Annotated in this window: 56 protein-coding genes (2 of these 56 cut by a window edge); 40 read left to right on the top strand and 16 right to left on the bottom strand. The window is 66.6% G+C overall.

The window, feature by feature from the left end; all coding sequences use genetic code 11:
* From QM809_RS17340 to QM809_RS17315, 6 genes are all read right to left on the bottom strand, one after another.
* Positions 1-726, bottom strand: partial view of a type IV secretory system conjugative DNA transfer family protein gene (locus tag QM809_RS17340; protein WP_415046928.1) — the 5' portion only. 1,419 nt of this gene lie to the left of the window's left edge; the window shows 726 of its 2,145 coding nt (coding positions 1-726); the start codon lies at positions 724-726; the stop codon falls past the left edge of the window.
* Positions 727-749: 23 nt separating this feature from the next.
* The gene (locus tag QM809_RS17335; RefSeq protein ID WP_415046927.1) at positions 750-974 is read right to left on the bottom strand and encodes a hypothetical protein; all 225 of its coding nucleotides are present in this window, start codon (positions 972-974) and stop codon (positions 750-752) included.
* A 180-nt stretch (positions 975-1,154) separates the two neighbouring features.
* On the bottom strand, positions 1,155-1,358 hold the full coding sequence (locus QM809_RS17330; protein WP_415046926.1) for a hypothetical protein: 204 nt from the start codon (positions 1,356-1,358) through the stop codon (positions 1,155-1,157).
* Positions 1,355-1,765: a hypothetical protein gene (locus tag QM809_RS17325; RefSeq protein WP_415046925.1), complete on the bottom strand. Its 411-nt coding sequence runs from the start codon at positions 1,763-1,765 to the stop codon at positions 1,355-1,357. The genes QM809_RS17330 and QM809_RS17325 overlap by 4 nt, the downstream gene beginning before the upstream one ends.
* Positions 1,766-1,933: 168 nt before the next feature.
* Positions 1,934-2,197, bottom strand: coding sequence for a hypothetical protein (locus QM809_RS17320; RefSeq protein ID WP_415046924.1), 264 nt, complete (start codon positions 2,195-2,197; stop codon positions 1,934-1,936).
* Positions 2,194-2,541, bottom strand: a complete 348-nt coding sequence (locus QM809_RS17315; protein WP_415046923.1) for a hypothetical protein — start codon at positions 2,539-2,541, stop codon at positions 2,194-2,196. The genes QM809_RS17320 and QM809_RS17315 overlap by 4 nt, the downstream gene beginning before the upstream one ends.
* 478 nt (positions 2,542-3,019) lie before the next feature.
* Here QM809_RS17315 and QM809_RS17310 point away from each other — a divergent pair, with 478 nt between their 5' ends.
* The 3 genes from QM809_RS17310 to QM809_RS17300 all read left to right on the top strand — a co-directional run bounded on the left by QM809_RS17310 (position 3,020) and on the right by QM809_RS17300 (position 5,182).
* Entirely contained in the window at positions 3,020-3,634 is a 615-nt protein-coding gene (locus QM809_RS17310; RefSeq protein WP_415046922.1) for a hypothetical protein, read from the top strand.
* Between the two features lie 62 nt (positions 3,635-3,696).
* Positions 3,697-4,338: a hypothetical protein gene (locus QM809_RS17305; protein ID WP_415046921.1), complete on the top strand. Its 642-nt coding sequence runs from the start codon at positions 3,697-3,699 to the stop codon at positions 4,336-4,338.
* Between the two features lie 121 nt (positions 4,339-4,459).
* Positions 4,460-5,182, top strand: coding sequence for a hypothetical protein (locus QM809_RS17300; protein ID WP_415046920.1), 723 nt, complete (start codon positions 4,460-4,462; stop codon positions 5,180-5,182).
* Positions 5,183-5,237: 55 nt separating this feature from the next.
* Here QM809_RS17300 and QM809_RS17295 read toward each other — a convergent pair whose 3' ends face one another.
* The gene (locus QM809_RS17295; RefSeq protein WP_415046919.1) at positions 5,238-5,450 is read right to left on the bottom strand and encodes a helix-turn-helix domain-containing protein; all 213 of its coding nucleotides are present in this window, start codon (positions 5,448-5,450) and stop codon (positions 5,238-5,240) included.
* A gap of 96 nt (positions 5,451-5,546) precedes the next feature.
* Between QM809_RS17295 and QM809_RS17290 the strand changes: the two genes are divergently transcribed.
* Positions 5,547-6,071 (top strand): GNAT family N-acetyltransferase, encoded by a 525-nt coding sequence (locus QM809_RS17290; RefSeq protein WP_415046918.1) that lies wholly within the window; start codon positions 5,547-5,549, stop codon positions 6,069-6,071.
* Here the strand turns inward: QM809_RS17290 and QM809_RS17285 are convergent, their stop codons facing one another.
* On the bottom strand, positions 6,072-6,515 hold the full coding sequence (locus QM809_RS17285; protein ID WP_415046917.1) for a hypothetical protein: 444 nt from the start codon (positions 6,513-6,515) through the stop codon (positions 6,072-6,074).
* 122 nt (positions 6,516-6,637) lie between these two features.
* Between QM809_RS17285 and QM809_RS17280 the strand changes: the two genes are divergently transcribed.
* The 4 genes from QM809_RS17280 (at position 6,638) to QM809_RS17265 (ending at position 10,945) form a co-directional block, all read left to right on the top strand.
* Positions 6,638-7,756: a hypothetical protein gene (locus QM809_RS17280; RefSeq protein WP_415046916.1), complete on the top strand. Its 1,119-nt coding sequence runs from the start codon at positions 6,638-6,640 to the stop codon at positions 7,754-7,756.
* Positions 7,757-7,954: 198 nt separating this feature from the next.
* Positions 7,955-8,167: a helix-turn-helix domain-containing protein gene (locus tag QM809_RS17275; protein WP_415046915.1), complete on the top strand. Its 213-nt coding sequence runs from the start codon at positions 7,955-7,957 to the stop codon at positions 8,165-8,167.
* A 71-nt stretch (positions 8,168-8,238) separates the two neighbouring features.
* Positions 8,239-9,840 (top strand): ATP-dependent nuclease, encoded by a 1,602-nt coding sequence (locus QM809_RS17270; RefSeq protein ID WP_415046914.1) that lies wholly within the window; start codon positions 8,239-8,241, stop codon positions 9,838-9,840.
* Entirely contained in the window at positions 9,830-10,945 is a 1,116-nt protein-coding gene (locus QM809_RS17265) for a UvrD-helicase domain-containing protein (protein WP_415046913.1), read from the top strand. The genes QM809_RS17270 and QM809_RS17265 overlap by 11 nt, the downstream gene beginning before the upstream one ends.
* 35 nt (positions 10,946-10,980) lie before the next feature.
* Here QM809_RS17265 and QM809_RS17260 read toward each other — a convergent pair whose 3' ends face one another.
* Both QM809_RS17260 and QM809_RS17255 read right to left on the bottom strand, forming a co-directional pair.
* Positions 10,981-11,319 carry a histone-like nucleoid-structuring protein Lsr2 gene (locus QM809_RS17260; protein ID WP_415046912.1) on the bottom strand — a complete coding sequence of 113 codons (339 nt, stop codon included), beginning with the start codon at positions 11,317-11,319 and terminating at the stop codon, positions 10,981-10,983.
* 962 nt (positions 11,320-12,281) lie between these two features.
* Positions 12,282-12,620: a histone-like nucleoid-structuring protein Lsr2 gene (locus QM809_RS17255; protein ID WP_415046911.1), complete on the bottom strand. Its 339-nt coding sequence runs from the start codon at positions 12,618-12,620 to the stop codon at positions 12,282-12,284.
* 136 nt (positions 12,621-12,756) lie between these two features.
* On the opposite strand from QM809_RS17255, the gene QM809_RS17250 reads away from it, so the two are divergent.
* The 3 genes from QM809_RS17250 to QM809_RS17240 all read left to right on the top strand — a co-directional run bounded on the left by QM809_RS17250 (position 12,757) and on the right by QM809_RS17240 (position 15,230).
* The gene (locus tag QM809_RS17250; RefSeq protein WP_415046910.1) at positions 12,757-13,248 is read left to right on the top strand and encodes a hypothetical protein; all 492 of its coding nucleotides are present in this window, start codon (positions 12,757-12,759) and stop codon (positions 13,246-13,248) included.
* 1 nt (position 13,249) lies between these two features.
* Positions 13,250-14,212, top strand: a complete 963-nt coding sequence (locus QM809_RS17245; RefSeq protein ID WP_415046909.1) for a hypothetical protein — start codon at positions 13,250-13,252, stop codon at positions 14,210-14,212.
* A gap of 184 nt (positions 14,213-14,396) precedes the next feature.
* A complete protein-coding gene (locus tag QM809_RS17240; RefSeq protein ID WP_415046908.1) occupies positions 14,397-15,230 on the top strand; it encodes a TetR/AcrR family transcriptional regulator in 834 nt (277 codons plus the stop codon).
* 44 nt (positions 15,231-15,274) lie between these two features.
* Here QM809_RS17240 and QM809_RS17235 read toward each other — a convergent pair whose 3' ends face one another.
* Entirely contained in the window at positions 15,275-16,294 is a 1,020-nt protein-coding gene (locus QM809_RS17235) for a hypothetical protein (RefSeq protein ID WP_415046907.1), read from the bottom strand.
* 132 nt (positions 16,295-16,426) lie between these two features.
* Here QM809_RS17235 and QM809_RS17230 point away from each other — a divergent pair, with 132 nt between their 5' ends.
* From QM809_RS17230 to QM809_RS17195, 8 genes are all read left to right on the top strand, one after another.
* On the top strand, positions 16,427-17,278 hold the full coding sequence (locus tag QM809_RS17230) for a shikimate 5-dehydrogenase (protein WP_415046906.1): 852 nt from the start codon (positions 16,427-16,429) through the stop codon (positions 17,276-17,278).
* Positions 17,279-17,424: 146 nt separating this feature from the next.
* Positions 17,425-19,077, top strand: a complete 1,653-nt coding sequence (argS, locus tag QM809_RS17225; protein ID WP_415046905.1) for an arginine--tRNA ligase — start codon at positions 17,425-17,427, stop codon at positions 19,075-19,077.
* Positions 19,078-19,086: 9 nt separating this feature from the next.
* Entirely contained in the window at positions 19,087-20,508 is a 1,422-nt protein-coding gene (lysA, locus tag QM809_RS17220) for a diaminopimelate decarboxylase (RefSeq protein ID WP_415046904.1), read from the top strand.
* The gene (locus QM809_RS17215) at positions 20,505-21,830 is read left to right on the top strand and encodes a homoserine dehydrogenase (RefSeq protein ID WP_415046903.1); all 1,326 of its coding nucleotides are present in this window, start codon (positions 20,505-20,507) and stop codon (positions 21,828-21,830) included. The genes lysA and QM809_RS17215 overlap by 4 nt, the downstream gene beginning before the upstream one ends.
* Entirely contained in the window at positions 21,823-22,908 is a 1,086-nt protein-coding gene (thrC, locus tag QM809_RS17210; RefSeq protein ID WP_415046902.1) for a threonine synthase, read from the top strand. Before QM809_RS17215 ends, thrC begins: the two co-directional genes overlap by 8 nt.
* 9 nt (positions 22,909-22,917) lie before the next feature.
* A complete protein-coding gene (thrB, locus tag QM809_RS17205) occupies positions 22,918-23,874 on the top strand; it encodes a homoserine kinase (protein ID WP_415046901.1) in 957 nt (318 codons plus the stop codon).
* A gap of 270 nt (positions 23,875-24,144) precedes the next feature.
* On the top strand, positions 24,145-26,124 hold the full coding sequence (rho, locus tag QM809_RS17200; protein WP_415047135.1) for a transcription termination factor Rho: 1,980 nt from the start codon (positions 24,145-24,147) through the stop codon (positions 26,122-26,124).
* Between the two features lie 326 nt (positions 26,125-26,450).
* Positions 26,451-26,861 carry a DUF6157 family protein gene (locus QM809_RS17195; protein ID WP_415046900.1) on the top strand — a complete coding sequence of 137 codons (411 nt, stop codon included), beginning with the start codon at positions 26,451-26,453 and terminating at the stop codon, positions 26,859-26,861.
* Between the two features lie 58 nt (positions 26,862-26,919).
* On the opposite strand, the gene QM809_RS17190 is transcribed toward QM809_RS17195, so the two are convergent.
* The 4 genes from QM809_RS17190 to QM809_RS17175 all read right to left on the bottom strand — a co-directional run bounded on the left by QM809_RS17190 (position 26,920) and on the right by QM809_RS17175 (position 36,668).
* Complete coding sequence (locus tag QM809_RS17190) at positions 26,920-28,095, bottom strand: sulfite reductase flavoprotein subunit alpha (protein ID WP_415046899.1); 1,176 nt, start codon at positions 28,093-28,095, stop codon at positions 26,920-26,922.
* Positions 28,096-28,217: 122 nt separating this feature from the next.
* Positions 28,218-30,017 carry a sulfite reductase subunit alpha gene (locus tag QM809_RS17185; RefSeq protein WP_415046898.1) on the bottom strand — a complete coding sequence of 600 codons (1,800 nt, stop codon included), beginning with the start codon at positions 30,015-30,017 and terminating at the stop codon, positions 28,218-28,220.
* Entirely contained in the window at positions 30,017-35,398 is a 5,382-nt protein-coding gene (locus tag QM809_RS17180) for a glutamate synthase-related protein (protein WP_415047134.1), read from the bottom strand. The genes QM809_RS17185 and QM809_RS17180 overlap by 1 nt, the downstream gene beginning before the upstream one ends.
* A gap of 283 nt (positions 35,399-35,681) precedes the next feature.
* Positions 35,682-36,668 carry a toll/interleukin-1 receptor domain-containing protein gene (locus QM809_RS17175; RefSeq protein WP_415046897.1) on the bottom strand — a complete coding sequence of 329 codons (987 nt, stop codon included), beginning with the start codon at positions 36,666-36,668 and terminating at the stop codon, positions 35,682-35,684.
* Between the two features lie 284 nt (positions 36,669-36,952).
* On the opposite strand from QM809_RS17175, the gene rpmE reads away from it, so the two are divergent.
* The 15 genes from rpmE (at position 36,953) to QM809_RS17100 (ending at position 49,981) form a co-directional block, all read left to right on the top strand.
* Positions 36,953-37,165, top strand: coding sequence for a 50S ribosomal protein L31 (gene rpmE / locus QM809_RS17170; protein ID WP_415046896.1), 213 nt, complete (start codon positions 36,953-36,955; stop codon positions 37,163-37,165).
* Positions 37,166-37,464: 299 nt separating this feature from the next.
* Positions 37,465-38,535 (top strand): peptide chain release factor 1, encoded by a 1,071-nt coding sequence (prfA, locus tag QM809_RS17165; RefSeq protein WP_415046895.1) that lies wholly within the window; start codon positions 37,465-37,467, stop codon positions 38,533-38,535.
* Positions 38,532-39,509, top strand: a complete 978-nt coding sequence (gene prmC / locus QM809_RS17160; RefSeq protein ID WP_415046894.1) for a peptide chain release factor N(5)-glutamine methyltransferase — start codon at positions 38,532-38,534, stop codon at positions 39,507-39,509. Before prfA ends, prmC begins: the two co-directional genes overlap by 4 nt.
* On the top strand, positions 39,506-40,177 hold the full coding sequence (locus QM809_RS17155; RefSeq protein ID WP_415046893.1) for an L-threonylcarbamoyladenylate synthase: 672 nt from the start codon (positions 39,506-39,508) through the stop codon (positions 40,175-40,177). Before prmC ends, QM809_RS17155 begins: the two co-directional genes overlap by 4 nt.
* A 10-nt stretch (positions 40,178-40,187) precedes the next feature.
* Positions 40,188-41,372: a glycosyltransferase family 4 protein gene (locus QM809_RS17150; RefSeq protein ID WP_415046892.1), complete on the top strand. Its 1,185-nt coding sequence runs from the start codon at positions 40,188-40,190 to the stop codon at positions 41,370-41,372.
* A 63-nt stretch (positions 41,373-41,435) separates the two neighbouring features.
* Positions 41,436-41,924 (top strand): hypothetical protein, encoded by a 489-nt coding sequence (locus tag QM809_RS17145; protein ID WP_415046891.1) that lies wholly within the window; start codon positions 41,436-41,438, stop codon positions 41,922-41,924.
* A 210-nt stretch (positions 41,925-42,134) separates the two neighbouring features.
* The gene (gene atpB / locus QM809_RS17140) at positions 42,135-43,001 is read left to right on the top strand and encodes a F0F1 ATP synthase subunit A (protein WP_415046890.1); all 867 of its coding nucleotides are present in this window, start codon (positions 42,135-42,137) and stop codon (positions 42,999-43,001) included.
* Positions 43,002-43,110: 109 nt separating this feature from the next.
* Positions 43,111-43,362 carry an ATP synthase F0 subunit C gene (locus tag QM809_RS17135; protein ID WP_415046889.1) on the top strand — a complete coding sequence of 84 codons (252 nt, stop codon included), beginning with the start codon at positions 43,111-43,113 and terminating at the stop codon, positions 43,360-43,362.
* A gap of 14 nt (positions 43,363-43,376) precedes the next feature.
* Positions 43,377-43,937: a F0F1 ATP synthase subunit B gene (locus tag QM809_RS17130; RefSeq protein WP_415046888.1), complete on the top strand. Its 561-nt coding sequence runs from the start codon at positions 43,377-43,379 to the stop codon at positions 43,935-43,937.
* A gap of 128 nt (positions 43,938-44,065) precedes the next feature.
* Complete coding sequence (locus QM809_RS17125; RefSeq protein WP_415046887.1) at positions 44,066-44,881, top strand: F0F1 ATP synthase subunit delta; 816 nt, start codon at positions 44,066-44,068, stop codon at positions 44,879-44,881.
* Positions 44,882-44,939: 58 nt separating this feature from the next.
* Positions 44,940-46,577: a F0F1 ATP synthase subunit alpha gene (atpA, locus tag QM809_RS17120; RefSeq protein WP_415046886.1), complete on the top strand. Its 1,638-nt coding sequence runs from the start codon at positions 44,940-44,942 to the stop codon at positions 46,575-46,577.
* A 1-nt stretch (position 46,578) separates the two neighbouring features.
* Complete coding sequence (locus QM809_RS17115; protein ID WP_415046885.1) at positions 46,579-47,538, top strand: F0F1 ATP synthase subunit gamma; 960 nt, start codon at positions 46,579-46,581, stop codon at positions 47,536-47,538.
* 29 nt (positions 47,539-47,567) lie between these two features.
* A complete protein-coding gene (gene atpD, locus QM809_RS17110; RefSeq protein WP_415046884.1) occupies positions 47,568-49,013 on the top strand; it encodes a F0F1 ATP synthase subunit beta in 1,446 nt (481 codons plus the stop codon).
* A gap of 9 nt (positions 49,014-49,022) precedes the next feature.
* Positions 49,023-49,400, top strand: coding sequence for a F0F1 ATP synthase subunit epsilon (locus QM809_RS17105; RefSeq protein ID WP_415046883.1), 378 nt, complete (start codon positions 49,023-49,025; stop codon positions 49,398-49,400).
* A 128-nt stretch (positions 49,401-49,528) separates the two neighbouring features.
* Complete coding sequence (locus QM809_RS17100; protein ID WP_415046882.1) at positions 49,529-49,981, top strand: DUF2550 domain-containing protein; 453 nt, start codon at positions 49,529-49,531, stop codon at positions 49,979-49,981.
* A 27-nt stretch (positions 49,982-50,008) separates the two neighbouring features.
* On the opposite strand, the gene QM809_RS17095 is transcribed toward QM809_RS17100, so the two are convergent.
* Entirely contained in the window at positions 50,009-50,602 is a 594-nt protein-coding gene (locus QM809_RS17095; protein ID WP_415046881.1) for a cob(I)yrinic acid a,c-diamide adenosyltransferase, read from the bottom strand.
* A 60-nt stretch (positions 50,603-50,662) separates the two neighbouring features.
* On the opposite strand from QM809_RS17095, the gene murA reads away from it, so the two are divergent.
* The 6 genes from murA to QM809_RS17065 form a co-directional block, all read left to right on the top strand.
* Positions 50,663-51,919 carry a UDP-N-acetylglucosamine 1-carboxyvinyltransferase gene (gene murA / locus QM809_RS17090; RefSeq protein ID WP_415046880.1) on the top strand — a complete coding sequence of 419 codons (1,257 nt, stop codon included), beginning with the start codon at positions 50,663-50,665 and terminating at the stop codon, positions 51,917-51,919.
* Positions 51,920-52,108: 189 nt separating this feature from the next.
* Positions 52,109-53,380, top strand: a complete 1,272-nt coding sequence (gene mdo / locus QM809_RS17085) for an NDMA-dependent methanol dehydrogenase (RefSeq protein WP_415046879.1) — start codon at positions 52,109-52,111, stop codon at positions 53,378-53,380.
* A gap of 160 nt (positions 53,381-53,540) precedes the next feature.
* A complete protein-coding gene (locus QM809_RS17080) occupies positions 53,541-54,611 on the top strand; it encodes a MadB family AAA-type ATPase (protein WP_415047133.1) in 1,071 nt (356 codons plus the stop codon).
* 2 nt (positions 54,612-54,613) lie between these two features.
* On the top strand, positions 54,614-56,149 hold the full coding sequence (madC, locus tag QM809_RS17075) for a MadC family VWA domain-containing protein (protein ID WP_415046878.1): 1,536 nt from the start codon (positions 54,614-54,616) through the stop codon (positions 56,147-56,149).
* Between the two features lie 72 nt (positions 56,150-56,221).
* Positions 56,222-57,403: an iron-containing alcohol dehydrogenase gene (locus tag QM809_RS17070; protein ID WP_415047132.1), complete on the top strand. Its 1,182-nt coding sequence runs from the start codon at positions 56,222-56,224 to the stop codon at positions 57,401-57,403.
* A 2-nt stretch (positions 57,404-57,405) separates the two neighbouring features.
* Positions 57,406-57,671, top strand: the 5' end (the start) of a protein-coding gene (locus QM809_RS17065) for a MadS family sensor histidine kinase (RefSeq protein ID WP_415046877.1). 1,048 nt of this gene lie beyond the right edge of the window; only the first 266 of its 1,314 coding nucleotides appear in the window; its start codon is at positions 57,406-57,408; its stop codon lies beyond the right edge, outside the window.

Genomic DNA, 57,671 nt, shown 5'->3' with positions numbered 1-57,671 from the left:
AGCGACCTCGGCAGGTGTCCGGCGTTCAGCGTGGAAACTGCGCCACCGAGCCCGCGCCATGTCGAGTTGCTGCGGCTTCTCCGACTGCACCGTCAGTCGAGCCGTCGGCGTCGTGAGTGTCTGGTAGGCCGCCATCACACCTTCGATGAGGCTCTGGCGCCGGTAGGCGCGCGCTGCCACCGCCCCGATCCGCACCACCGTGTCCATAGTCGGCTGCTGGCGCTTGTCCGTGAGATCGCGCACCACGCCAGCACGCTTCTCGTCGGCGACACCGTGAAGCAGCCGACTCACCATCGGTTGATCCACCCGAGCCAGACGGCCCGGCGGCAACTTGGGCGCGAACCGCAGCCCGAGCAACACCTGCACGATGACCTCCTCGTCCCGGCCGACGTTGGCCAGCGCCGACAAGATCGCCCGCGTACTGGTGCGCGAGTCGTCGCGGAGACTGCCGCCGCCTTCCCCGCGCAGCCGCCGCACGACACGAACACGCTGGCGGGCTTCCGTTCGCGTCACGACCACACCGCTGACGTACCGCTCGATATCTCGCACCACACCGGGCAGCGCCTCGCTATGCGCCCCGATGAGATAGCGGACACCGTCAGCCGTACTACGCGCTTCGAGCGCCACCAACGGGCCACGCGGTTCGCTGGCCCACTTCTGAAGCAGCGCCTGCACCGTGTCGGGCCGAAGGGCTGGCGGCCAGAAGATCTCCCGCCACACCAGCACCCTCGCCTCAGCCGAACCCGACCTCATTCGTCGCCCTCCGGCAGCCCGGACATGCCGACCTCACGAGCCTCGACCTCACGCTCAGCCTCGCTCAACGCGATCTGGATAACCGCCCGCGCAATACGGGAAGTATCCACCTCTTCACGGTGAATAGCCCGAGCAGACAGCCGCCGCGCACGACGTGGACGACCCGCACCCCGATGATCCTTTTTCTGGTAATTATCTCCGTAACGAATGGTTTTGGACATGGATCTACCCCTTTCTGAATTACTTGGTGAATTTCCCACGCTGATTTTATTGCAAATATGCAGCGAGGTGGATGTATTTAACTATGCAAATTTGCAAAGCTCAATACGGATTGAGAAAGCTACAACACCGACCGGACGCGCCTCATATCTGAAGCCGACGGTGCGTAGCGGTGGCGAAAATTAGTAGCGATTCTGTTGCTGGAATTGCCACAGTCGCCACGCGCCGACCGCCACGACGGTGAGGACGAGCCCGCCGACCAGCCACGGCCAAATGAGCCGCAGCAGGTCGACGGCCAGCGTCAAGGCGATGACCGCGCCGAGGAACCAGAAACAGCCATGGATGAAGCGGTGGAACATGCTGGCCGGCCCCGAGGTGTCGCTCACGAGGCCTCTCTGGCGATTTGCCGCACGATGGCCTGCTCCATACCCAATTCGTCGCACTCGCTGTCGAAGCGCTCCTGCTCGCGCTGGGGGCGACCGTCCATACTGTGGATGGCAATGTAGCTGAGTAGGCTTGCCTCGAGCAGGTCGTATTCGGGGCTGCCGGGCTGGTAGCCAGCACGCGCCAATTCACCGAGGTGCCACTGCGCCAGGCGGTATTCACCGGACACCGTGAAGTCGCACTCGCGCTCTACGTGAGCTACCGCGTGGACGAACCGCCATGCGTAGTTCACCGCGGGCGAGGTGAAAATGACTGAGCCGGAGTTCTCCGACGATACCGGCAGTGGGTCGCCGCTCCACTGGGACTCGTCGAAGGCGGCCAGCAGGTCGCCGTAGCTCGAAGGGTGCATTCTCCTGCGGGTCGTAGGTGAACCCGACACGCTCTTCGGCTTTGGTGGTTTCGGCCAGAACCCACTTGGTGAGTCGCAGGCGGGCCGGCTGGATTTCGGAGGAGAGGACGAAGTCGCCCTGGTGGTCATTGTCGGGCGTGGGTGTCGTGGTCGTGTTGTCTGTGTGCGTCACAGTGACGTATCTCCTTTCTCGGTGCAGTGCGTGCACCGGCACAGAACTCCATGGGATGAGGCGGCCGCAGCCATGTCGTGCAGCGCCTGGGTGGTGAGCCGAGAGATCCGGGCTTGCGCGTCACACTGGGCGCGGCGGATCCGGATTCGTTCGGCGTGGCGGCGGGCTTCGGCCTGCTCCGCCTCTCGCCGAGCCAGCAGCCATGCTGCTAGCCCGACGAGAAGGGCGAAGAGGACGAGCCCGATGACCGGGTTGGTCACTTGTTCACCTGCCGGGCGGTGTCGGTGATGATCTGGCCGACGCTCATAACCGTGAGGGTCTTGAGGTACTCGATGTCTCCGGACGCGGCCGGGGCGGCCAGGACAAGCTGCTGAGCAGCCTGACTGACCAGGGTGACCTGCTGCATGCCGTACGCGCCCGTGCGGGCGACGGCGTCGACCTTCTCCTGCTGGAGTTCGGCGGCTGCGCGGATGGCAGCGGTGCGGACTTCGGTCGCTGCGTCGAGGGCGGCGATCTGGCGGGACGTCTGGCGAGCCAGGCGCCCGCCGGCAGCGGGAGCAGTCGGGATGATGGACTGCTGGGGGAGGGGCTGGAGGTTGGACATTGGGGTCTCCTTCGGTTTCGTTCTCTATGGGGTGGACGAGGAAGTGTGACTATGGGCCGCAGAACGCGCCGACGTGAACGGCGGGTTGGGGCTCGGCGGGCGGATCGTCGAGGTAGTCGTGCTCAAGATTGAGTGCGTTTCCGAACCCTAGTTCTGCGCAATTACGTAGAAACCTATCGGCGCTCGCGATCTTCCATCCGAGCGTCGCCTCGGCTTCAAGGACATCAGAGTGGGTTGTGTGGTCATCGCCATGAAACTTCATCGTCTTCAGTCTTTCTATTTAACTGTGGTTGCTGACGGTTCCTAGCGTCTCCTATCCGCATGTCGGATAGATAGTGGAACCCGAGGGAGTTCCCGTGCGAGTTCCCATTCAATAATCATCCCGGGAATCACCCCGGGAACTTGGCAAGGTATTGAAAAATGCGCAGTAATATGCTATAAGTTATTATATATAATATAAAGTTTGAGAGCTGCATAAATGAAAGATGTTTACAACAATCATATTCCAAGCCTGAGTTTGCCTGACATATCCGATGGACTGGCTAAATATCCGGTGGATGGTATTCGTAATTTAATGAGATATCCCGAGGATGAATCGAGCAAAAACCCTAAATACTGGAGTTGGCGCAATAGCCTTATGTCCGAACTGCGAAACCTTGCGGGAGATGATCCAGCGAAAGTCGATAACCTGATAGATGATATGCTAGAGTCCGAGGACTCGGATGAGCGTTGTGCTATCGCAGAGACTGTGCTTGCCCGTTATAGTATGAATCCAGAGTCCACTCGACGTAGATTAATGGCACTGCTTACTGATAATGACCAGGAAGTGCGAGGATATGTCGGGGAGGTGGTTTCTGGCGCAATGTTTAGGAAGGAGATGAGCGTCGAATCATTGCGCCTACTCACGGAGGATTTGATGATGTCCTTAAATGAAGAGATTGCACACCGGAAGTCATTGGTGCACAATCAACGGACTCGCAGATTAGCGAAAGACGCACTGGGGTCTCACTATGAATTTCGTGGAGACATCGATGGCTCGATCTTCGGCCATGGAGTCACTGTGCGATTCGATAGTCAGTCGAACATGCAATAGCTGGCTAGAGCGTAACGCTGAAGCTGCTAGTATGTACCTGCATAGCAGAAGGAGGTTTTAGTATGCATGCACTAGGGGCGGAAGGTGTATCTGAGGATCTAGCCGCAGAGTTGGAGAAGGTGCGCCAACGCGGAATTGAGCGAATTTATGGCCCAGGCGATCCAATCTCAATTCCAGTACTGGAAAGCCTAGCGGAATTATGGAATCCGGAGCTATGGGGTACTGAAGGTAAGCAAATCGCCTGTATATCAACCCTCCTGGGGGAGGCAATAGATAGTTTAGACGGTGGATCCACCGCTATTCCTGGCTCTAATCCGCCACTATCATACAGTCGGGCTGCTCGAATAATGTTTGATATGGATGATGAGGCTAAGTCAAACTTGGCGTTGAATGGATATGCAAATCAGCGCCACGCCCAACTATCTCGTCATATACTTATCAAAACTGGAAATTCAACACCTGATTGGTTTAAAAATTCCGTTAATGGTGTTGTTCGCAAAAGTCTAGCAAACTCCCTATTGGCGGCAACCGAGGAAAAGGAAAATGCGGTGACTCGAGAGAAAGTCAACGTTGCCAGTGAGTCTGTAAACTTTTCGGAGTCGTCTGGACCAAAAAATCAGTATATATTCCATGGCGACGTAGCGCAGTCGTCGTTTGGTGATAATGTGGTCATGAACTTTGGTGAAGCGAATGGCTCGAAGTAGGCGCGCGCATTACCCTCGTAGCATTACAATCGGAAGCGCGACTCGATCTATATTCGGCGACAATGGAACTATAAATGATTCCTCAGTCCATTATCACCGTTACCCGTTTTCTTTAAAGCCGGTGATTGCGTATATCTCGGCTCTGCTGACTATTGGTCTTTGCGTTTGGCTGGGGTGGTGGTATGTTAGTAAGCCGCTTCCTCCTACTGAATTTATTCTAGTGAACCCTCCAGGGCTTGTTGAACTTTCCGATTTGGATCCTAGTGCTTCTTTGGTTTCATACTTAGTGTGTGCTCGAACATCTCGGTCGTCTCCGCGAAATGACGCCCATACCTGTATTGGCGCTCCCGAGCGTGCGATATGGGATCCTTGCTTCGATGTCGGAGAGAATGTCGTTAACTGTGTTTCTCCGCAAGGGGTTCCTGAGTTCTCTAGCCCAAGGAGGGTTGAGTGGCATGAATTCTATTTTGATAAGACTGGAGAAACTGGAAAATATGCTATCGATACGGTAATTGGAAACTCCTACCCGTGGCGTATTGAGATAGAGACTGAAGGCGGAAAGAAGATTTGCAATTGGCCTTTTAGTCCACAGGTTGCATTCAACTCCGAAAATCCGACATGGGAATGCCTGACTGGAGGAGTTATGAAAATGTTAATTACTCCTCCAATTGATTTCATTGAAAGGGGCAAGTCGGAAATTCTATCATTAAGAGGTAAGGGTGTTGAGAAAAATCCGGGATCTGCAATTTCTCTAGATATGTCAAAAAGTCCGTGGGTGGTGAAGTTTGCGTCTGGCGGCAATACGAGTTTTGTTGACTCTGTCGTAACTCGGGCGTGGTTCTGATAATCTTAAATTAATCTGGAAAATTCTATCGGGGGATCTTAGCGTTAGTGTACGGCTATAGAAAAAGATTTATTGGATCCAGATTTAGTCGCTCCGCAATCCGCTCCACGCTCCGCAGCGTTAAATTCCGCTCGCCCCGCTCCAGCCCGCCCATGTACGTGCGGTGGACACCCAGTACCTCGGCGAACTTCTCCTGAGACAGGCCACGCTCCAGGCGGTAGGCGCGGAGATTCCGCCCTACTGCCTTCTGGAGGTCGCCTTCTGCCATGCCTATGAGCGTCTGGCGGTGCTACTTGTAGGTCTACAGACCTATGAGTAGCATTTGATGAATGTGCAGGCAGAAGGCTCGACGTAGCGGTGTGACATGTCCCTGAACGCACCACCGACAGTTCGGATCGAGGCTCTGGCCGAGCACCACATCCCGGAGGTGGTCGACGCGTGCCGTGGCTGGCAGGAGTTAGCGCAGTTCGGCCCGCCGTTCTGGCGGCCGCGGAGCGAGGCGGAGTTACGACGAAAGATTGCCGTCACGGCCGGCCCGGAGCTGGCGCCGGACTACAACTTCGTGCTTGTCGAGGAGGACGGCCGTCTCGTCGGGGAGTGCTCGGTACATGGGATCGACTGGCGGTGTCGGGTGGCGCAGATCGGGATTGGAATCTGGCGACATGAGGATCGACGCCGTGGGTACGGGCAGATTGCCTTACAGGAGATGACTGACTACGCCTTCGGCTACCTCGGCCTGGTGCGGGTTGAGGGATGGATTATGGCGGACAACGCGCCGTCACTCGGGCTGGTGCGAGCTGCTGGCTGGCAGCACGAGGGCACACTGCGACGGCGGTATTTGCACGGTGGCAGGTGGTGTGATGTTGAGGTGATGGCGCTGCTGGCGTAGTTACGCCGCGAACTTGAGTCCAGCGTGTTTGGCGAGTTGGTTGATCTGTTCGTCGTGGTGGTCATGGCGAGCGTCACTTTCGTTGAAGCGTTCGTCGATAGCGGTGAGAATTTCGTTCTGGACTTGCTCTGCGGTGTCGAAGCGCTTATTCATCTCAGATTTAAGACTGTCGACCTTTGTGCTCAGATTGTCGACCTTTACGTCTAGCCTGTCGACCTTTGTGTCTAAACTTTCCACTTTTGCGTCTAGGCTGTCCACCCTGTAGCTCAAGCTCTCTACCGTGGACTCTAGACTCCCCACTCGATCGCCGAGCGCCGCGATAGTGGTTTCGTTACTCTCGATCGATTTTTGTACGTCGGCGAACCGGCCATCCATGTACTTGAATGTGCTGGCAAATTGATTGTCTATGTGGCTCAGTAGTTGAGTGTATTGGTCTTCGCTCATATCTAGCTCTATTTTATTTCCTTTTCGCTTTCTGTGCAATACGCAACTGGCGATATTATATGCACGATGATTGCATTTTGTTATACTGAACCATAAGTATGACGCGCAAAAGTCCAACATCTATGGCTCACCGTCTCCGCAAAACTAAAGCGGCGCTGCTCGCCGTGGCACTCACCTTCTCTGGTGTCCTGCTCATGATGTTGAACGGGTGGTTGTCTACGCTGGATCTGGGCTCTTGGGGCTGGGTGCAGATTTTGCCACTCGGCGAACTTGGCGGAACGCTGTTCGGTGCAGGTGTGCTCGGTACTCTATTCGAGTACAGCTTCCGCAAGGATCAGGAAGAGGCCACGGTCGAACAGTTTCGGGAGATCATCAAGGAGCAAGCGCCGGCTATGCGCGACGCGGTTGTCGAGGGATTCGCCATCAAACCCGACGACCTGAAGCGTGTCGCCAACCCCGACCTACTCGATGCTCTGGCCGAGAACTCGATGGCGCTGCGTCTCGGCGACGAGCAGTTTGCTCGCGAAATCTACCGCGATATCCGCGACCAAGCCGTGCGGGCAGCAGAGCGGTGGCACGATGTCGAGGTTCGGATTCGGCTCTCTAAGGCCTTAGAGAGGAGTACCTACGGTACTCCTCTGCTGGACGTTACTGTCGAGACAGAGTTCACGACAGTGCCAGCTGGAACCGTTCGCCGATTCGCATGTGTCTCAGACCGGACAGAGTACAACGACCTTCTTCTCGACCTTCCAGCGACGTCACCCTGGTTTATGTCACCGCGGCCAGGGATGGATGCGGGATCGCGGGAGTGCTACGAACTGCTGGAGCTCACAGTCGACGGTGTTACACAGCCAATTCGTCGAAGTGCCCGCAAGTCAGGTCAGACGTACACCGTGACGCTGGACGAGCATGCACGAAGTGGCGAGCCTGTTCGTGTGCGGCAGGTATTTCGTACCGTGACGTTATCTTGGGGGCACCGTCTCTACTTCGAGCTGCCGCAACCGGCAAGGAACATGTCGGTGACGATGGACTACACCGACGCGCCGATCGCACACATGGGTGTCATTGAGTCGGTAGCGACGTCCCGACCCACGAGAGTCTTCCGCAGCCCAAGGTCTGTGTCTGGTCGTACGATCACCGCCGAAGCGCCAGGCTGGCTACTGCCGAAGGCCGGCTTCACATTCACCTGGACGCTCGACGCAGAACTGCCCCGCGGCGACGAGCGCAGCGAGGCAGCCTGAGCTTGCTGGGGTAGTGGCTAGTCGCCACCGCCAGTGAATCCTCCACCTCCGGTGAAGCCACCTCCACCGACGAAGTCTCCGCCTCCAATCATCCTGCTCACCTCCCCTCGGTTCTCATCAAAGTGCCTGGTCGTGACTGAATGCTACTCATAAGTCTGTAGACCTACAAGTAGCACGACGGAAACGTGGACTCTCATCATGGAGGGTCAGCTGCAGCGGGTCTTGGGGCGCAACGTGCGCCGCATACGGCTGGAGCGTGGCTACTCGCAGGAGGACTTCGCCGAGCTGCTCCACGTCCATCGCACCTACCTCGGCAGCGTTGAGCGTGGGGAGCGGAACCTGACGCTGCGGACGGTGGAGCGGTTGGCGGAGGATCTGGGAGTCGATGCGGTGCGGCTGCTGACAACGTAGTCACTCTCGCTACTGGCGTTGAATCTATCCCTGAGTATTGACTACAGTCACGAGACTGTCATACTCAAGATGTGATTACTCGTATCAAAGCGACAAACTACCGGTGTTTCCAAGATCTTGATTTTATACCTAATCAGGATCTCAACATCATCGTTGGAGATAATGAGGCTGGGAAGTCCACCCTACTCGAAATTATTTCACTGTTGATTAGCGGCAGAGTGAGAGGTCGATGGGCTACTGAGGATCTAAACCCTTATTGGTTCAATCGAGATGTGGTTCAAGATTATTTTGATGCCATAGAGGGTGGGAAATCTCCAGATTTGCCTGAAATTGACATTGAAATATTCTTCAATCAGGACACTTCGGGGGTTGAGCGACTCCGCGGAATTAATAATTCCATTAAGGAGGATTGCCCTGGGCTTCGCATGCGAGTCCAGCCCGACCCCGATCATTCCGATGAACTGAAAGAGTACCTCGATAGCAAAGAACTTCCGAGGCTTATTCCTACGGATTTATTTGCAGTCTCCTGGCTTGATTTTTCCGGTGAAGTTGTTACTCGACAGCCGCGCGGACTTGGTTTCGCACTAGTGAACAGTGATACCTCAACGACATATTCGGGAATCGACTATAAACTCCGGGAATTGATTCGAGAATTTGTTTCACCTCAAGAAGGTGCAAAAATTGCTATTGCTCACCGATCGGCAAAAGCGGAAATCAACAATAAAATCCTGAGAGAGGTCAATCAGCGGATTGAGAGTCAGGATGAATCGTTTGGGGTTAGTTTGCAGATGGATCAGGGCGCAGGGGCGAACTGGGATACTGCTGTTGTTCCTCATATCGAGGATACCCCATTCTCAATGCTTGGTCAGGGGCGTCAGGTCTCTACCAAGATAGCGCTTGCGATGAGTCGCGCTGCTGATCACTCGCAGTTTGCGCTAGTTGAGGAACCTGAGAATCATCTTTCCCATACGCAAATGCAGATAGTGATTGAGAGGATTAGGTCACTTGCCGGAGGGAGGCAACTTTTTATTACAACGCATAGCTCCTTCGTTTTAAATAGACTTGGCCTCGGTTTTCTTCATCTCATGCACGAGGCAAGAATTGTCAGGCTAGGGATTCCTGAGATTTCCGAGGATACTATTTCGTACTTTCAAAAGCAGTCTGGATACGACACACTTAGGCTTGCTCTCGCAAGTAAGGTCGTTGTTGTAGAGGGACCCTCGGATGAGATGATCTTTAACCTTGCGTACAAGAAGATTAACGGGGTTGAGCCGCGAATGAAGGGAATCGATGTCATTACACTTGGTACACGCGGTAAGCGTGCGCTAGAACTTGGCAAGGCGATGGGTCGTAAGATGGCCGTTCTTCGAGATAACGACAACAAGGATCCTGAGCACTGGAGGAAAGCGGCCGCCAAGTTCCTTGAAGATGGGAAGAGGGAACTCTTCATAGGTAAAGTGGATCTCGGTGAAACTCTGGAGCCTCAAGTTGCAAAGGCAGGCGATAATATGACGAAACTTAAAAATCTTCTTGAACTTAAAGACGGTGATGATGTGGTTGCCGCCATGAGCAATGACAAGACAGAATGGGCTTGGCAAGTAGCCCAGTCGGAGCTAGATCTTGAATGGCCGCAGTACTTCAAGGACGCAATCGAGTTCATCGATGTCGACTGAGGTAAGGCTTGCAGTTGCTGGCAGTGGCAAGACTGCAGAGATTGTTAATAAAATCTCCGCACAAACTCATGGAACTACTTCACTGGCATTGACATTTACTCAGCAGGCGCAGGCTGAGATTATCTTGCGCACTCCGGGACAACTTGCAAGTGAGCATGAGACGATGGGATGGTTCTCGTTTCTTGTTAGGCATATTGTCAGACCATATCTCCCTGAGGTGTTTTCAGATATAATCCCCCGAGGTCTTTGCTTTGTCGAAAGTGCGGGGGGAATTCCGCGTAATCGTGGGGGTTGGAAATATTACTTAAATGACGAACATCAACCCTACAGCATAAGGCTCGCCCTGCTCGCGAAAAAAGTCATCACTGCAACGAATGGTGCTCCAATTAAGCGCCTCGAAAAAATCTACGACAAGATTTATATTGATGAATTTCAGGATCTAGTCGGGAATGATCTTGAAATTCTCAAAGCAATGATGGAGTCGGACATCGACATGCTGATAGTTGGAGATGTGCGACAGTCGGTATTGAGTACATCGCAGTCGGATCGGCTCAACCAAAGCTATCGAGGGGTTAAGCTCGTGGAGTGGTTTAGGAATCAGTCCGATGCTGGCCTGTGTCGGATTGTTCCGAGTGATGTGACTACTCGATTCAATCAGGATATTGCAAACTTCTCGGACCTAATCCATGACCCCGCTCTTAATCTTCCTTGCACCATCTCAAGGCAGGTTGAAGTAACTGGCCATGATGGAGTTTTTCTTGTTGATGATTTACATCTATTAGCCTATGCCGCGAACTGGCCCGAATCCCCTACCGTGCTTTGGTCGAGAAAGAGTAATCGCCTTCTTCCTGATGGCGAGGTTCAAACATTTGGTAAATCCAAAGGGATCACAAGGGATCGAGTGATTATAGTTGCCACCGGTCCTGTTGTGGATCTCCTAAAATCACATAAGCCACTGGCGGCAAAGTCGGCGTGCGGATTTTATGTGGCCGCAACTAGAGCTAGGCATAGCGTTGCGATTGTCACTAAGAATGCGGCAAAGGTTTATTCTTTGTTGCATCCTGATTTTCAGGGAAAAATATCCCTTTGGGAGCCGGAGGCTTAGTGTTTTGATTTCTCGGAAAAGTTACAGCGGTTAAATTAGTGCGCAGCGTTGAACGCGTCCTCAACCTCTACCGGGATCCGCCCACGCTCACTAACCTCCATACCCTGCTGCTTCGCCCATGCACGGATCGCCTGAAGCTGAGCCTTGCGATCGGCGCTCGTGCCGCTGGGGGCGGAGCTTGCTGGCTTCGTGATAAGTTCAGCGTCCTTCGTCCACTGCTCGATGGTGTCGATGACGGTCTGGCGTGAGGCTTCGCTGACATCGAGCTTCCAGGTCTTGCCGTTGAGTCCAACGGTGACCGTCTTGCGTTGGTCCGCAGTCAGTTCTTCACCGGTGAGGTCGTCGACGTAGGTGGTTACTACTTTTTGAGCCATGTGGGCAAGGTATCCGGTAGGTGGGCCTGATTGCAACGAGTCAGAGAAATGCTTGCACCCCAAATCTGAGAAGTATCGGTGATAGTCGAGGGCTTCACCTGGGTTTCGAGTGTGTTGCTACTGCCGAAGAGGCTTCGATCGGACGACTTATCGCATTTCAAGTCCTGCCCGCCTCAATGTCCGTGCAACCGTACTTCCTGCGACCCCGTACCTGCGTCCGAGTGCTTCAGTGGACAGTCCCGACCGGTACTCGGCGATGAGTCGTTCAAGGTGTTCGCCTTCGAACCTGCGTGATGGGCGTCGTGTGACATCGTTCCTGTCGAGGTGCAGCGACACCGTCGAGCGGTGGACGCCGTAGCGCTTCGCCAGCTCGCCGAGCGAGGCTCCGCTCGTGTAGTCGGCCAGCAGGAGGGCGACTTCGTCAGGGTTGAGTCGTCGCTGCGGACGAATCTTGCGTTGCGGTATCGTTACCTGGTGCGCGATCGCCGGTCGCTCTGGGGATGGCACCTTGGCCGCCAGCTGGATTAACTTTGGTGGAAGACTTGAAATCACCTCAAGCAAGAGCACTCGACACCCCCTGGTCACAGCATGAACGTGCAGACCAGGGGGTGTTTCGCATCTGCGGCCCAGCACCCGCGCGCAGGTGCTGACACGCCGTTGCGACATCGTGAGACTGGAATCGTCACTGGACCTGGGACTGGACCGGAGACCGCCGCCCACCGGGTGCTGTCCGTGGAGTCGTACGACACGAAGCGACCCTCACCCGCGACATGCAGGTGAGGGTCGCGTCGTCGTTCCGGGTCGGCTACGCGTCGTCGTCCGGCTTGTTCCGCAGCTCCGGGACGGACGGTCCCGGGACGCACCCGCCGTGGTCGAAATGGTGAATCACCTTGTCAACAGCGTGTCGCCGCCGTGTGCGATCGGCCGGCCGGGTCGCGGAGCCCGAGAGCGCAGCCGACAGGTCAGTGCGCCGCGTTGAACGCTTCTTCGACCTCCGTGGGGATCCGGCCGCGGTCGCTGACCTCCATGCCCTGCTTCTTCGCCCACTCGCGGATCGCCTGAAGCTGAGCCTTGCGGTCGGCGCTCGTGCCGCTGGGGGCGGAGCTCGCCGGCTTCGTGATGAGCTCGGCATCCTTCGTCCATTCGGCGATCGTGTCCATGACGACCTTCCGGGACTCCTCGCTGACGTCGAGCTTCCAGGTCTTGCCGTTGAGTCCGACGGTGACGGTCTTGCGCTGGTCTGCGGTCAACTCCTCACCGGTGAGGTCGTCGACGTGGGTTGTCACTACTTTTAGGGCCATGGGGGCAAGGTATCCGGTGGACGGGACCGGCTGCAACGAGCCGGGGCGCCCCTGGCGTCCACGGCGGGTTTCGATCCGGGCGTCCCCTCCGTCCTGCGGGGTTACGGTGAGGTGACTCGGAAAGCGAGGCGCTGGAATGTCCCTCAAGGATCCGCTCCACGATCGCCAGCTCGAACTGCTGCGCTGGATCGGTGACGGTTGTCCGGAAGGACGCTGGGAAGGACACGCCTACAAGACGTCGACGACGGCGCTGGTGAGCCGGCGGCTCGTCACGGTGTCGAAGAAGGGCGGCATCTGGCGGGCGACGCTGCTTCCGGCCGGAACGTACTACCTCGAACACGGGGAGTATCCCGAGGGACACTGGGAGCCGAGACGTCGTCGTTCGACCGCGAGCGAGCCTGCTGCCGACGCGTCGACCAGGGCGCGGGAACAGAATCGGCGACCTCGTTCGCGACCGAAGCCGGCCGCGCCGAAGGAACCGCCGCCGGATCTCGGGCCGAGCCGGGAACTGCTGGCGGAGTTGACGGCGGCGGGCGGCGTCATCGATCGCCGGACCGACGAGCCGATGAGAATGCTTCGAACTCGCGAGCACGATCAACCGCTACGAGGTGGCGCCGGCCGGTCATGAGGTGCTCGTCTCCGGCACCGGTGAGCGCGGTCGTCTGCGGATCCGCCTCGTCGACGTGGCGACGTGGCGTACGGAGACGCCGACGGAGGTGGCCGGCAGGGAGCGCATCGGACGGTGGCACCCGGCGGTGGCCGACCTGCGTTCCAGCGGACGACTCGACAGGATCAGCAAGGAACATCAGCGGCGCGCGATGCTGCTTCTCCACTGCCTCGCCAAGGAGGCGGAAGCCCGTGGATTCACGGTCGAGTGTGTGAAATCCGCGACGGACTCCGGTCGATACGCGCAGCGGGAGACGTCGAAGGGCCTCCTCCGCCTGACCACGCCGGACGGCGGAAGCTGCGACATCGGCATCAAGCAGTACCTCGATCGGACGAAGCACGTGCCGACGAGACAGGAGACGGAGGACACCGAGAGACGAGGCTGGCGGCACTACCGGACGTACGACGACACGCCCTCGGAACGGTTGGCACTCGTCACCTACGGAGCCGCCGGGCACGACAAGGAATGGGGTGACACCAAGAAGCGGCTGTGTGCCGAGGAGAAGCTCGGGGACGTCCTCGCCGCGATCAGCAGATCGGCGATGACCGAGGCCAGAAGGGCCGAAGAACGCCGGATCGCCGAGGAGGAGCGGGCCGAGCGGATCGAACGCGAGAACGCTCAGGCGCGGGCGGCGTATGTCGAACACGCCACGGGGGAACGGTTGAAGCGGGACGCCGCGGCCTGGGAGGACGCCGAGCGGCTGCGCAGATATCTGGCTGCCATGCGGTCCCGGGCCGCCGACCTCGTCGACGACGACGGGCGCGCGGCCGCAGACGAGTGGATCCGATGGTGTGAGCGCTACGTCGACGAGACGGTCGATCCGCTCGGTGCTCCGATCCGTCGACCCGAGGTGCCGGAGCCGAGCGGGCAGGAGATCGAGGCGTTCCGGCAACGGCTGGGTTTCGGCCGGACGTCGTGGTACTGACTCACGGGGCGCACCGACCCGCGGCGCCACTGAATGCACGACGGAACGACGTCGACCCGTCGCACACGGCACGGTGTACCGGTCGCGCAGCGTCGTCGCCGACGTCCGCGGCGCAGGTCTGAGCCGGAGAACGGTGTGCGATCGGCGCCGTATGCTGTACGGAATCGAAGGACGAGGAGGATCGGTGGTCCCGGAAGCGGAGTCGCTCGACGAGGTGAGACGCCGGATCGCGGCACTGTGGGATCCGCCGTCGGCGGGCACGCGGGGCCGACCGGCCAAGGTGACGCGCGCGCAGGTGGTCGACGCGGCGATCGTCCTCGCCGACGCGCAGGGACTCGAAGCGACGTCGATGCGCGCGGTGGCCCGCGAACTGGACGTCGGCGCCATGACGCTGTACACGCACGTCGGCAGTCAGCGCGAACTCCTGGACGCGATGATCGACCGCGCCTACGCGGACTTCCGGTTCGCCGACGACGACGCCCCGTGGCGCGAGGCCCTCGAACAGCACGCCCGCGGACTCTGGCAGCTCTTCCGCCGACATCCGTGGCTCGCCCGGGTCAACTCCTGGCGCCTCCCGCTCGGCCCGCACGTGATCGACGTCGAGGAGGCCGGTTTCCGGACCCTCGTCGACACCGGGCTGTCGGCCAGACAGGTCACCGAGGTGCTCGGCGTGGTGCAGAACTTCGTCGTCGGACTCGCCGGATCGGTCGCCGCCGAGGAGGCCGACGCCCGCGATCAGGGCGTCGACTACGAGCAGTACTGGCGCTCCACGGCGGAGTTCTGGGAGAAGTACTTCGACTCGGAGCGGTATCCCACGATGACCCGGCTCTGGACCGCGGGCGCCTTCGAGACCGCACCCGGGCCGCACGACGTCACGTTGGACGGTCTGCTCGACACCGTCGCCCTGTCGGTGGAGCGGGCGCTCGCCGACGGCGGCACCCCGATCCCGTCCTACGACGAGTGCATGGCGACGTACCGGGAGAACGTCGCCCGCCAGGTGAAGGAGTTCGAGTCCTGACCGCGGAGAGTCGTACCCGGCGGCGGTCGCGTCCGGCGCCGGACTCAGCCGCCGAGGATGGCTTCGACCTCGGGTGAGGAGAAGAACGGGGCGAGCTGCGCGCGCACCGCGCGTTCCAGTTCGCCGCTGTCGACGGCGGCCTGCAGCACGCGCGGCGCGAGGGCGTTCGCGTGCTCCAGGAGGTCGTCGCGGTGCAGTTCGACGTCCTCCAACACCACCGCCGCCGGATGCCCGGAGTAGGTGTCGAAGAAGCCGTCGACGAAGGCGTCGATCAACGACAGCACCGGATCGCTGACGGCGGCGGCGATCACGATGTCCTGGCCCAGACCGCCGAGGCGTTGCGCGTCGTCGAGCGAGATCAGCGAATCGTGGCTCCCGGCCGGCCGATCGGCGTACATGTCGTACACCTCGAGCACCGCGGTGCGCGTCTGCGGATCGTTGAGCGTGGCGACGATGATCTTGTTGAGACGGCCCATCATGAACTCGGCGCCCTTGGCGGCGGTGCCCTCGAAGAGGTCGCCGACCTGCTCACCGGCCTTGCCGATCATCTTGCCCGCAGCTCCCGCGCCGAACGACACCAGCGATCCGACGCCGGGGATCTTCTCGGCCATCGCGCGGTTGCCCGCGACCACGTCGTTCACGATGCGGCTGACGAAGCGGGAGGCCAGGGACGCGGTGAGCGGACTGGACGTGAGCTCGTCGAGGATCCGTTCGGCGACCGGGGTGAGGGCCAGGACCTCGTCGGTGAGACGGGCGACGTTGTCGCGGTCGATCAGCTCGCCGAGGGTGTATTCGCCCGCGGGGTTGTCGTGGACGATCTGTGCGCCCGCCTCGACCAGCGTGGTGGCGGCGGCACTGGGCGGGATCCGGCTCGCCCCGGTCCGGGCGATCTTCTTGATCTCCTCCGGATCGACCAGTTCGCCGATGGTGAGCTTCTCGGCGGCGGCCAGCACGTCGTCGACCACCTGGGTGACGAGCCCGGGGAGCTCGTCCCCGGTCGCCCGCGCGATGATCCACGTGACCTGGGCATTGAGCAGCTGTTCGGCGACGGTCCTGTCGGTCATGGTCACTGCTCTCCGTCATGCATTGGGGCGTCGTGTGTCGGGGCGGCGGATCCGCTCTCACGCGTGCGGCTGATCATGCCATGCCGGTCGGAGTGCTTCGGTGCGATCCGCCGGTGTCCTAACCTCGGGAACATGACCGAGCCGCTCGATCCGCCGCACGCCCGCGCCCTCGACTCCGCCACCGTCCTCTGCGTCTCGCTGGCGGCCCGACCGTCGAACATCGGGACGCGCTTTCACAACTTCCTCTACAACGCGCTCGGCCTGAACTACGTCTACAAGGCGTTCGCCCCCGCCGACATCGCCGCCGCGGTGGCCGGGATCCGCGGCCTGCCGATCCGCGGCGCCGCGGTGTCCATGCCGTACAAGGAGGCGGTGATCGACCTGGTGGACGTGCTGGAGCCGTCGGCGGCCGCGATCGAGTCGGTCAACACGATCGTGAACGAGGACGGCGTGCTCCACGCGTACAACACCGACTACCAGGCGGTCGCGGACCTGCTCGCCGAATCGGGCTTCGACCGGGCGTGGCGCGTCGCGGTCGCCGGCAGCGGCGGCATGGCGAAGGCCGTGGTCGCGGTGCTGCGAGACGCCGGATTCGGGGACGTGACCGTCGTCGCGCGGAACACCGTCACCGGAACCGACCTGGCCGGACGCTACGGCTTCGCCCACCGCACACACCTGAACGACGACGACCGCTACGACCTCCTGGTGAACGCCACCCCGATCGGCATGGCGGGCGGCGTATCCGGCGGGGCCGAGCTGCCGTTCCCGGCGGCGACGGTCGACGCGGCACGGGCCGGTCTCGACGTGGTCGCGTTCCCGTCGGACACCCCGCTGGTGCAGCGCTTCCAGGCGGCCGGGAAGCCGGTGATCAGCGGCGACGCGGTGATCGCCGGTCAGGCCGCCGCGCAGTTCGCGCTCTACACGGGCGTGACGCCGTCACCCGAGCTGGTCCGGGAGGCCTCGGAGTACTCGCGGCAGAGTTGAGGCCGTGGTCCCGGCCGGTACCGCTGGGGGAGCGTTGCCCCTCCCGTCCGCTCCGGTGCGGGGATACCGGCTTCGAGCGCGGGGCCGGGCGATCCGGCGCGGCCCGATTGTCGCCGGACCGCCGCGTCACAATAGGATGGGGAACCGTGACTCCCACCGATCTCGCTGCATTGATCCGTGCCGCGACGCTGGCCGTATTCCAGGCGCACAGTCTGGACGGCTCGCTCGTGCCCGAGACCGTGGTGGTGGAGCGTCCGCGCAACCCCGAGCACGGCGATTACGCCACCAACATCGCACTTCAGCTGGGCAAGCGGGCGGGCGTGAACCCCCGCGAACTCGCCGGGTGGCTCGTCGAGGAGCTGCGCCGGTCCGACGGCATCGCCGACGCCGACCTCGCCGGTCCGGGATTCGTGAACCTGCGTCTGGCCGCAGCCGCCCAGAACGCCACCGTCGCGACGATCCTGGACCGGGGCGCCGCCTACGGGCGCGGCGACGAACTCGCCGACTCCGTGGTGAACCTGGAGTTCGTCTCGGCCAACCCGACCGGCCCCATCCACCTCGGCGGCACCCGCTGGGCCGCCGTCGGCGACGCCCTCGGCCGCGTGCTGGCCGCCCGCGGCGCCGCGGTGACCCGCGAGTACTACTTCAACGACCACGGCGAGCAGATCAACCGCTTCGCCCGGTCCCTGCTGGCCTCCGCGCTGGGGGAGCCCACCCCCGAGGACGGGTACGCGGGCGAGTACATCGACGACATCGCCGCGACCGTCGTCGAACGGCACCCCGATGTGCTCGATCAGCCCGAGGACGAGCGCCTGGAGACCTTCCGCGCCACCGGCGTGGACCTGATGTTCGACCACATCAAGCGCACGCTGCACGAGTTCGGCACCGACTTCGATGTCTACACCCACGAGAACTCGATGTTCGACCGCGGTCTGGTCGACGGGGCGATCGCCGAACTCAAGGCGAGCGACAACCTCTACGAGGCCGACGGCGCCTGGTGGCTGCGGTCCACCAACTACGGCGACGACAAGGACCGGGTGGTCCTCAAGAGCGACGGCAACGCCGCCTACATCGCCGGCGACATCGCCTACCTCAAGGACAAGCACGACCGCGGCTTCAACCATCTGATCTACATGCTCGGCGCCGACCACCACGGTTACGTGGTCCGGCTCAAGGCCGCCGCGGCCGCGCTCGGCTACGACGCCGAGAGCGTCGAGGTCCTGATCGGCCAGATGGTGAACCTGGTGCGCGACGGCAAGCCCGTCCGCATGAGCAAGCGGGCCGGCACCGTCATCACCCTCGACGATCTCGTGGAGGCCGTCGGCGTCGACGCCGCCCGCTACGCGCTGATCCGGTCGTCGATCGACGTCAACATCGACATCGACCTGGATCTGCTGCGCAAGCAGTCTGCGGAGAACCCGGTCTACTACGTGCAGTACGCCCACGCGCGGCTGTGCGCGCTGGCCCGCAACGCCGCCGAGTTCGGGCTCGCCGCCGACGAGGCCCGCCTGGATCTGCTGACCGACCCCGCCGAGGGCGAGCTGATCCGCACCCTCGGCGATTTCGGCGACGTCGTCGCCACCGCCGCCGAGCTGCGCGAACCGCACCGGATCCCGCGCTACCTGGAGTCGCTGGCGGGGTCGTACCACCGCTTCTACTCGCGCTGCCGGGTGCTGCCGCAGGGCGACGACGAGGCCGGTGACGTGCACCGCGCACGTCTCGCGCTGTGCGCCGCCACCCGGCAGGTGCTGGCGAACGGTCTGGAACTGGTCGGCGTCGGCGCCCCGGAACGGATGTAGGGAACACTCATGGCACACCCCGCAGGTCCCCGTCACGCCGCGATCCTCGCCGCCCCGCACCTCGCCGAGCGGCCGAGCTCGCCCGAGGCGATGGCCGAGATCCCGGCGAAGGTCTTCCCCCGCAACACCTCCCGCAACGCCGACGGCGAGGTGGAGTTCGCCGGGGTCGCCGCGAGCGCGCTCGCCGAGCGGTACGACACGCCGCTGTTCGTCTACGACGAGGCCGACTTCCGGGCCCGGTGCGCCGAGATCCAGGCGGCCTTCGCGCCGTACGGCCGCGTGCACTACGCGTCCAAGGCGTTCCTGTCGGTGCAGGTGGCCAAGTGGGTCGCCGCCGAGGGCCTCTCGCTCGACGTCGCCACCGGCGGCGAACTGGAGATCGCGCTGCGCGCCGGGTTCCCCGCCGAGCGGATCGCCGTGCACGGCAACAACAAGAGCGAGGCCGAGCTGGCCGCCGCGCTCGACGCCGGGGTGGAGCACGTCGTCATCGATTCGATGACGGAGATCGAGCGCCTGGACCGGATCGCCGGCGACCGCGGCCTCGTCGCCGACGTCCTGGTCCGGGTCACCCCGGGCGTGGAGGCGCACACCCACGAGTTCATCGCGACCGCGCACGAGGACCAGAAGTTCGGTTTCGCGCTCTCCGGCGGCGCCGCGATGGAGGCGGTGCGCGCGGTGTTCGCCACCGACCACCTGCGCCTGGTGGGTCTGCACAGCCACATCGGGTCGCAGATCTTCGAGATCGACGGCTTCGAACTGGCCGCGCACCGCGTCCTGGGTCTGCTGGCCGAGGTGGTCGCCGAGTTCGGCGTCGAGAAGACGTCGCAGATCCGGCTCCTGGATCTCGGCGGCGGCCTGGGCATCTCGTACCTGCCGGGCGACGACCCGCTGCCGGTGACGACGCTGGCCGACTCGCTCGCGGTGATCGTCGAGCGGGAGTCGAAGGCGCTCGGCCTGCCGATGCCGACCATCGCCGTGGAACCCGGCCGCGCCATCGCCGGTCCGGCCGGCGTCACGCTGTACCGCGTCGGCACCATCAAGGACGTCGCCCTCGACGGCGGGGCCACCCGCCGCTACGTGTCCGTCGACGGCGGCATGAGCGACAACATCCGCACCGCGCTCTACGAGGCCGAGTACGACGTCCGGCTGGTCTCCCGCGAGTCGTCGTCGAACGCCGTCGTGTGCCGCGTGGTGGGCAAGCACTGCGAGAGCGGCGACATCGTGATCCGCGACTGCTGGCTGCCCGCGGACCTGGTGCCCGGCGATCTGCTCGCGGTCGGTGCGACCGGGGCATACTGCTATTCCATGTCGAGCCGCTACAACATGCAGCCGCGTGCCGCGGTGGTGGCGGTGGCCGACGGACGATCCCGTCCGATCCTGCGGCGGGAGACCGTCGAAGACTTCCTGAGCCTGGAGGTGAGTGGCGAATGAGCGACTCTGTGAACAACCCGAACGACGAACGCCCGATCGGCATCGCCGTTCTGGGAATGGGCAATGTGGGCACCGAGGTGGTCCGCATCCTGATCGAGAAGGCCGACGACATGCGGGCTCGCGTCGGTGCGCCCGTCGTGCTGCGCGGCGTCTCCGTCCGCGACACCGCCAAGCCGCGTCCGGTGGTCGATCCGGCGCTGCTGACCGACGATCCGGCGGCGCTGGTCGCCCGGGACGACGTCGACGTGGTCGTCGAGCTGATCGGCGGCATCGAGCCGCCGCGGCAGCTGATCCTGGCGGCGCTGGAGTCGGGCAAGTCGGTGGTCACCGCGAACAAGGCGCTGATGGCCGCGCACGCCGGGGAGCTCTCCGAGGCCGCCGCCCGTAACCGCGTGGACCTGTACTTCGAGGCCGCCGTCGCCGGCGCGATCCCGGTGATCCGTCCGCTCACCCAGTCGCTCGCGGGCGATTCGGTGAACCGCGTCGCCGGCATCGTCAACGGCACCACCAACTTCATCCTCTCGGCGATGGCCGAGACCGGCGCCGACTACGCCGAGGTGCTCGCCGAGGCCGGTCGTCTGGGCTACGCCGAGGCCGATCCGACCGCCGACGTGGAGGGCTACGACGCGGCCGCGAAGGCCGCGATCCTCGCCTCCATCGCGTTCCACTCGCGGGTCACCGCCGACGACGTCTACCGCGAGGGGATCACCGAGATCACCTCCGCCGACCTCGAGGCGGCCGCCAAGTTCGACTGCACCGTCAAACTGCTCGCCATCTGCGAACGGCTCAACGACGACGGGAACGAGCGGATCTCGGCGCGCGTGTACCCGGCGCTGATCCCGCTGGAGCACCCGCTCGCCGCGGTGAACGGCGCGTTCAACGCCGTCGTCGTCGAATCGGAGAACGCCGGCCGGCTGATGTTCTACGGGCAGGGCGCCGGCGGCGCCCCGACCGCCGCCGCCGTGATGGGCGACCTGGTGATGGCCGCCCGCAACCGCGTCTACAGCGGCCGCGGACCGCTCGAGTCGACGTACGCGTCGCTGCCGGTCGCCTCGATCGACGACGTCCCCACCCGCTACTACGTCTCGATGCGGGTCGCCGACCGGCCCGGGGTCCTGGCCCAGGTCTCCGGCGCGTTCGCCGAGAAGGGCGTCAGCATCTCCGCCATGCGCCAGGAGGGCGCGGGCGAGGATGCGCGCCTGATCATCGTCACCCATCGTGCCGCCGACCGGGCGCAGTCCGAGACGGTCGCGGCACTCGAAGAAATGGACTCCGTCATCAAGGTGTCCAGCGTGCTCCGCCTGGAGGGAAGCAATGAGTAACGACCCCCGTACGCCGATCCACCGCGGCTGGCCGGGCCTGATCGAGGCCTACCGCGAGCGCATGCCGGTCGGGGACGACTGGAAGATCGTGACCCTCCTGGAGGGCGGCACCCCGCTGGTGCCCGCCCCGCACATCTCCGAGCTCACCGGCTGCGAGGTGTACCTCAAGGTGGAGGGCCTGAACCCGACCGGTTCGTTCAAGGACCGCGGCATGACGATGGCCGTCACCACCGCGGTGAACAACGGCAAGCGCGCCGTGCTCTGCGCGTCGACCGGCAACACCTCCGCCTCGGCCGCCGCGTACGCCACCCGCGCCGGGATCACCAGCGCCGTCCTCATCCCCGAGGGCAAGATCGCGATGGGCAAGCTGGCCCAGGCCGTGATGCACGGCGCCAAGGTGATCCAGGTGCAGGGCAACTTCGACGACTGCCTGGAGCTGGCCCGCAAGGTGACCGCCGACTTCCCGGAGATCGAGCTGGTCAACTCGGTGAACCCGGCCCGCATCGAAGGCCAGAAGACGGCGTCGTTCGAGATCGTCGACGTCCTCGGCCGGGCCCCGGACATCCACTCGCTGCCGGTGGGCAACGCGGGCAACATCACCGCGTACTGGAAGGGCTACAAGGAGTACCGTGAGGACGGCATCACCGATTCGCTGCCGCGCATGCTCGGCACCCAGGCCGCGGGTGCGGCGCCGCTGGTGCTCGGCAAGCCGGTGAGCAACCCGGAGACCATCGCCACCGCCATCCGCATCGGCGCCCCGGCCAGCTGGAACCAGGCCGTCGCCGCCAAGGAGGAGTCCGACGGCATGTTCCGGGCGGCCACCGACGAGAAGCTGCTCGAGGCCTACCGGCTGATCGCCGGCCGGGAGGGCGTCTTCGTGGAGCCCGCGTCGGCGGCCAGCGTCGCCGGCCTGCTCGCGAGCCACGCCGAGGGCTGGGTGAAGCCCGGCTCGCTCGTCGTCTGCACCGTGACCGGCAACGGCCTCAAGGACCCCGACACCGCGCTGCGCGACATGCCGCAGGTGGAGGCGATCCCGGTGGACCCGATGGCGGTCGCCGGCGCGCTCGGCGTGGGATAGTCGATGTCGATGAGCGCCACCTCTGCCGCCCAGATCGGTGCGCCGGACGCGGAGATCCGGCTCGAACCGGGACTCACCGCGACCGTCCGCGTCCCCGCCTCGACGGCCAACCTCGGCCCCGGATTCGACTGCCTCGGTCTCGCACTGGGCGTGTACGACGTCGTGACGGTGACGGTCACCGAGAGCGGCATCACCGTCGACGCCTCCGGTGAGGCCGCCGACGACGTACCCCGTGACGGGAGCCATCTGGTGGCGCGCGCGGTGGTCCGCGGTTTCGAGTTCGCCGGTGTCGGCGCGCCGGGCCTGCACCTCGAGTGCGCCAACGCGATCCCGCATTCGCGGGGTCTCGGTTCGTCCGCCGCCGCCGTCGTCGGTGGGCTGGGGGCGGCCTCGGCGCTCATGGCGACCGACGGCCGTCGTGCCGCACTCACCGACGCCGAGCTGGTCCAGCTCGCCAGCGAGTTCGAGGGACACCCCGACAACGCGGCGGCGAGCGTGCTCGGCGGTGCCGTCGTGACCTGGATGGACGGCGAGGGCGGTTACTTCGCTCGGCATCTCGACCTGCACGACGACGTGGTGGCCACCGCCTTCGTGCCGCAGACCGAGTCGTCCACGCATGTGACCCGCGGGCTGCTGCCCGAGTCCGTGACCATGACCGACGCGGTGTTCAATCTGAGCCGGACCGCGCTGGTCGTCGTCGCGCTGACCGCCGATCCGGGATGCCTGTTCGAGGCGACGCAGGATCGCCTCCACCAGGGGTATCGGGCTCCGGCGCTGCCGGAGACCACGGCGCTGATCGCACAGCTCCGGGCCCTCGGGCACGCGGCGACGGTCTCGGGCGCCGGCCCGTCGGTGGTGGTGCTGGGAACCGACTCGCTCGGGGACGCCGAGGCGGCGCTCGCGGCGGAACACGGATTCGCCATGACGCAGCTGCCGATCGGCGAAGGCGTCGCACACCACGCCTGATCGGCGGACCCGTGAACAGTCGGTGCTACACTGGGAGCGTTCCGCCGCGCAGATGTCTCATCTCGCTTCTTCGGCAGTCACCGATGCGGCCGGCCTTTCCGAGCATCAGCGCACCGGTAGCGACCTTCTCGCCGCGGCAGAGCAATTGAGAATTCCCGTACCACTGGTTCTTCAGTGGCACCCGGCGGTATCTGCCGCCGGAACGAAAGGACATCCGTGACCGATACGGACGTGAGTGCTCCCAAGACCGCCAAGCGTGGGCTGTCGGCGATGCTGCTGCCCGAATTGCGCACTCTCGCAGGTGAGCTGGGTATCCGGGGCATCTCGGGAATGCGTAAGGGAGACCTGATCGACGCGATCCGCACGCACCAGAGCGGCGGCGCCCCCGCGAGCGCCCCGAAGACCGAGGCCCCGAAGGCGAAGACGCCGAAGGCCGAGACCTCGAAGAACGAGACCTCGAAGACTGAGACCCCGAAGACCGAGGCCCCCAGGACTCAGCCTGAGAAGACCGAGGCGGTCAAGGCCGAGAAGACCGCGGATACCACCTCGAATGAGGGGAAGTCTGCAGGTCAGGGCGCCGCGGAGCCGGTGCGGGCGGACGAGCAGCCCGCGAAGTCCGGCGGTGAGAAGACCTCGAACGAGTCGTCGCCCGCCGAGAAGAACGGCGCCGACAAGCCCGCGAGAGAGCAGTCCGCGAAGGACAGGAACGCGGGTGAGAAGACCACCGGCGAGAAGACCGAACAGGGCGGCGAGCGCCGTCGTGAACGGAACCGCGGTGAGCGCGGCGAGAACAACCGCGAGAACGGTAGACAGCGCGACGGCCAGGGCGAGAAGCAGGGCCAGGGCGAGAAGCAGTCGGACGCCAAGGGCGGCGACGGCAAGAACGACGGCAACAACAAGAACGGCGACAACCGGGGCGGCAACCGCAACCAGGGCGGTCAGAACCAGAATCCGGGCGGGGCGAACCAGAACGGCGACGACGACGGGGAAGGCGGCGGTCGCCGCCGGGGCCGTCGTTTCCGCGAACGCAACCGCCGCAACCGCGACCGCGGTGAGGGCGGAGGCGGCGAGCCGCAGCTGAACGAGGGCGACGCCGTCGCACCGGTCGCCGGCATCCTCGACGTCCTGGACAACTACGCCTTCGTGCGCACCTCCGGCTACCTCGCCGGACCGAACGACGTCTACGTCTCGATGAACATGGTGCGCCGCTACGGTCTGCGTCGCGGCGACGCGATCACCGGCGCGGTGAAGGTGCCGCGCGAGGGCGCCGAGAACTCCGGCGGCGGCAACAACCGCCAGAAGTTCAACCCGATGGTCCGCCTCGACACGGTGAACGGCGGCGAACCCGAACTGGCCAAGAAGCGCCCCGAGTTCGCCAAGCTCACCCCGCTGTACCCGAACCAGCGGCTGCGCCTGGAGACCACGCCGGAGCGTCTCGACACCCGCGTGATCGACCTGATCATGCCGATCGGCAAGGGCCAGCGCGCCCTGATCGTCTCGCCGCCGAAGGCCGGCAAGACCACGATCCTGCAGGACATCGCCAACGCGATCGCCACCAACAACCCCGAATGCCACCTGATGGTGGTGCTGGTGGACGAGCGGCCCGAAGAGGTCACCGACATGCAGCGCAGCGTGAAGGGCGAGGTCATCGCCTCCACCTTCGACCGCCCGCCGTCGGACCACACCAGCGTCTCCGAGCTCGCCATCGAGCGTGCCAAGCGCCTGGTGGAGCAGGGCAAGGACGTCGTCGTGCTGCTCGACTCGATCACCCGCCTGGGCCGCGCCTACAACAACGCATCCCCGGCGTCGGGCCGCATCCTGTCCGGTGGTGTCGACTCCACCGCGCTGTACCCGCCGAAGCGGTTCCTCGGCGCCGCCCGCAACATCGAGAACGGCGGCTCGCTGACCATCATCGCGTCGGCACTGGTGGAGACCGGTTCCACCGGTGACACGGTGATCTTCGAGGAGTTCAAGGGCACCGGCAACGCCGAGCTCAAACTCGACCGCAAGATCGCCGAGCGCCGCGTCTTCCCGGCCGTCGACGTCAACCTGTCGAGCACCCGTAAGGACGAGCTGCTGCTCAGCCCCGACGAGTTCGCGATCGTGCACAAGCTGCGCCGTCTCCTCGCCGGCCTGGACAGCCAGCAGGCCATCGATCTGCTGATCTCGCAGCTGAAGAAGACGAAGAACAACATCGAGTTCCTCATGCAGGTCCAGAAGACGGCCCCGGGCACCTCCGACCAGGACTGAGTCCCGCTCTCTGAGGTCGGGAGCCGCCGGCGACGCTTCTTCGGCAGTCCTCGGCCTGCTTCGAGACGGGTACCCCGGCTCCAGATTCCGCGGAGGGCTCAGAAGCGTCGCCGGCGTCTCCCTCTCACCGATGAGAGGGAGACGCCGTGTTTCGGCGAGGTCGGGGTCAGTCGAGCGCCACGATCCCCGCCGCCTGGAGAAGCGGGGCTTCGACACGGACTCGTCACTTCGTTCCGGGTCCGGCTCAGCCTGCGGCTCGCTCGCATCCGGAGGAGACACGTCGACACCGGCGGGCGGGCGCCGAGCCGGTGGCGCACACTGGACGCATGGGAACCACCGACTACACCAGCACCTTCCTCTCCGTCGCCGAGGACTGTCCGGTCGGTGCGGGGCAGGAGCCGCCCGCGGGGAAGAAGGCGCCGTCGGTCGCCGAACTGCAGTTCGCGATGCTCGCCGCGCACCCGTACGAGCACACCTCCGACGACGTCCTCTTCGACGTCTACGCGCAGCGCCGGGGGATCGAGGCCGCCGACCGCGCCGCCGCCCGTGAGGAGTTCTTCAGCAGGTCGCAGGCCTGCCTGCGGGCGTCACCGCTCGGCAAGCGCTACGGGTGGGGCATCCACTACGACGCCGAGGGCCGCATCGCCGTCGTCCCGCTGGGCTCCGACCGGTATCGGGAGCTGGCGGCGGACCCGGATCTGAGACAGCTCAAGGCGATGCGTTCCAAGCGCGCATGACGAGGTGACCCGGCGGAGTCTCGACACGGAGGAGTGGACTCCCCAGACACCAGAGAGGTCAGTAGACGTCGCGGCGGTAGCGCCCTTCGGCGTGGATCTCCTTCAACCTCTCCCGCGCCGCGGCCTCGTCGAGGCCTTCGTGCTGGGCGATGATCTGGACCAGGGCGTCGTCGACGCTCTTGGCCATCGCGTCGGCGTCGCCGCACACGTAGAGCACGGCGCCGTCGCGCAGCCAGTGGTAGATGTCCTCGCCGTGGCCGTCCATCAGGTGCTGGACGTAGACCTTCTCCTCCTGTTCCCGGGAGAAGGCGACGTCGAGGCGGTCGAGGACCCCGTCGGCGTGCAGCTCGTGGATCTCGTCGCGGTAGAGGAAGTCCTGGTCGCGGTGCCGGGCGCCGTGGAAGAGCCAGTTGCGGCCGTCGCCGCCGACGGTGGCGCGCTCGTGCAGGAAGCCCCGGAACGGGGCGATCCCGGTGCCGGGGCCGATCATGATGATGTCGGTGTCGGGTTCGGGGAGGCGGAAGCTCTTGTTGGGGGTCAGGTAGATCCCCACGGTGTCCCCGGGCGCCACCCGGTCGGCGAGGTAGGTGGAGGCGGCGCCGCCGCGGTCGCGGCCGTCTCCCCAGTCCTCGGTGGCGAAGTGGCGGACGGTGGCGGGGGTGAGGTGGACGGTGCCGGCGTGCACGTGGGGCGACGACGAGATCGAGTACGTGCGGGCGGCGAGCGGACGGAGTTCGGCCAGCAGCGCCTCGGGGGTCGGCGACCAGTCGGGTTCCAGGTTGAGCAGGTCGAGCACATCGCGGCCGCGGGACCACGCGTCGAGTTCGGCGCGCTCGCCGTCGAGCAGCGCCTGCGCGACGGGATTGCCGAGGGCTTTCGCGAGGTGGTCGAGCAGGTACTGGGAGACGGAGGTGATCTCGAAGCCGTGGGTGAGCGCGTTCCGCAGCGTCTGCGAGCCCTTGCGGTCGGTGATCTCGGTCTCCGGCGGGACGCCGAGGCGCGCGATGACGGCATCGACGAGGTCGGGGGAGTTGGTCGGCATCACCGACACCGCGTCGCCGGGCTCGTACTCGAGGCCCGCATCGGCGACGTCCAGCACCAGGTGGCGGACCTCCTTGTCGCTGTCCGGCGAGGTCAGCAGCGTGTTCTCGACGACGCGCGCCTCATAGGGGTTGCGACGGGACCAGCGGACCTTCTTGGCGCGGCCCGCGGGCCGTTCGGTTTCGGTCGTCATAGTCGCAATGTACCCCGGCCGATTCCGGCGGTACGACGGCGAGGGGCCCGACCTCGCCGGATCGGCGAGGTCGGGCCCCCTGCGGTCACGGTCGGGACGCCGTGGTCAGGACACGCCTGGACTCAGTAGACGTCGCGGCAGTACCGCTTCTCCTTCTTGAGGTCGCTCACGTAGAGTCCGGCCTTCTCGGCGTCCATGCCGCCGTGCTGGGCGACGATCTCGGTGAGCGCCTGGTCCACGTCGTGAGCCATCCGGTTGGCGTCGCCGCAGACGTAGACGTGGGCGCCGCGCTCGAGCCAGCGGTACACGTTCTCGCCCTGGTCGCGCATCCGGTCCTGCACGTACACCTTGTGCTCCTGGTCGCGGGAGAACGCCAGGTCCAGCCGGGAGAGCAGCCCGTCGGAGAGGAACTGGTCCAGTTCGGCCTCGTACAGGAAGTCGGAGTCGCGGTGCTGGTCGCCGAAGAACAGCCAGTTGTCACCGGTGGCGCCGCGTGCGGCCCGCTCGTGCAGGAACGACCGGAACGGCGCGATGCCGGTGCCCGGACCGATCATGATGACCGGGGCGTCGTCCTGCGGAAGACGGAACGCCTTGTTCGGCGTGATGTAGACCTGCACCTCGTCGTTCTCGCCGCGGCGATCGGCCAGGTAGGTGGAGCAGACGCCGCCGCGTTCCCGGTTGTCGGAGGTGTAGCGGACGGTCGCCATGGTGATGTGCACGGTGCCGTTGTGGGCTTCCGGCGACGACGAGATCGAGTACACGCGCGGCGCCAGCGGACGCAGCTCGCCGATCAGCTCCTCCGGCGACATGGTCATCGCCGGATCCACGTTGAGCACGTCGAGCACGTCGCGGCCCCACAGCCAGGCGTCGAGCGCTTCGGGGTCGCCGGTCTCCATCAGGTGCGTCAGCTCGGGGTCGCCGGTGCGCTTGGCGACGTAGTCCACGAGGTACTTCGACGGCGTGCTGATCTCGTAGTGGCTGGTCAGCGCCTCGCGCAGGGTGCGCTGCGCCTTGCGATCGGTGATCAGCTCGTCCCCGGTGGCCCCGATGCGCGCCAGCAGCAGATCCACCAGGGCGCCGTCGTTCTCGGCGACGATGCTGATGCCGTCGCCCGGCTGGTACTCGATGCCGCTGTCGCCCAGCGAGATCACCAGGTGCCGGACCTCCTTGGCCGAGGTCGGGCCGGACAGCACCGAGTTCGCCAGGATGGTGGCCGGGTACGGGTTCTTGCGGCCCCACTTGACCTTGTCCGACGACGACGACGACGCGGCGGCCACCGGTGCGGGTGCCGCGGCGACCGCACCGGCCGCGGGGGCGTCGGCGAGCGCCTGCAGCGCCCCGGGCAGCCACGCGTCGGCGGGACGCTGGAAGTCGACGTCGCACTCGACGCGGTCGACGAGGCGCTGCGCGCCGAGCTCGAAGAGCCGACCGTCGAGGTTCTTGGCGGCCTGGCAGAAGCCGTCGTAGATGGAGTCGCCGAGGCCGCAGACCGCGAACCGCAGGCCCTCCATGCGGGGAGCGGCGTCGTCGGCGAGCTGCTCCCAGAGGTCCTCGGCGTTGTCGGGCATGTCGCCCTCGCCGTACGTCGAGACGACGACGAGGAGCTTGCTCGCCGCGGCGACGTCGGCCACGGTCAGGTCGCCCATGTCGGCCACGCGGACGCTGAAACCGAGTCCGGCGGCGGCCTCGGCGGCCTGCTCGGCGATCATCTCGGCGTTGCCGGTCTGGGTGCCGTAGGCGATCAGCAGCGGGCCCGGGCCGCCCTCGGGGGCCAGGGTCGACGTCGCGGTGCCGGCCAGCGCGGCCTCGGCGACGCCGGTCGGCATGGCCATGCGGGTGTTCAGGCCGGCCATGAACCCGGAGAACCAGGCCTTCTGGTCACCGGTGAACGGGATGTCGGAGGGGATGTAGGGGAGTTCCATCAGAGCTGACCAACTTTCGGGCCGGCCGCGGCCAGGGCCGCGGAGTCGGTGAGGGCTTCGGCCGAGGCCTGCGCGGCGCTGCGCATGGTCTTGGCGATGTCGGGGACGGCGCGGGTGGCGAACAGTTCGGCGAAGCTGGTCAGCTCACCCAGCACCTCGCGGTTGCGGGCGTCCTGCAGCAGCAGCCAGCCGTAGGTGGCCGGGGCGTCCATCGACCGGACGTTGCGCAGGGCGAGGGCCTGCTTGTAGTCGGTCACGCGCTTGGCGCCGATGAGCGCCGCCAGGTGTTCGACGGGGTACTCGGACAGGATGTCGCGGGCGTACCGGGCGACGCGGCCGAGCAGATCGAAGTCCTCGGTGAGGACCAGGTTGCGGGCCGCGTGCGCGATGGTCTGCTCGTTGGCGACCAGACGGCTGCCGTGCCGGGTCTTCTTCAGACGCGCCGTCGCCACCTCGCGGGCCAGTTCGAAGACGGTGAACGCGCTGAGCAGCGCGAACGTGGTCTCGTCGTCGGTGTGGCCGAAGGCGGGCACGGCGCCGTCGAGCACCGGGACCGCGGTCCGCGAGGCGCGCTTGAGCGCCCGGACCTGGTCGACGGCGATGGCCCCGGACAGCTCGTCGAGCAGCGTCCGACGATCCAGCGTCGCCATGATGGTCGCCGAGTCCTGGTGGGCGACCAGCGCCTTGGGCATCGCGTAGGTGAAGTAGTGACGCTCGGTCTCCCAGTTCTGCAGCAGCCGCGTGGCCAGCGCCGAACCGGTCGCCTCGGCGTGCCAGGTGAGCAGCGAGTACACGGCGTCGTGGTGCAGCGCCGCGAACGGATCGTCGACGCCGGTGATCGCGCCGAGGATCACCGAGTCGTGGCTGACGTACTTCTCCACGCGGCAGGCCGGATCGTACTGGTACAGGAAGCCGCCGGACATGCCGTTGCACAGGCCCTTGCCGTAGCCGCCGAGGTTCAGCACCGCGCCGTTGGTCATGTACTCGCAGCCGTACTCGCCGACGCCCTCGACGACGGCGGTGGCACCGGAGTTGCGGACCGCGAACCGGTCGCCGGCCTCGCCCTCGACGAACAGGCGTCCGCCGGTGGCGCCGAAGAGCGCGAAGTTGCCCACCAGCACGTTGCCGCCGACGGAGTTGGCGCCGCCGCCGGGGGAGGTGATCACCACGGTGCCGCCGGACATCGACTTGCCGACGCCGTCGTTGCAGGTGCCGCTGTGGGTCATCCGCATGCCGTCGTTGCAGAACGCGGCGTACGACTGCCCGGCCGAACCGGTGCTGGGGATCACGACGGTGTCCGCGGCCAGGTAGCGGCGGCCCCGCTCGTCGTGCAGCACGCACGTCAGGGCGTCGGCCCGCTCGGCGTCGAGCTCCCAGTTCAGCAGGCGCTCGATGTCGATGGCGAGCTGACCGCCGACGCTCTTGTCCCGGTTGCCCAGGTGCACCGACTCGGTCTCCACCGCGCCGGCGTCCTTCTCGACGAGCGCCGCGCGCACCTGGGTGAGCAGGGCGTCGTCGACGTGGAAGTCGGCCTCGTAGTAGATCGGCTCGTCGATGACGAGTTCGGGTACCACGGCCAGCAGCGCGTCGGTGCGGATGGCGCCGACCATCGCCGGATGGTCGATCACGCTGAGCAGATCGGCGCGGCCGCGGGCCTCGCGCAGGCTGCGCAGACCCAGCCCGGAGAGCACTTCGCGGACCTCTCCGGCGACGTTGAGCAGGTACTGCGCCATCGCGCGCGGATCGCCCTCGAACAGCTCGGGGTTGGTGGTGAGGCCGGCCGGGCACTTGACGTTGCAGTTCTTGGCCATGACGCAGCCGATCGACATCAGCGCGGCGGTGCCGAACTCGAAGCTGTCGGCGCCGAGCAGCGCCGACAGCACGACGTCGCGGCCGGTCTGGTGCGCACCGGAGGCCCGCAGGATCACCTTCCGGCGGAGGCCGTTGGCGCTGAGCGCCTGGTGGACCTCGGCCAGACCGATCTCGGCGGCCCGGCCCGCGTACCGCAGGCTCGACACCGCGGCGGCGCCGGTGCCGCCGGTGTTGCCCGCCACGTTGATCACGTCGGCGCCGGCCTTCGCGACGCCGACGGCGATGGTGCCGATGCCCTCGGAGGAGACCAGCTTCACGATCACCCGGACGCGGGCGGCCTTGCAGTCGTGGATGAGCTGCGCCAGGTCCTCGATCGAGTACGTGTCGTGGTGCGGGGGCGGGGAGACCAGCTCGACGCCGGGGGTGCCGCCGCGGGCGGCCGCGATCTCCACGGTCACCTTGGGCGCGGGCAGCTGACCGCCCTCGCCCGGCTTGGCGCCCTGGCCGATCTTGATCTCCAGCTCCTGCAGGTTCGGGTCGGCCAGGTAACCGGCCCAGATGCCGAAGCGGCCCGAGGCGAACTGCTTGATGGCCGACGCCCGGACGGTGCCGTACCGCGACAGGTGCTCGCCGCCCTCACCGCTGTTGGACAGGGCGCCCACCATGTTGGTGCCGTGGGCGACGGCCTCGTGGGCCGCGGCCACGAGGGCGCCGTGACTCATCGCGCCGGAGGCGAAGGTCGGGGTGATCTCGTGTGCGGGCTGCACCTCGTCCAGCGCGACCTCGTCGCCCGCCGGGGCGACGGCCAGGACGTCGCGCAGCGAACTCGGACGCTCGGCGCGGGCCGCGGCCAGGTCGGCGGAGAACGCGCGGTAGGCGTCGGTGACCTGGAACGAGTCGATCTGCTCGTCGGTGAGCCGGGCGTAGCTGCTGCCCTCGTAGGCGCGGGCGGAGAGACCGAAGGCGCTGTCCAACTCGCCGAGCGTCAGCTTCTGCAGGGCCTCGGGCGCACCGGCCTCGGTGGCCTGCTTCGACTCGCGGTCGGCGGTGGCGTAGGTGAACCCGGCGCCGTTCATCTCCTCCCAGCGGCGGACCGCGGTGGCGCCGAACGAGTGGCCCGCACCGTCGGCGCGCTCCTTGAACAGGCCGAGCAGCGGCAGATCGCGGTCGGTGGCGAGCCGGTTGTCCATGGCGTCGCCGTGCGCGATCTGCAGGGCCGCGGCGATCGGCGCGAGGCCGACGCCGCCGGCGGGCGAACGCATGGTGCCGAACCAGCGGCCCAGATCGTCGTCGTCGGTGTCGAGGAAGTTCGGCTCGAAGAACTCGCCGCCGATGTAGCTCTCCACGGTGCACAGGCCGACGCGGCCCATGGTCTTGCCGAGGGACTTCTCGGCGGCCTTGCGCCACCGGTTGAACGCGGCATCGCCTTCGGCGGCGCCGAACTTCTCGAACGCGCGGCGGGCGACGGTGTGCGGGTGCACGGCCGAGGCGCCGAAACCGAGCAGCAGCGCCAGATGGTGGCTGGACTCGACCTGACCGGTGTCGGCGACGACGCTCACCCGCAGGCGCAGGCCCTCGGAGATGAGTCGCTGGTTGACCGCCGACACCGCGAAGACCATCGGCACCGCGGCGCGGGCCGGGCCGATGCCGCGGTCGGTGAGCACGGCGATGCCGCCGGTGCCGCGGGCGAAGGCGACCACGGCGTCGCACAGCGCGTCCACGGCCGCGGCGAGGGAGGCCGCCTCGATGCCGTCGGCGCCGACGGGCATGGTCGCGTCGAACTCGGAGATCGGCACCTGCCGCTGCGCGGTGAGCGCGGTCAGCTGATCGGCGGAGATCACCGGCGAGGTGAGCACGATCTGCCGCGACCGGTCGGTGGCGCCGCCGCGGGTGCGGGCCGAGGCGAAGACCTGCGGGCGCAGCCCGAGAGCGACGCGCATGGACATCGCGTCGGCCTCGCGGATGCTGTCCAGCGGCGGGTTGGTGACCTGGGCGAAGCGCTGCGAGAAGAAGCGTGCGACGCTCGGCTCCCGGTTGGTCAGCGGGTTGATCGCCAGACCGAAGCCCATCGCCGAGATCAACTCGCCGCCGGTCTCGATCATCGGGTCGAGGAAGAAGCGGAGGCTCTCCTGGTCCAGGTAGTAGGCGCGGTAGCGCTGGTGATCGGTCAGCTCGACCGGCTCGGGCTGGGCGTCACGCAGCCGCGGGGCCGCGGGGCGCGCCGGCTGACCGGGCAGCGTCACCGGGATCTCCTCGCCGACCAGCGCGGACTGCGCCTCGAGCTCGGCGAGATCGACCTTGGCGGCGGCCAGCAGCGCCGGGTAGTCGGCCGCGGCGGCGAGCTTCTCGTAGGCCTCGTCGGTGGTGTAGGTGCGGTGTTCGCGGTGGTCGTAGTAGATCATCCCGCCGGCGCACACGCGGCTGCGCGAGATCACCGTCGACGGTTCGAAGTCGATCTGCCCGGCCTCGGAGAACACGCACAGGTAGTCGTTGGTCTCGACGCTGCGCAGCGGGCGCAGGCCGAGGCGGTCCAGGCGGGCGCCGATCACGGTGCCGTCGCCGAACACGACGGCGGCGGGGCCGTCGTTCTTCTCCTCGTAGAGCGAGAAGTACTCGAACATCGCGCGGACCCGCGGCGACAGGGTGGTGTCGTTCTCCCAGGCCGGCGGCATCATCGAGACGATGGCGGTGACCAGGTCGAGGCGGTCCTCGATGACGCGCGTCGCGACGGTCTGGTCCAGCCGCGAGCTGTCCGACTGGCCGGGCGGGCGGACCACCGAGCGCCGTGCGGCGGCCGCGGCGGTGACCTGCGCGATGCGGTTCTTCTTGTCGGTGTTCAGCTCGCCGTTGTGCGCCAGATAGCGGAACGGCTGCGCCATGGTCGGGTGCGGGTCGGTGTTGGTGGAGAACCGCGTGTGGAAGTACAGCGTGTGCACCGCGTGCACCGGATCCTGCAGGTCGGTGAAGTAGCCGATCACCTCGTGCGACGACAGCCGGCCCTTGAGCACCTGGGTGCGCGCCGAGAGCGAGAGCGGGTAGAGGCCGGCCAGCGCGGGATCGGAGTAGCCGATCGCCTCGATGCGCAGCAGCGCCTCCTGGACCAGCAGATCCAGGGCGGCCGGGGCCGGGCACGGGTTCGGCGCGGCGAAGACCCACTGGCGGATCGGCAGCTGAGCGGCGGGCCCGGCCTTGGGCAGCACCGCGGCGTTCACCGGGACCTCGCGCTCGGTGAGCACGGTGAAGCCGCGGTCGGTCATGGTGGAGGTGATCAGCTTCGCGGCCTGCGCGGCGGCCTCCGGGTCGTCGGGCAGGAAGAAGTTGCCGACGCAGAAGCGGCCGAGACGCAGGTCGTCGTCGCCGGTGACCTTGCGGAAGAAGGCCTGGGAGAGGTCCATCGAGACGCCGCCGCCGTCGCCCACGCCCTCGGCGTTGATGCCGCCGCGGTGGGGGACCGAGCAGAGCGCCTCCTCGGCCATCACGATCACGTCGTGGCTCTGCACACCGTCCTTGCGGGTGATGAAGCCGACGCCGCAGCTGCTCTTCTCATCAGCGGGATCCCAGAGAGACACGGCCGTATCGGCGGCCGGTCGGGCCTCGAAGCCCGACTCGTCGTGGAAATGGGATGCATCGATCACGGGTCGCAACGCACGCTCCTCGCAGACAAGGCACGGCCATGGAGAGAGACCTCGGCCATGCGGAACCTGTGGGCGCTGCGACGGTGAAGCGACACACTTGTAAGCCAAATGTAACTTAGGGAAAGCTGATAATCTACGTAATCTACGTCACTTCGATCGCCGGGTCTCGTGGAGGACCGGTCGGTCGCGCCGACGGCCGGGGTGGACGTTCCCCGATTCAGCAGTCTCGGACGGTCGCCCACTCGTCTTCGGAGAGAAGCAGTCCGATCAGCGTCTTGATCGACGCGGTGTCGCCCGCCCGGAGGGCGGCGACGATCCGTCGGCGACGGTCGGCGTCGATCAGGGCGAAGAGCGCCTCGGCCACCTCGGTGCCGGTCTGCTCGTCGAGTGCGGCGAGCTTCTGCTCACGTTTCGTACCCGCCCGGGGTGTGACGAAACGGGTGTCGAACGTCTCGTACTTCGCTTCCGGTGTCACGCGACCGAGTGCGATCCGGCAGGGTTTGGTGAAGTTCACGTTCGTGGAGACCGGGGGCAGTGCTTCGGCGAACCTGTCGCGCAGGAGGAACCACGAGGCCAAGTACTCGTTGACGGCGGGCTGCGCGGCCGGGTGGTCGTCGCCGAACTCGTCGCTCAGCGCGGCGGCCCTCTCCTTGAGTTCGCCGACCATGTGTGTCATCTGGCGATCGGAGATCCACCCGGTCCTTCGGGCGACGCTCTCGAGGACTTCGGGGAACTCGGCCGGTGCGGAATCGTCGATCGGCGTCGATCGTGGTTCGGTGCTCGGCGAGGGGGAACCCGTGACGGCCGACGGTGTGCCACCGGTGACCTTCTGCAGCTCTGTGACCAGAAGATCCAGGTCGGCGGTGTTCCTGTCGGTCCAGTCGAACCACTGCGCCGTGTTCAGGAAGTACTCGAGGCCCTTCGGCTCCACCGATTCGAGCCGAACCGGGAAGCACGGAAGCCGCCTGGAATCAGCCATTCCTATCTCCCGCTTCACATGCCGACTCCGGTCGCTGTCCTGGCAGAACAACACGATGACGGCGGCGGCGTTGTCGATGGCGGAGGTGATCGTCGTGGGCCAGTCCTGCCCCGGACGGATGTCCCGGTGGGCGACGAACGTGGGGATGCCCGCGGACTCGAGGTGTTCCGACAGCTGTTCGGCCTCGGCCTTCCGTGAACTCCGGTAGCTGATGAACACCGTCATGAATCGACCCCTGCTCCACTGGTCATGTCGATCGCTCCCCGCCGCCGATCGAGTTCGTGAACAGACTGTAATGCAGGGGGCAGCGGCCACGGGGTGAGGCGCCGACCGTCGGCCCGGTCGCGGATCGTCGGATGTCCGCGCGGTGGTGCGATCCATGCGTCGACGTCGACGATTTCCCCGCCCGTCGATCGCTGTGGAATAATCGATCGGTCAGTCCGGTTCCGGTTCACATCGGCATGCCCAGCGTCCGATGACCCGGCGGCCACAACGATTAAAGGACAAGAATGAAGCAGGACATCCACCCCGAGTACGTGGCGACCACCGTCGTCTGCGGTTGCGGCAACACCTTCGAGACCCGCAGCACGGAGAAGAACGGCCGGATCAACGTCGAGGTCTGCTCCAACTGCCACCCGTTCTACACCGGCAAGCAGAAGATCCTCGATACCGGCGGCCGCGTCGCCCGCTTCGAGAAGCGTTACGGCAAGCGCACCAAGTAGCTTCTCCACGACGCCCGGCACACGATCGACTCGATCGCTGGCCGGGCGTCGTTCGCATCTCATCGATCTCGACTCCGCTCGATCACCGAGGGGTGCTCGATCACCGGGGGGTCGTTCGATCATCGAGGATCGCTCGATCACCGAAGGTCCGGTCGATCTCGACTCCGCTCGATCACCGAGAGGCCGCTCGATCACCGGAGGGTCGCTCGACGGTCGAGAGTTCCTCGCCGGTCGAGAACCTCTCGGTGGTCGAGCGGAGTCGAGACCACACGTCCCACGAATTCAGGAGCAGAACCAGAGTGAGCAGGCAGGCCACCGCGATCGACGACGTTCTCGCCGAGCACGCCGGACTCGAACAGCAGCTGTCCGATCCGGCCCTGCACGACGACCCCGCCAACGCCCGGCGGGTGGGGAAGCGGTTCGCCGAGCTCGCGCCGGTGATGGCCACCTACACCAGGCTGAAGGCCGCGCGCGACGACCTCGAGGCCGCCCGGGAACTGGCCGAGGTCGATGCGGGATTCGCCGCCGAGGTCCCCGGCCTGGAGGCCGCGGTCGCCGAACTCGACGCCCAGCTCACCGACCTGCTGGCCCCGCGCGATCCGCACGACGGCGACGACGTGGTGGTGGAGGTGAAGTCCGGCGCCGGCGGCGAGGAGTCCGCGCTCTTCGCGGCCGACCTGGTCCGGATGTACCTCAAGTACTGCGAGAAGCGCGGCTGGAAGGCCACGGTCCTGGGCGTCACCGAGTCCGATCTGGGCGGCTACAAGGATGCGACGCTCTCGATCAAGGCGCGGGAGGCCACCCGCGACGGGGTCTGGTCGCGGCTGAAGTTCGAGGGCGGCGTGCACCGCGTGCAGCGCGTGCCGGTCACCGAATCGCAGGGCCGCATCCACACCTCCGCGGCGGGCGTCCTGGTGTATCCGGAGCCCGACGAGGTCGAGGACGTGCAGATCGACGAGAGGGATCTGCGCATCGACGTCTACCGCAGCTCCGGCAAGGGCGGTCAGGGCGTCAACACCACCGACTCCGCGGTCCGCATCACCCACGAGCCCACCGGCATCGTCGTGACCTGCCAGAACGAGCGGTCGCAGCTGCAGAACAAGGCCCGCGCCATGCAGGTTCTCGCCGCCCGTCTCCAGGCCGCCGCCGAGGAGGAGGCCGCCGCCGAGGCCGCCGCCGGCCGGGCCGCGCAGATCCGCACCGTCGACCGTTCCGAGCGCATCCGCACCTACAACTTCCCGGAGAACCGGATCGCCGACCACCGGATCGGCTACAAGGCCAACAACCTCGACACGGTCCTCTCCGGTGACATGGAAGCTCTGCTCGACGCCCTGGTGGAGGCCGACAAGCAGGCTCGACTCGAGCAGTGACCGCCGCTTCTGGTCTGCGCCGCCGGGGGGCGCAGCGCTTGGCCGAGGCCGGGATCGACTCCGCCGCCGCGGACGCCGCCTGGCTCCTGGCGCACGTCCTGGGCACCGAACCCGGCCGACTGCTCCTGATCGACGACGTCGACGACGACGCCCGCCGGTCCTACGAGTCGCTGATCGCGCGCCGCGCCGAGCGGATCCCCCTGCAACACCTGACCGGCAGCGCGCCCTTCGCCGGCCTCGACCTCGCGGTGGGACCGGGCGTCTTCATCCCGCGCCCGGAGACCGAACTCCTGGTGGAGTGGGCCGTCGGCGAGTGCGCCGCGCGCCCGGACGGCCCGCTCCGGGTGGCCGATCTCTGCTCGGGCAGCGGAGCCCTCGCGCTGGCGATCGCGACCGCGGTGCCGCGCGCCGCGGTGGTCGCCGTCGAACGCTCCCCGCAGGCTCTTGAGTATCTGCGCCGCAACGTCGCCGCGCAGCCCGAGTCCGTCGCCCGCCGCATCCGGGTGATCGCCGGGGACGTCACAGACCCCGCGGTCTGGGAGCGGATCGGGGAGTGCGAGCTGATCGTCGGCAATCCGCCGTACGTCCCGTCGGCGGCGGAGATCTCGCCCGAGGCGGCTCACGATCCGGCCGAGGCCGTGTTCTCCGGCGAGTCGGGCATGGACCTGATCGAGGCCGTGGTCCCGCTGATCGCGGCCGCCCTGGTGCCCGGGGGAGGGGTGGCCGTGGAGCACGACGACACCACCGCCGCGGCCGTGGTCGCCGTGTTCACGACGGACGGGGCGTTCGCGGACGTGCGGAGTCGGACCGATCTGGCCGGCCGGCCCCGCTGGGTCGGCGCGCGGAAGGCCCCCGAGCGCGGCGTCGCCCACGAGGAGACCGCCGGGAGCCGGACCCGAGAACAGCCCGTCGACACCGCGTCGAGCGGTACGAATGTGGCGCCGGAGGCGGGCGTGCAAGGATGGACGACGTGAGTGTCGTCTACGACTGCAGTGATCCGCAGGAGCGAGCGGCCGGCATGCGCGCGGCCGTCGGTGCCGCGCGCGGCGGCCGACTCGTCGTCATGCCGACCGACACCCTCTACGGCATCGGCTGCGATGCCTTCGACTCGGAGGCGGTGGCGTCCCTGCTCGAGGCCAAGCATCGCGGTCGCGACATGCCGGTGCCGGTCCTGGTGGGTTCCTGGCAGACGATCGACGGACTCGTCCAGCGGGTGAGTCCCGAGGCGCGCGAACTGGTGCAGTCGTTCTGGCCGGGCGGGCTCAGCCTCGTCGTCGAACAGGCGCCGTCACTGGCCTGGGATCTCGGTGACGCCGACGGCACCGTGATGCTCCGCATGCCGCTGCACCCGGTGGCCGTCGAACTGCTGCGCGAGGTGGGGCCGATGGCGGTCTCCAGCGCCAACGTGTCCGGCGGACAGCCGTCGGCGACGCTCGCCCAGGCGCGCGACCAGCTCGGCGACTCGGTCGCGGTCTACCTCGACGGCGGACCGGCCGATCACGCGGTGGCGTCGACCATCGTCGACCTGACCGGCGAGTCCCCGCTGGTGCTCCGCGAGGGCGCGGTGAGCCTCGACGAGGTGGCCGAGGTCCTCGACATGACCCCGGACGAGCTGCGGCTGCCGCAGCCGGAGTCCGAGTGACCCGGTCGCTGTGAACGGGTCCGGAACCGAAGCGGGACTGCTCGCGCTCGACGCCGTCAGCGGCGCGGGCGTGCCGCTGCGCGAGCTCGCCCTGGTGGGGCTCACCGCCACCGGCATCACCTACCTCCTGACCACCCTGGTCCGGGTCTTCGCGATCCGGGCGGGTGCGGTCGCCGTGCCGCGCGATCGTGACGTCCACCAGATCCCGACCCCGCGGCTCGGAGGGGTGGGCATGTACGCCGGGGTGGTGTGCGCGATCGCCCTCGCGGCGCAGCTGCCCGCGCTCAACCGCGGTTTCGCCTACACCCACGACATGACGGCGGTGATCGTCGCCGGACTGGTGATCGTGCTGGTCGGCGTCATCGACGACCGGTGGGGTCTGGACGCCCTGACCAAGTTCGTCGGACAGATCACGGCCGCGGGCGTGCTGGTGGTGATGGGCCTGAGCTGGTATCTGCTGTACGTGCCCTTCGCCGACATCGGCACGGTGGTCCTGGATCCGCTGCAGGCGGGCATCCTCACGGTGGTCATCACCGTCACCACGATCAACGCGATGAACTTCGTCGACGGTCTCGACGGTCTCGCCGCCGGTCTGGGACTGATCGCGGCCGCCGCGATCCTGATCTTCTCCCTGGGGCTGCTGCACGACCAGGGCGGCGACGTCAGCTACTACCCGGCGGCCCTGATCACCACCGCGCTGGCCGGAGCCTGCCTGGGCTTCCTCCCGCACAACTTCTCGCCGGCCCGGATCTTCATGGGCGATTCGGGCGCGATGCTGATCGGGCTGATGCTCGCGGCGGCCGCCACCAGCGCCTCCGGTCGGCCCGCCCGGAGCGCCTACGGCACCGCGGACATGTTCACGCTGCTCTCGCCGATCGTGCTGGTGGCCGCGGTGATGTTCGTGCCGCTGCTCGACATGGTGCTCGCCGTGATCCGCCGGACCCGGGCCGGTGTCAGCTTCGCGACCCCGGACAAGATGCACCTGCATCACCGACTGCTCGAGATGGGGCATTCGCAGCGTCGGGTCGCGATGCTGATCTACCTGTGGGTGGGCGTACTGGCCATGTCGGTGGCGGCCTGCACCCTCTTCTCGCCGCTCACGGTGGCCCCGTTCTTCGCCGGCGGCCTGCTGATCGCCCTGATCGCGACCTTCGCACCCCGGTTGAGCCGCAGGCTCGCCGTCGTGAAGGGCTAGCAGCCGCGAAGGGACGGCGGCCGTGGCGGGATGACGTACCGGGGATCACGTAGCCTGGTCCGCGTGTCCACGAACGACGACAACGCAGCCCCGACTCCCGATCCGACCTCCGGCGACGTCGCCGAGACCTCGTACGATTCGCTCGCTCCGCTGAAGAACGGCCTGCGCTACGGACTGTACGGCCTGCTCGCGTTGACCGCGGCGGGTCTGTTGATCTTCTGGCCCTGGCACGGCGTGCCGGGTCTGTACGGCGTGCTCATCGGCGCCGGCATCGGCGGCGTCTTCATCCTGCTGACGGTGGTGAGCATCATGGCCACCGCGAATCTCGCGCCGTCGGCCACCATGATCGCGGTGATGGGCGGCTGGTTCGTCAAGATGGTGGTGGTCCTGATCGTGATGGCGATCCTCGGCGACATGACCTTCTACTCGAAGGGCGCGTTGGTCACGATGCTGATCGGTGCGATCGTCGCCGTGCTCGGCTCGGAGGTGTGGGGCGTCCTCACCACCAAGCAGCCTTACACGGAGGATCCGAAGAGCACGCCTAAGCTGTGATGAATGCTACATTAACGCCGTATGAACACCCGTAATGACACCGAATGCCACATTGTGCGCGATCTGACCTGCTACTACACTGAATAGTAGTGGTTGACGATCCGGGCTGCGACCCCTCTCACCAGGGGGCGGATTCGCAGGTCCGGGTTACTACTTGATAAAGTTCTGAGCGCACGAGACAAGTGAACGCAACGCCCACCGGCGCTGCTCATGATTCGTGCCCGCACAGATTGCCGATCGGACCGGGTGTCCACGACGACGCCCCGGTCCCGAACACGGGAGAGAACGCTGAGCGTCATCCTTGCCGCCGCCGAGTTCCACGCGCCGAGCCTTGCCGATTTCTTCCCGAAGGCCGTGGCCTTCGCCGGAACACCGTTCGCGCTCGACCGACTGATGATCATGCGGCTGGCCATCGCGGCCCTCGTCGCGATCCTCTTCTACGTGGGCATGCGCAGCCCCAAGCTGGTTCCGAGTGGCCTGCAGAACGTCATCGAAAGCGCCCTGGACTTCGTCCGGATCAACATCGCCGAGGAGATCCTCGGCAAGGAGAACGGCCGCAAGTTCTTCACGATCATCGCCTCGATCTTCTTCGCGACGCTGTTCCTGAACCTGTCGTCGATCATCCCCTTCCTGAACATCTCCTCGAACGCGCGGATCGGCATGCCGATGGTGATGGCGGGCGTCGCCTACATCACCTACCTCTGGGTCGGTTTCTCCAAGTACGGGTTCTTCGGGTTCATCAAGTCCTCGATCGTCCTGCCGGGCGTCCCGGTGGCGATCCAGCCGCTGCTGATCCCGATCGAGTTCATCTCGACCTTCGTGCTGCGTCCGTTCACGCTGACCGTCCGACTCATGGCCAACATGCTGGCCGGCCACATCATGCTGGTGCTGTTCTTCGCGGCCACCCAGTTCTTCCTCTTCAGCGGTGGCGTGAACCTGATCTTCGCGCCGTTCTCGCTGCTCGCCGGTGTCGGCTTCACGCTCTTCGAGCTGATGATCATCGTCCTGCAGGCGTATATCTTCTCCCTGCTGACCGCGGTGTACATCGACATGTCGCTGCACGCCGACTCGCACTGATCCGAACCACCACCTACCGACCCTCGGCCCGGGAGACGCCCGGGGCCGGGACCACGAACTGACTCACCGCCCGACCGGGTGGCGAGCCACCAAGAAAGGGAATCGCAAGATGAGCTACATCGCCCAGACTCTCGCAGAAGCCACCGAGCAGACCACGACCGGTAAGGGCTACGGCGCCATCGGTTACGGCCTCGCGGCCATCGGCCCGGGCATCGGCGTGGGCATCGTGGCCGGCAAGGCCATCGAGGGCATCGCCCGCCAGCCCGAGCTGGCCGGCCAGATCCGCACCACCATGTTCCTCGGTATCGCACTGTCCGAGGCCCTGGCGCTGATCGGTATCGTCACCGGCTTCATCTTCTGATCTGAGCCACAGACATGATCAACTCCACTGAGCTGTATCTCGCCGCCGAGGGCGGCGAAGATCAGAACCCGCTGCTCCCGCAGTGGTACGACATCATCTGGTCGTTGGTCGCCTTCGCCGTCGTTCTGTTCGTCTTCTGGAAGTTCGTCGTTCCGATGTACCAGAAGATGCTCGATGAGCGTCGCGCCACCATCGAAGGCGGCATTGAGCGCGCCGAGGCCGCTCAGGCCGAGGCCAACGCCGCACTGGTCGCCTACCGCGAGCAGCTCGCCGGCGCTCGTGACGAGGCCGCGAGCATCCGTGACGAGGCACGTGCCCAGGGCACGCAGATCATCACGGACATGAAGGCGCAGGCGACCGCCGAGAGCGATCGCATCATCGCCAACGGCGCGGCACAGCTGCAGGCCCAGCGCCAGCAGGTCGTCGCCGAGCTGCGCAGCGACGTCGGACGCCTGTCCGTCGACCTGGCCGAGAAGCTGGTCGCCGGCGAGCTGTCGGACGGCGCCAAGCAGGCGGGCACCGTCGACAAGTTCCTCGCGGAACTCGACGACGTCGCCGGAAACGCCGCGAAGTAAGAGCACAGATGAGCGATGGACGGCTGCGGGTCGGCGGGGTGACGTCTTCGGGCACACGCCCGGGGGAGTGCTCCGCCGATCCTGCCGAACCGTTCACCGTGTCACGCCACGAGAAGGAATGTAGGTAGATGTACGCAGCGTCAAGCCGTGAAGCCCTCGCCGGGGCCCGCGTCGAGCTGGAAGCCGCTCTGCGCGGCGTGACGAGCGACGATGCGGTCACCGTGGGCGACGAACTGCTGTCGTTCGCCGAGACCGTGTCCGATCACCGTGCGCTGCGTACCGCTCTGGCCGACTCGGCCACCGCACCCGACGCACGCGCCGCGGTCGCCCGTGGCCTGCTCTCGGGCAAGGTCACCGAGATCACGCAGCAGACGGTGGCCTCGGCCGCCGCCCGTCACTGGTCGCGCGACGCGGATCTCGCGTCCGCCCTGTCCGAGCTCGGCCGCGAGGCCATGCTGCAGGCGGCCAAGTCGCAGGGCCGCCTGGAGACGGTGGAGGACGAGCTGTTCCGGCTCGCCCGCACCGTCAAGGGCAACCCCGACCTGGAGCAGGCGCTGAGCGACCGCGCCCGGTCCGAAGCCGATCGCGCCCGACTGCTCGATTCGCTGATCGCCGGCAAGGTCGACGACGTGACCCGCCGACTGGCCGCCCAGGCCGTCGTCGCGAGCGACGAGGCCCCCGGCGACGTGATCGACGATCTGTCCGCCCTGGCCGCGGCAGCCAACGGCCGCAAGGTGGCCTACGTGACCGCAGCCGGTGAGCTGTCGGCCACGCAGCGCACCCAGCTGTCGGAGAAGCTGTCCGCCGTCTTCGACGCGCCGGTCACCCTGCACGTCGATATCGATCCCGAGCTCCTCGGTGGGGTCGTCGTCCGCGTGGGCGACGAGCGCATCGACGGAAGCATTGCCGGAAAGCTCGCGGCACTGCGTCGCAGCCTGCGGTGACCCCCACTAGAACGATTCCCAGACCCTTTAAGAAAGCCCAGGAAGAGCAGGCAGGAATATGGCCGAGTTGACCATCTCCTCCGATGACATTCGGAGCGCGATCGCAAATTACACCGACGAGGTGCGCGGGGAGGCCACTCGTGAAGAGATCGGCGTCGTCACCGACACCGGCGACGGCATCGCTCATGTGAGCGGTCTGCCGGGCGCGATGGCTAACGAGCTGCTGGAGTTCCCCGGCGGCATCCGCGGCGTGGCGCTCAACCTCGACCTCGACGCCGTCGGCGCCGTGGTCCTGGGCGACTACGAGAACATCGAGGAAGGCCAGGAGGTCAAGCGGACCGGCAACGTGCTGTCGGTGCCGGTCGGCGACGCCTTCCTCGGCCGCGTCATCGACCCGCTCGGTGCGCCGATCGACGGCCTGGGCGCCATCGAGTCGACCGAAGAGCGCGTCCTGGAGCTGCAGGCCGCGACCGTGCTCGAGCGCCAGCCGGTCGAGGAGTCCCTCGCCACCGGCATCAAGGCCATCGACGCCATGACCGCCATCGGCCGCGGCCAGCGTCAGCTGGTGATCGGCGACCGCAAGACCGGCAAGACCGCGGTCTGCATCGACGCCATCCTGAACCAGAAGGCGAACTGGGAGACCGGCGACCCCGACAAGCAGGTCCGCTGCATCTACGTCGCGATCGGCCAGAAGGGCTCGACCATCGCCGGCGTCAAGACCGCTCTCGAAGAGGCCGGCGCGATGGAGTTCACCACCATCGTCGCCGCTCCCGCCTCGGACTCGGCAGGCTTCAAGTGGCTGGCCCCGTACACCGGTTCGGCCCTCGGCCAGCACTGGATGTACCAGGGCAAGCACGTCCTCATCGTGTTCGACGATCTGTCGAAGCAGGCCGAGGCCTACCGCGCCATCTCGCTGCTGCTGCGCCGCCCGCCGGGGCGCGAGGCCTACCCGGGCGACGTCTTCTACCTGCACTCGCGTCTCCTGGAGCGTTGCGCGAAGCTCTCGGACGAGATGGGCGGCGGCTCGATGACCGGTCTGCCGATCATCGAGACCAAGGCCAACGACGTCTCGGCGTTCATCCCGACCAACGTCATCTCGATCACCGACGGCCAGGTGTTCCTCGAGTCGGACCTCTTCAACAAGGGCGTCCGTCCGGCCATCAACGTCGGCATCTCCGTCTCCCGTGTCGGTGGCGCCGCCCAGACCAAGGGTCTCAAGGACGTCTCCGGTTCGCTCCGTCTGGAGCTGGCCCAGTACCGCGAGCTGGAGGCCTTCTCGGCCTTCGCCTCGGACCTGGACGCCGCTTCGAAGGCGCAGCTGGAGCGCGGTGCCCGCTGGGTCGAGCTGCTCAAGCAGGACCAGTACAGCCCGGTCTCGGTCGAGGACCAGATCGTCTCGCTGTACCTCTGCGGTGACGGCTTCATGGACTCGGTGCCGGTCGACGACATCCGTCGCTTCGAGGCCGAGCTGCTGGAGGCTCTGCACCACAGCGCCAAGGGCGTCTACGAGAACATCGCCGGTGGCGCCAAGAAGCTCTCGGCCGAGGACAAGGCCGCTCTGGCCGCGGCCACGAACGACTTCAAGGCCGGTTTCCGGGCCGGTGACGGCAGCAGCGTCGTCGAGGTCGCCGCCGACGCCCTCAACCCCGAGGACGTCGAGTCCGAGACGATCCGAGTGACGAAGAAGACGAAGTAACATGGCCAGCATCCGGGAACTGCGCGGGCGGATCAGGTCGATTCAGTCGACCAAGAAGATCACCAAGGCGCAGGAGTTGATCGCGACCTCGCGTATCACGAAGGCACAGGCTCGCGTGGCCGCCGCCCGACCGTACGCCGAGGAGATGACCAGCGTCGTCGCGAAGCTGGCCAGCCACGCCAATCTGGGAGTGGTTCCGCTCCTGACGGCACGGCCCGAGCCGAAGCGCGCCGCGGTGCTGGTGATCACCAGTGACAGCGGACAGTGCGGCGGCTACAACGCCAACGTCCTGCGCGAGACCGAGGAACTGCTCTCCCTGCTGCGCGAAGAGGGCAAGGAGCCGGTGCTGTACGTGATGGGCCGCAAGGGCATCGGGTACTACACCTTCCGCGACCGGGCGATCTCGGCCAGCTGGTCGGGCTTCTCGCAGCAGCCGGTGTTCGCCGACTGCCAGCCGGCCGTCCGCCACCTGGTGAACCTGTTCCTGGCCGGTTCGGGCGAGGTCGTGGAGCTGCCCGACGGCGGTCGGGAGGAGGGCGTCGACGAACTGCACGTGGTCTACACGCGCTTCGTCTCCATGCTCTCGCAGCAGCCGGTGGTCCGTCGCATGGCGCCGATCGACGTCGAGTTCGAGCTCGAGAAGCTCGACATGGGCGAGGACATGCTCGACGCGACCCCGTCGGGTTCGGTCGGCGCGGACATCGAGTTCGAAGGCGACGACGCCACGGTGCTCCTCGACGCGCTGCTTCCGAAGTACGTCTCGGCGCGTATCTACGCGGCACTGCTCGACGCCGCGGCGTCGGAGAGCGCCGCGCGCCGTACCGCCATGAAGGCGGCGACCGACAACGCGACCGAGCTCGAGAAGAATCTGAGCCGGCAGGCCAACGCGGCCCGCCAGGCGCAGATCACCCAGGAAATCAGCGAGATCGTCGGCGGCGTCGAAGCGCTCGCGCACAACTGACAGACATATCGAGGAAAGAAGAAGAAACCATGACTGCAGCAGTCACCGACACGACCGCGGCCGCTTCGGCGACCGCCGGTCGCGTCGCCCGCGTCATCGGCCCCGTCGTCGATGTCGAGTTCCCGCGCGGCGCCGTACCCGACCTGTTCAACGCACTCCACGCGGAGATCTCGCTCCCGGCCGTGGCCAAGACGCTGACCCTCGAGGTGGCGCAGCACCTGGGCGACAACGTGGTGCGCACCGTCTCGATGCAGCCCACCGACGGCCTGGTCCGCGGCGCGGCCGTGACCGACACCGGCAAGCCGATCTCGGTGCCCGTCGGCGACGTCGTCAAGGGCCACGTGTTCAACGCGCTGGGCGACTGCCTGGACGCTCCGGGTCTGGGTCGCGACGGCGAGCAGTGGGGCATCCACCGCAAGCCGCCGGCCTTCGACCAGCTCGAGGGCAAGACCGAGATCCTCGAGACCGGCATCAAGGTCATCGACCTGCTGACCCCGTACGTCAAGGGCGGCAAGATCGGTCTGTTCGGTGGTGCCGGCGTCGGCAAGACCGTGCTGATCCAGGAGATGATCACCCGTATCGCTCGCGAGTTCTCCGGCACCTCGGTGTTCGCGGGCGTCGGTGAGCGCACCCGTGAGGGCACCGACCTCCACCTCGAGATGGAGGAGATGGGCGTCCTCCAGGACACCGCCCTCGTGTTCGGCCAGATGGACGAGCCGCCGGGGACGCGTATGCGCGTCGCCCTCTCGGCCCTGACCATGGCCGAGTACTTCCGCGACGTGCAGCACCAGGACGTGCTGCTGTTCATCGACAACATCTTCCGCTTCACCCAGGCCGGCTCCGAGGTCTCGACCCTGCTGGGTCGCATGCCTTCGGCCGTGGGCTACCAGCCGACGCTGGCCGACGAGATGGGTGAGCTCCAGGAGCGCATCACCTCGACCAAGGGCCGTTCGATCACCTCGCTGCAGGCGATCTACGTCCCCGCGGACGACTACACCGACCCGGCGCCGGCGACCACCTTCGCCCACCTGGACGCGACCACCGAGCTCTCCCGCCCGATCTCGCAGCTGGGTATCTACCCGGCCGTGGATCCGCTGACCTCGACCTCGCGCATCCTGGAGGCCTCGATCGTCGGCGACGAGCACTTCCGCGTCGCCAACGAGGTCAAGCGCATCCTGCAGAAGTACAAGGAGCTGCAGGACATCATCGCCATCCTCGGTATGGACGAGCTCTCCGAAGAGGACAAGGTCACCGTCGCCCGCGCGCGTCGTATCCAGAAGTTCCTCGGCCAGAACTTCCTGGTCGCCGAGAAGTTCACCGGTCAGCCCGGTTCGGTGGTGCCGCTCGCCGACACCATCGACGCCTTCGACCGGCTCTGCAAGGGCGAGTTCGATCACCTGCCCGAGCAGGCGTTCAACAGCTGTGGCGGCCTCGACGACGTCTTCGCGGCTGCCGCGAAGATCGAGGGAAAGTAGTCTTCGACCATGTCTGAGAAGACTTTCCGAGTGGACGTCGTCTCGCCGGATCACGTGCTGTACTCGGGGGACGCCACGTTCCTGAAGGCGCAGACCACCGACGGCGAGGTCGGCATCCTGGCCGGTCACGCACCGATCTTCGGTGAACTCGCGCCCGGCGGGTGCGTCGTGGTGACCGGTGCCGACGGCAGCAGGCTGGCGATCGCGGCGCAGGGCGGATTCCTCTCCGTCGACGCCGACACCGTCCGGGTGCTCGCCGAGTCGGCCCAGCTGGCCGACGAGATCGACGAGGCGGCCGAGCGTGCCGCACTGGAGCGCAGCGAGGAGGGTACCGAAGCGTACCTGACCGCTCGTTCCCGGATCCGCGCCGTGGAAGCCGTGAGCTGACACGACGGGTCCTTCTTGACCGACGGCGACCAGCTGTCCCGACTGCGGGACAGCTGGTCGCCGTGTTCTTCCCCTATGCTGGTGTTCTCTCCGGACTGTTGTCCCGACACGTGAAATGAGGTGACTGCGTGGCCTGGTGGTGGTGGCTCGGTACAGCCGTGCTCGTGGTGGGCGCCCTGGTCTTCGCGGGGCTGCTGTACCGCGTGCGGGAGGTCCGTCGTGCCGGGACCCCGGTGCTCTTCCGGGAGCTGCCGGCGGCCAGCGACGAGGGGTGGCGCCACGGTTCGGTGCACTACACCGAACCGGCGCTGGTGTACTACCGGCTCACGGCCCTGCGTCCGGGACCCACCGCGGTGCTGTCCCGGCGGCGGCTGGAGCTGCGGGGAAGACGTGCCCCCGAGGGCACCGAGTTCGAGATCATGGAATCGGACATGGTGGTGCTCGAACTCAGCGTGACCGATCGCGCGTACGGGACCCGCGAGTACGAGATGGCGATGGCCCCGGTGCTGACGACGGCGTTCCTGTCGTGGCTGGAGGCGCGGCCGCCGCGTCGTTCCCGGCGGAACAAACGCGCGGCCTGAGCCCGACGCGCGACCCGGGATCCTCGGTCAGTCGCGCTGCCGATGCGCGCCCGGCACCCATTTCACGTCGGCGGTGCCGGCCCGGACGTTCGCCACGCGCGCCAGGATGAAGAGCAGATCCGAGAGCCGGTTGAGGTATTTCGCCGGCAGGACGCCGGTGTCGTCGGGGTGGGCCTCGACGGCGGCCCACGCGGAACGCTCCGCCCGTCGGACGACGACGCGTCCCTGATGCAGCAGCGCCGAGAGCGGGGTCCCGCCCGGGAGGATGAACGAGTCCAGGGGAGTGAGCTCCGCGCCGAAGCGGTCGCACCACTTCTCCAGGGCATCGATGTAGGACTCCTCGATGCGCAGCGGCGGGTACTTCGGATCGTCGACGACCGGCGTGGAGAGGTCGGCTCCGGCGTCGAACAGATCGTTCTGGACGGTGCGCAGGACGTCGGCGATGTCGTCGGGGACGTCACCGCCGAGGGTCAGTGCGAGCCCGAGAGCGGTGTTGGCCTCATCGCAGTCGGCGTAGGCCACGACCCGCAGGTCGGTCTTCGCCACGCGGGAGAAATCGGAGAGTCCGGTGGAGCCGTCGTCACCCGTACGCGTGTAGATCTTGGTGAGATGCACTGCCATGAGAGCAAAGCTACGCCTGGTTCGGTGGGCGACGGTGAGCAGATCACCTAAGCTACTGCCGTGAGTGATCGTTATCTGGTGACCGGCGGCGCACGACTGTCCGGCGAGGTCTTTGTCGGGGGCGCCAAGAACAGCGTGCTGAAGCTGATGGCGGCAGCACTGCTTGCGGAGGGCCGGACGGTCCTCACCAATGTGCCCGAGATCGCGGACGTTCCGCTGATGGCCGAGGTGCTGCGCGGACTCGGTGCGCAGGTGGAGACCGACGGCGAGCGCGTCGTCATCGACTCGCCCGCGGTCCCCGAGTACCACGCCGACTTCGACGCGGTGAAGCAGTTCCGCGCGTCGGTGTGCGTCCTGGGCCCGCTGATGGCGCGGTGTCGCAAGGCGATCGTGGCGTTGCCCGGCGGCGACGCGATCGGTTCCCGCCCGCTGGACATGCACCAGTCGGGACTGCGGGCGCTGGGCGCGCACAGCGCCATCGAGCACGGCTGCGTCGTCGCCGAAGCCGACGCGCTGACCGGTGCGGAGATCGCGCTGGAGTTCCCGTCGGTGGGCGCCACCGAGAACATCCTGATGGCGGCCGTGCTGGCCGACGGCACCACGACGATCGACAACGCGGCGCGGGAGCCCGAGATCGTGGATCTGTGCCAGATGCTCAACCAGATGGGCGCCCGGGTGAGCGGCCTGGGCAGTTCGACGCTCACCGTGGAGGGCGTCGACTCGCTGCAGCCGACGACGCACCACGTGGTGGGCGACCGGATCGTGGCCGGCACGTGGGGGATCGCGGCGGCGGTGACCCGCGGCGACGTGACCGTGCGGGGCATCGACCCGAACCACCTGAGTCTGGTGCTCGACAAGCTCGGCCACGCGGGCGCCGTCGTCGAACGGTACGACGACGGGTTCCGGGTGCGGCAGGAGTCGCGGCCGGTCGCGGTGAACACGGCGACGCTGCCGTTCCCGGGCTTCCCGACCGACCTGCAGCCGATGGCGATCGGTCTGGCGGCGATCTCGGAGGGTCTCTCGCTGATCACCGAGAACGTGTTCGAGGCGCGTTTCCGGTTCGTCGAGGAGATGCAGCGGCTCGGCGCCGACGCGCGCACCGACGGCCACCACGCCGTCATCCGCGGGGTGGAACTGCTCTCCAGCGCCCCGGTGTGGTCGAGCGACATCCGGGCCGGCGCCGGCCTGGTCCTGGCGGGTCTGGTGGCCGACGGGGTCACCGAGGTGCACGACATCGAGCACATCGATCGCGGCTACCCGCACTTCGAGGAGAACCTCCGCAACCTCGGCGGGACCATCGAGCGCGTGAAGGGCTGAGAAGCACGCGCGGGGCGGCGGGCCCGCCGTACCGGCGGGACACTGTCCGTTCGGTCAGGGCCGCGACCTGACCCGAGGGGCCGACCCGGTGCACAGGGGGTCAGGAGCCCTTGCCGTCGCCTTCCTCACAGAACAGTCTGAATGTGTCAGGAAACACGTTCGACCGTTCGACACGAGGAGATACCCGCAATGGCCATCGAACTGAATCAGATCTGGGACTTCCCGATCAAGGAGTTCCACCCCTTCCCGAAGGCGAAGCTCGGTGTCGGAGCCCACGACATGATCGGCGTGGAGGCCAAGGAACTGGGGATGACCCGGGTGCTGCTGATGACGACCGGCCTGCGCGGCTCGGGCATCATCGAGGAGCTCAAGGGCAAGATCGAGTGGCAGGGTGTCGACGTCGTCGTGTTCGACGAGGTCGAGTCGAACCCGAAGGACTACAACGTCATGGATGCCGCGGCGCGGTACCAGGAGGAGAAGTGCGACGGCATCATCTCCGTCGGCGGCGGTTCGAGCCACGACGCCGCCAAGGGCGCCCGCATGGTGATCTCGCACGACGGTCGTAACATCAACGAGTTCCAGGGCTTCTCGCAGTCGACCAACAAGGAGAACCCGAAGCACATCGCGGTCTCCACCACGGCCGGCACGGGCTCGGAGACCTCGTGGGCGTACGTCATCACCGACACCTCGGACATGGACAACCCGCACAAGTGGGTGGCCTTCGACGACAACTGCCTCGTCGACCTGGCGATCGACGATCCGCTGATGTTCTACTCGTGCCCCGAGCACTTCACCGCGTTCTGCGGCTTCGACGTGCTGGCGCACTGCTCCGAGCCGTACGTCTCGCGCCTGGACTTCGCTCCGTCGCTCGGCAACGCCAAGTACGCGATCGAGCTGACCGCCAAGTACCTGCGCCCGGCCACCTACGAGCCGCACAACCTGGAAGCCCGCGCCGGCATGATGCACGCGCAGTACATCGCCGCGCAGGCCTTCAACTCGGGCGGCCTGGGCCTGATCCACTCGCTCTCGCACGCCTTCTCGGCGTTCTATGACAGCCACCACGGCCTGAACAACGCGATCGCCCTGCCGCGCGTGTGGGAGTACAACCTGCCCGCCCGCTACGAGCGTTTCGCCGACATCGCCAAGCTGATGGGCGTCGACACCCGCAACATGACGACGGTCCAGGCCGCCGACGCCGCGGTGGAGGAGGCCATCCGGATCTCGAAGGACCTCGGCATCCCGGAGAACTTCGGCGAGCTGAACGTCCACAGCTACGAGAAGAACCGCATGAACACCGGCAAGTACGCCGGCAAGGGCGAGGGCGTCGACACCTCGGAGGAGCAGATCCGCGCCATCTCCGAGCACATGATGGGTGACGCCTGCACCCCGGGCAACCCGCGTGAGTGCACCGTCGAGTCGATGATCCCGATGGTCCGTCACGCCATGACCGGAAGCTACTGATCGCCCCTCCCCGAGGGAGCACCGACGGAGGAGTCCGGGTGCCCGCGCCGTCTGCGCGGGTGCTCGGACTCACCGGCATATCGAGCATCCCCCGATGTGTCTGCGGGCCGTCGTCCCGCAGCTCACCCCACCCGCAGACCCGCCGCGCACCGAGGACATCATGACCGACACCACCGAGACCACCACCGACGTCGTCGACAGCTTCGCCTCCGTCGACGCCCTCTCCTCCGCCCTGTCCGATCAGGGGTACCTGATCGAAGGCGACCTCGCGGTGGTCGTGTACCTGGCCACGCTGCTCGACCGGCCGCTGCTGCTGGAGGGACCGGCCGGCGTCGGCAAGACCGAGCTGGCCAAGGCCCTCGCCGCCGCCGCCGGCCGCGAACTGATCCGCCTGCAGTGCTACGAGGGGCTCGACGACTCCCGCGCGCTGTACGAGTGGGACTACGCCCGCCAGCTGCTGCACGTGCAGATGCTCCGCGACCGCATCAGCGGCGAGCTGGCCGCCTACGACACCCTCTCCGAGGCGTCGACGGCGCTGGCCCGCACCGAGGTGGGCGTCTACACCGAGGACTTCCTGGTGCCCCGCCCGCTGCTGGCCGCGATCATGTCGGAGCAGCCGACCGTGCTGCTGGTCGACGAGATCGATCGCACCGACGAGGCGATGGAGGCGGTGATGCTCGAGGTGCTCGCCGAACGCCAGGTGACCGTGCCCGAGCTCGGCACGTTCACGGCGCGGTCGGCGCCGTGGGTGATCCTGACCTCGAACGACACCCGCGAGCTCTCGCCCGCCCTCAAACGCCGCTGCCTGCACTTCCAGGTGGCCTACCCCGATGCCGAGCGCGAGCGCCGCATCGTCGGGGTGCGGGCGCCGGAGGTGGAGGAGACGGTGATCGCCGAGGTGGTCGAGCTGGCGCGTCGTCTCCGCGAGATGCCGCTGCGCAAGAGCCCGTCGATCGCCGAGGTGATCGACGCCGCGCGGGCCGCCGCACACCTGAAGAGCGACACGGGTGCGGCCAGCGCGGGAGCGACCGTCGGCGGACAGGATCGGGCGCTGATGGCGCTGCTGGTCAAGTTCGGCAGCGACATGGAGCACGTCGAACGCTACCTGGGCCCGGACACCCCGACCGGCGACTACGACCCGATCGGCGTCGACGGCACCACGGCGCGCAGCTCGGTGACCGCGAAGGCGTTCGGCGCGGGCCGCGCGCGCAGCACGGCCGCCCGGAGCTGATCGTGAGTGCACCGACGGCGAGCCGGGTGCGCGACAAGGTCCTCGACACCGTCGCCGTGCAGTTCGGGCGGACCCTTCGAGCGATGTCGGTGCAGGCCTCGCCCGCCGAGGTGATCGAGATCCGGCGGGTCCTGGACCTGATCGGCGCCCGCGATCTGGACATGCTGGAGACCGGACTGCGCGCGGTGAGCGTCAAGTACGCGCACGAGCAGGAGTCGTTCGACGAGGCCTTCGCCCTCTTCTTCCGCGGCCACCGCGCCCACGCGGAGCCGACCGACCTGCCGCGCGTCCGCGGCGTGCTCGGCGAGAGCATGCCCGACGACATCGTGTGGGACGAGGAGTTCGAGGGCTCCGGACGCGTCATCGGCGCCGACGAGCACACGCAGGAGATCGGCGACCTGATCGCCTCCGACGACGAGGCCGGCGAACGCTTCGGCGAGAGCTCGCACCGCGAGGCCAACGACTTCACGGTCTCGTCGGGGGCCGACGAACTCCAGGTGGACACCGAGGCGTCGGCGGTCGACGGCGGCGTCACCTATTCGGTGGAGGTCGACAGCGCCGACGCGAGCGAGGTCGGCGAACTCACCTCGGCGGGGACCCGGGTCGAGGGCACCACGCTGAGTCTGGCCGACGCGGCCGGTCTGCTGCGGGCGCTCGACACGGCCGACGGACGGCAGGCCTACGGCGGGATCGACGGCATGGAGGGCCTCGACGCGGCGGCCGTCGCCGAATTGGAGGAGGCGCTCAGCCGCTTCGTCGACGCGCTCTCGGAACGCCTGGCGGCGTCCGCCCTGGTGACCGGCGACGACGATCCGCCGTCGAAGGTGCACCGGGATCAGGCCGACATCGATCGTGCGTGCCATCGACTGGTGCAGCGGATGAGGGGTGCGCCGCGCCGGGTGAGTCGGAAGGTGGCCGACGGCCGGCTGGACATCCGGCACACCATGCGCGCCGCGGTGGCCACCGACGGGGTGCCGCTGGAACTGTGGCGCCGCAGGACCACCTCCGGTCCGGTCCGGATGCTGGTGATCATCGACGTGTCGATCTCGGTGCGGCCGGTGACCGGCTTCATCCTGCGGCTGGCGCAGACGCTCCACAAGTTCGGCGACCGATGCGAGGTGATCGCCTTCGTCGACCGGCCGGTGCGGGTGACCGATGCGCTGCGGACCTCCTCCCCGGACGGCGCGCTGGCCGCGGTGCTGGCCGCCGACGGTCTGGATCTGTCCGCGACCAGCGACTACGGCCGGATGTGGCACGAGCTGCTCGACGAGTACGGCGAGCTGATCACCCCGCGCACCAGCGTGCTGGTGGTCGGGGACGCGCGGCACAACGCGTTCGATCCGCGGACCGATCTGTTCGCCGAAGCGGCCCGGCGGGCGTTCCGGGTGGCCTGGCTGACACCGGAACCGGAACGCTATTGGACGCAGACCGGCTGCGCGCTCGGCGATTACGCTGAACACTGTGCGGGGGTGGTCAGCGCGCGGGACGGCGCCGAGGTGCTGGAACGCTGCGACGAACTGGGGGACGCCCTGCGCTGACGGACGGCGCGGCGGCGCGCCACGAGGACCGGACAGGGCAGTAGGAGGAACGATCACGTGACCGAGCAAGCGGTGCTCCAGGACGGTGCGCGTCGGTCGCATCGGATCGACCGGGTGGCCAAGTTCCACACCCCGGAGATCGTGTTCGGTCCCGATGCGCTGTCCGAGGTCGGGAACGCGGTGGCCGGGCTCGGCCTCACCCGGCCGCTGGTGGTGTCCGACCGTCATGTGGCGGCCACCCCGTGGCTCGACCGGGTGCTCGCCGATCTGCGTCGCCGCGGTCTCACCCCCGCGGTGTACCTCGACGTCACGCCGAACCCGCGGGCCGCGGAGGTGGTCGCCGGGCACGCGGCGTTCCGTCGGCACCAGGCGGACGGGCTGGTGGCCGTCGGCGGGGGATCGGTGATCGACACGGCCAAGGCGGTGGCGGTGCTGGCCACCAACGGCGGCGAGATCCTCGAGTACGAGGGCATCGACCGTGCGGCGCGCGCGCTGCCGCCCCTGGTCGCCGTGCCGTCGACGGCGGGAAGCGGTGCCGACGTCTCGCAGTTCTGCGTGATCAACGACCCCCACCGCCGCACCAAGGTGACCATCGTCGGACGGAAACTGGTGCCGAACGTGGCCGTGGTCGATCCGGTGCTGGTGACGACCGCTCCGCCGGAGGTGATCGCGCAGGCCGGGATGGATGCGCTGACGCACAGCGTGGAGGCGTTCGTCTCGCTCGCCCGCGGTCGGCTGACCGATGCGCTCGCGGTGGAGTCGCTGACCGGCATCTGGGCCAACCTCGAACGCCTGGTGCACGACCCGTCCGACGAACAGGCCGCCGCCGAGATGTCGCTCGCGTCGATGCGGGCGGGGATGGCCTTCACCAACGCCATCCTCGGGGCGACCCACGCGATGAGCCATCCCGTCGGCGGCTACTGCGATGCGCCGCACGGGACCGTCAACGCCGTGCTCCTCCCACACGTGATCAGGTACAACGCGCACGTCTGCGCCGACGATTTCGCCGAACTCGCCGACGCGGTCGGGTTGTCGGCGAGCGGCGCCCCGCGGACCGTCGCCGACCGGCTGGCCGGCGCGGTCGCCGAACTCGGGTCGCGGGTCGGGATGCCGTCGACCCTGACGCCGCTCGGCGTCGAGTCGGACCTGCTCGACATGCTCACCGACCGGGCGCTCGGCGACTCGTGCATGCTGACCAATCCGCGTCGGCCCGAGCACGCGGAGATCCTCGACGTCTACCGGCAGGCGCTGTAGCGATGAGTTCCTCGGACGTCGACCTCGCCAGCCTGGTCGGACTGCACAGCGTCAAAGGCGGGCACTACGCCGAGTTCCGGGGTTCCGAGGCGCGGCTGAACCGGGTGATCACGGCGATGGGAGCGGTGTCCCAGGCGCTGGTCCAGACCGATCAGGGCCCGGAGAACCTGGTGGTGGAGGTGCTGAACGCCCTGCTCGAGCACCTGAACGCCGAATGGGTGCTGTTCGCGCTGGCCGACGGACATCTGGAGCAGGCGGCGCCGCGGCA

The sequence above is a fragment of the Gordonia sp. (in: high G+C Gram-positive bacteria) genome, from assembly GCF_047600385.1.
Classification (GTDB): domain Bacteria; phylum Actinomycetota; class Actinomycetes; order Mycobacteriales; family Mycobacteriaceae; genus Gordonia.
Note: the sequence above shows the minus strand (reverse complement) of the source record. Positions and strands in the feature narration are given on the sequence as shown.

Coding starts and splice junctions, on each gene's coding strand:
- thrC (WP_415046902.1), top strand. CDS start 21,823: ATGAGTAACGACCCCCGTACGCCGATCCACCGCGGCTGGCCGGGCCTG.
- thrB (WP_415046901.1), top strand. CDS start 22,918: ATGAGCGCCACCTCTGCCGCCCAGATCGGTGCGCCGGACGCGGAGATC.
- QM809_RS17275 (WP_415046915.1), top strand. CDS start 7,955: ATGGAGGGTCAGCTGCAGCGGGTCTTGGGGCGCAACGTGCGCCGCATA.
- QM809_RS17310 (WP_415046922.1), top strand. CDS start 3,020: ATGAAAGATGTTTACAACAATCATATTCCAAGCCTGAGTTTGCCTGAC.
- lysA (WP_415046904.1), top strand. CDS start 19,087: ATGGCACACCCCGCAGGTCCCCGTCACGCCGCGATCCTCGCCGCCCCG.
- QM809_RS17235 (WP_415046907.1), bottom strand. CDS start 16,294: ATGACCGACAGGACCGTCGCCGAACAGCTGCTCAATGCCCAGGTCACG.
- rpmE (WP_415046896.1), top strand. CDS start 36,953: ATGAAGCAGGACATCCACCCCGAGTACGTGGCGACCACCGTCGTCTGC.
- QM809_RS17175 (WP_415046897.1), bottom strand. CDS start 36,668: ATGACGGTGTTCATCAGCTACCGGAGTTCACGGAAGGCCGAGGCCGAA.
- QM809_RS17305 (WP_415046921.1), top strand. CDS start 3,697: ATGCATGCACTAGGGGCGGAAGGTGTATCTGAGGATCTAGCCGCAGAG.
- mdo (WP_415046879.1), top strand. CDS start 52,109: ATGGCCATCGAACTGAATCAGATCTGGGACTTCCCGATCAAGGAGTTC.
- rho (WP_415047135.1), top strand. CDS start 24,145: ATGCTGCTGCCCGAATTGCGCACTCTCGCAGGTGAGCTGGGTATCCGG.
- atpD (WP_415046884.1), top strand. CDS start 47,568: ATGACTGCAGCAGTCACCGACACGACCGCGGCCGCTTCGGCGACCGCC.
- QM809_RS17255 (WP_415046911.1), bottom strand. CDS start 12,620: ATGGCCCTAAAAGTAGTGACAACCCACGTCGACGACCTCACCGGTGAG.
- QM809_RS17195 (WP_415046900.1), top strand. CDS start 26,451: ATGGGAACCACCGACTACACCAGCACCTTCCTCTCCGTCGCCGAGGAC.
- QM809_RS17335 (WP_415046927.1), bottom strand. CDS start 974: ATGTCCAAAACCATTCGTTACGGAGATAATTACCAGAAAAAGGATCAT.
- QM809_RS17290 (WP_415046918.1), top strand. CDS start 5,547: ATGTCCCTGAACGCACCACCGACAGTTCGGATCGAGGCTCTGGCCGAG.
- QM809_RS17215 (WP_415046903.1), top strand. CDS start 20,505: ATGAGCGACTCTGTGAACAACCCGAACGACGAACGCCCGATCGGCATC.
- QM809_RS17125 (WP_415046887.1), top strand. CDS start 44,066: ATGTACGCAGCGTCAAGCCGTGAAGCCCTCGCCGGGGCCCGCGTCGAG.
- QM809_RS17250 (WP_415046910.1), top strand. CDS start 12,757: ATGTCCCTCAAGGATCCGCTCCACGATCGCCAGCTCGAACTGCTGCGC.
- QM809_RS17315 (WP_415046923.1), bottom strand. CDS start 2,541: ATGTCCAACCTCCAGCCCCTCCCCCAGCAGTCCATCATCCCGACTGCT.
- QM809_RS17135 (WP_415046889.1), top strand. CDS start 43,111: ATGAGCTACATCGCCCAGACTCTCGCAGAAGCCACCGAGCAGACCACG.
- QM809_RS17280 (WP_415046916.1), top strand. CDS start 6,638: ATGGCTCACCGTCTCCGCAAAACTAAAGCGGCGCTGCTCGCCGTGGCA.
- QM809_RS17295 (WP_415046919.1), bottom strand. CDS start 5,450: ATGGCAGAAGGCGACCTCCAGAAGGCAGTAGGGCGGAATCTCCGCGCC.
- QM809_RS17080 (WP_415047133.1), top strand. CDS start 53,541: ATGACCGACACCACCGAGACCACCACCGACGTCGTCGACAGCTTCGCC.
- QM809_RS17325 (WP_415046925.1), bottom strand. CDS start 1,765: ATGCACCCTTCGAGCTACGGCGACCTGCTGGCCGCCTTCGACGAGTCC.
- QM809_RS17265 (WP_415046913.1), top strand. CDS start 9,830: ATGTCGACTGAGGTAAGGCTTGCAGTTGCTGGCAGTGGCAAGACTGCA.
- QM809_RS17230 (WP_415046906.1), top strand. CDS start 16,427: ATGACCGAGCCGCTCGATCCGCCGCACGCCCGCGCCCTCGACTCCGCC.
- QM809_RS17260 (WP_415046912.1), bottom strand. CDS start 11,319: ATGGCTCAAAAAGTAGTAACCACCTACGTCGACGACCTCACCGGTGAA.
- QM809_RS17095 (WP_415046881.1), bottom strand. CDS start 50,602: ATGGCAGTGCATCTCACCAAGATCTACACGCGTACGGGTGACGACGGC.
- atpA (WP_415046886.1), top strand. CDS start 44,940: ATGGCCGAGTTGACCATCTCCTCCGATGACATTCGGAGCGCGATCGCA.
- QM809_RS17115 (WP_415046885.1), top strand. CDS start 46,579: ATGGCCAGCATCCGGGAACTGCGCGGGCGGATCAGGTCGATTCAGTCG.
- QM809_RS17185 (WP_415046898.1), bottom strand. CDS start 30,017: ATGGAACTCCCCTACATCCCCTCCGACATCCCGTTCACCGGTGACCAG.
- QM809_RS17130 (WP_415046888.1), top strand. CDS start 43,377: ATGATCAACTCCACTGAGCTGTATCTCGCCGCCGAGGGCGGCGAAGAT.
- QM809_RS17190 (WP_415046899.1), bottom strand. CDS start 28,095: ATGACGACCGAAACCGAACGGCCCGCGGGCCGCGCCAAGAAGGTCCGC.
- QM809_RS17105 (WP_415046883.1), top strand. CDS start 49,023: ATGTCTGAGAAGACTTTCCGAGTGGACGTCGTCTCGCCGGATCACGTG.
- atpB (WP_415046890.1), top strand. CDS start 42,135: ATGATTCGTGCCCGCACAGATTGCCGATCGGACCGGGTGTCCACGACG.
- QM809_RS17285 (WP_415046917.1), bottom strand. CDS start 6,515: ATGAGCGAAGACCAATACACTCAACTACTGAGCCACATAGACAATCAA.